The sequence below is a fragment of the Chloroflexota bacterium genome (assembly GCA_038040195.1).
Classification (GTDB): Bacteria; Chloroflexota; Limnocylindria; order QHBO01; family QHBO01; genus DASTEQ01.
Genome location: JBBPIR010000001.1, coordinates 431,168 through 488,538 on the forward strand (window position 1 = coordinate 431,168; position 57,371 = coordinate 488,538).

General features: G+C 70.0%; 55 protein-coding genes, 1 tRNA gene and 1 riboswitch (2 of these 57 running past the window's edge). Of the genes, 23 read left to right on the plus strand and 33 right to left on the minus strand.

The genetic code is table 11. The annotated features are described in order from the left end of the window. A protein-coding gene (locus AABM41_02200; GenBank protein MEK6191118.1) for a transketolase crosses the window boundary here: on the minus strand, nt 1–1,864 show its 5' portion. Its footprint begins 506 nt before the window's first position; only the first 1,864 of its 2,370 coding nucleotides appear in the window; it begins with the start codon at nt 1,862–1,864; the stop codon falls past the left edge of the window. After that, the gene (locus tag AABM41_02205; protein MEK6191119.1) at nt 1,861–3,063 is read right to left on the minus strand and encodes a pyridoxal phosphate-dependent aminotransferase; all 1,203 of its coding nucleotides are present in this window, start codon (nt 3,061–3,063) and stop codon (nt 1,861–1,863) included. Before AABM41_02205 ends, AABM41_02200 begins: the two co-directional genes overlap by 4 nt. Nucleotides 3,064–3,178: 115 nt before the next feature. Between AABM41_02205 and erpA the strand changes: the two genes are divergently transcribed. Further along, on the plus strand, nt 3,179–3,583 hold the full coding sequence (erpA, locus tag AABM41_02210) for an iron-sulfur cluster insertion protein ErpA (protein ID MEK6191120.1): 405 nt from the start codon (nt 3,179–3,181) through the stop codon (nt 3,581–3,583). Between the two features lie 56 nt (nt 3,584–3,639). On the opposite strand, the gene AABM41_02215 is transcribed toward erpA, so the two are convergent. The 19 genes from AABM41_02215 to AABM41_02305 all read right to left on the minus strand — a co-directional run bounded on the left by AABM41_02215 (nt 3,640) and on the right by AABM41_02305 (nt 23,013). Further along, nucleotides 3,640–4,485 (minus strand): adenylate/guanylate cyclase domain-containing protein, encoded by an 846-nt coding sequence (locus AABM41_02215; protein ID MEK6191121.1) that lies wholly within the window; start codon nt 4,483–4,485, stop codon nt 3,640–3,642. 27 nt (nt 4,486–4,512) lie between these two features. Continuing rightward, a complete protein-coding gene (locus AABM41_02220) occupies nt 4,513–5,973 on the minus strand; it encodes a class II fructose-bisphosphate aldolase (protein ID MEK6191122.1) in 1,461 nt (486 codons plus the stop codon). 10 nt (nt 5,974–5,983) lie between these two features. Further along, the gene (locus tag AABM41_02225) at nt 5,984–6,286 is read right to left on the minus strand and encodes a hypothetical protein (protein ID MEK6191123.1); all 303 of its coding nucleotides are present in this window, start codon (nt 6,284–6,286) and stop codon (nt 5,984–5,986) included. A 58-nt stretch (nt 6,287–6,344) separates the two neighbouring features. Further along, nucleotides 6,345–6,932, minus strand: coding sequence for a hypothetical protein (locus AABM41_02230; GenBank protein ID MEK6191124.1), 588 nt, complete (start codon nt 6,930–6,932; stop codon nt 6,345–6,347). Continuing rightward, on the minus strand, nt 6,929–7,993 hold the full coding sequence (locus AABM41_02235) for a c-type cytochrome (GenBank protein ID MEK6191125.1): 1,065 nt from the start codon (nt 7,991–7,993) through the stop codon (nt 6,929–6,931). The genes AABM41_02230 and AABM41_02235 overlap by 4 nt, the downstream gene beginning before the upstream one ends. Nucleotides 7,994–8,003: 10 nt before the next feature. Continuing rightward, the gene (locus AABM41_02240; GenBank protein MEK6191126.1) at nt 8,004–8,624 is read right to left on the minus strand and encodes a Rieske 2Fe-2S domain-containing protein; all 621 of its coding nucleotides are present in this window, start codon (nt 8,622–8,624) and stop codon (nt 8,004–8,006) included. Nucleotides 8,625–8,634: 10 nt separating this feature from the next. After that, nucleotides 8,635–9,255 carry a menaquinol-cytochrome c reductase cytochrome b subunit gene (locus AABM41_02245; GenBank protein ID MEK6191127.1) on the minus strand — a complete coding sequence of 207 codons (621 nt, stop codon included), beginning with the start codon at nt 9,253–9,255 and terminating at the stop codon, nt 8,635–8,637. Between the two features lie 14 nt (nt 9,256–9,269). Next, complete coding sequence (locus AABM41_02250) at nt 9,270–10,013, minus strand: cytochrome b N-terminal domain-containing protein (GenBank protein MEK6191128.1); 744 nt, start codon at nt 10,011–10,013, stop codon at nt 9,270–9,272. Then, the gene (locus tag AABM41_02255) at nt 10,010–11,983 is read right to left on the minus strand and encodes an FAD-dependent oxidoreductase (GenBank protein MEK6191129.1); all 1,974 of its coding nucleotides are present in this window, start codon (nt 11,981–11,983) and stop codon (nt 10,010–10,012) included. Before AABM41_02255 ends, AABM41_02250 begins: the two co-directional genes overlap by 4 nt. A 153-nt stretch (nt 11,984–12,136) precedes the next feature. Next, a complete protein-coding gene (locus tag AABM41_02260; GenBank protein ID MEK6191130.1) occupies nt 12,137–14,128 on the minus strand; it encodes a penicillin-binding transpeptidase domain-containing protein in 1,992 nt (663 codons plus the stop codon). A 35-nt stretch (nt 14,129–14,163) separates the two neighbouring features. Further along, entirely contained in the window at nt 14,164–16,641 is a 2,478-nt protein-coding gene (locus AABM41_02265) for an AAA family ATPase (protein ID MEK6191131.1), read from the minus strand. Nucleotides 16,642–16,644: 3 nt separating this feature from the next. Then, nucleotides 16,645–17,739, minus strand: a complete 1,095-nt coding sequence (locus AABM41_02270) for a metallophosphoesterase (protein ID MEK6191132.1) — start codon at nt 17,737–17,739, stop codon at nt 16,645–16,647. A 52-nt stretch (nt 17,740–17,791) separates the two neighbouring features. Continuing rightward, nucleotides 17,792–17,941 carry a hypothetical protein gene (locus tag AABM41_02275; protein MEK6191133.1) on the minus strand — a complete coding sequence of 50 codons (150 nt, stop codon included), beginning with the start codon at nt 17,939–17,941 and terminating at the stop codon, nt 17,792–17,794. 97 nt (nt 17,942–18,038) lie between these two features. Then, the gene (bcp, locus tag AABM41_02280) at nt 18,039–18,503 is read right to left on the minus strand and encodes a thioredoxin-dependent thiol peroxidase (protein MEK6191134.1); all 465 of its coding nucleotides are present in this window, start codon (nt 18,501–18,503) and stop codon (nt 18,039–18,041) included. Nucleotides 18,504–18,515: 12 nt separating this feature from the next. Continuing rightward, nucleotides 18,516–19,502 carry an alpha/beta hydrolase gene (locus AABM41_02285; protein ID MEK6191135.1) on the minus strand — a complete coding sequence of 329 codons (987 nt, stop codon included), beginning with the start codon at nt 19,500–19,502 and terminating at the stop codon, nt 18,516–18,518. 30 nt (nt 19,503–19,532) lie between these two features. Continuing rightward, nucleotides 19,533–20,318 (minus strand): energy-coupling factor transporter transmembrane component T, encoded by a 786-nt coding sequence (locus AABM41_02290; protein ID MEK6191136.1) that lies wholly within the window; start codon nt 20,316–20,318, stop codon nt 19,533–19,535. 3 nt (nt 20,319–20,321) lie between these two features. Then, nucleotides 20,322–21,761, minus strand: a complete 1,440-nt coding sequence (locus tag AABM41_02295; protein MEK6191137.1) for an ABC transporter ATP-binding protein — start codon at nt 21,759–21,761, stop codon at nt 20,322–20,324. Nucleotides 21,762–21,790: 29 nt separating this feature from the next. Beyond that, complete coding sequence (locus AABM41_02300; GenBank protein MEK6191138.1) at nt 21,791–22,360, minus strand: ECF transporter S component; 570 nt, start codon at nt 22,358–22,360, stop codon at nt 21,791–21,793. Then, on the minus strand, nt 22,357–23,013 hold the full coding sequence (locus AABM41_02305; GenBank protein MEK6191139.1) for a thiamine diphosphokinase: 657 nt from the start codon (nt 23,011–23,013) through the stop codon (nt 22,357–22,359). The genes AABM41_02300 and AABM41_02305 overlap by 4 nt, the downstream gene beginning before the upstream one ends. After that, nucleotides 23,005–23,109, minus strand: a riboswitch (TPP riboswitch). It overlaps the preceding gene by 9 nt. 39 nt (nt 23,110–23,148) lie before the next feature. On the opposite strand from AABM41_02305, the gene AABM41_02310 reads away from it, so the two are divergent. The 5 genes from AABM41_02310 to AABM41_02330 all read left to right on the plus strand — a co-directional run bounded on the left by AABM41_02310 (nt 23,149) and on the right by AABM41_02330 (nt 29,104). Beyond that, entirely contained in the window at nt 23,149–23,631 is a 483-nt protein-coding gene (locus tag AABM41_02310; GenBank protein MEK6191140.1) for a YbaK/EbsC family protein, read from the plus strand. Between the two features lie 19 nt (nt 23,632–23,650). Beyond that, on the plus strand, nt 23,651–24,406 hold the full coding sequence (locus AABM41_02315) for a hypothetical protein (GenBank protein ID MEK6191141.1): 756 nt from the start codon (nt 23,651–23,653) through the stop codon (nt 24,404–24,406). A 115-nt stretch (nt 24,407–24,521) separates the two neighbouring features. Continuing rightward, nucleotides 24,522–27,347, plus strand: coding sequence for a GAF domain-containing protein (locus AABM41_02320; GenBank protein MEK6191142.1), 2,826 nt, complete (start codon nt 24,522–24,524; stop codon nt 27,345–27,347). A gap of 45 nt (nt 27,348–27,392) precedes the next feature. Then, nucleotides 27,393–28,088 carry a hypothetical protein gene (locus tag AABM41_02325; GenBank protein ID MEK6191143.1) on the plus strand — a complete coding sequence of 232 codons (696 nt, stop codon included), beginning with the start codon at nt 27,393–27,395 and terminating at the stop codon, nt 28,086–28,088. Nucleotides 28,089–28,105: 17 nt separating this feature from the next. Beyond that, nucleotides 28,106–29,104, plus strand: coding sequence for a WYL domain-containing protein (locus AABM41_02330; GenBank protein MEK6191144.1), 999 nt, complete (start codon nt 28,106–28,108; stop codon nt 29,102–29,104). Here AABM41_02330 and AABM41_02335 read toward each other — a convergent pair. The 3 genes from AABM41_02335 to AABM41_02345 form a co-directional block, all read right to left on the minus strand. After that, a complete protein-coding gene (locus tag AABM41_02335) occupies nt 29,095–29,799 on the minus strand; it encodes a hypothetical protein (protein MEK6191145.1) in 705 nt (234 codons plus the stop codon). The genes AABM41_02330 and AABM41_02335 overlap by 10 nt on opposite strands. A gap of 8 nt (nt 29,800–29,807) precedes the next feature. Beyond that, nucleotides 29,808–30,722 (minus strand): Ku protein, encoded by a 915-nt coding sequence (locus tag AABM41_02340; GenBank protein MEK6191146.1) that lies wholly within the window; start codon nt 30,720–30,722, stop codon nt 29,808–29,810. 142 nt (nt 30,723–30,864) lie between these two features. Next, nucleotides 30,865–31,338, minus strand: a complete 474-nt coding sequence (locus AABM41_02345) for an OsmC family protein (GenBank protein MEK6191147.1) — start codon at nt 31,336–31,338, stop codon at nt 30,865–30,867. Here AABM41_02345 and AABM41_02350 point away from each other — a divergent pair. Continuing rightward, nucleotides 31,322–31,954, plus strand: coding sequence for a hypothetical protein (locus AABM41_02350; protein ID MEK6191148.1), 633 nt, complete (start codon nt 31,322–31,324; stop codon nt 31,952–31,954). The genes AABM41_02345 and AABM41_02350 overlap by 17 nt on opposite strands. A 26-nt stretch (nt 31,955–31,980) precedes the next feature. On the opposite strand, the gene AABM41_02355 is transcribed toward AABM41_02350, so the two are convergent. Both AABM41_02355 and AABM41_02360 read right to left on the minus strand, forming a co-directional pair. After that, the gene (locus AABM41_02355; GenBank protein ID MEK6191149.1) at nt 31,981–32,583 is read right to left on the minus strand and encodes a hypothetical protein; all 603 of its coding nucleotides are present in this window, start codon (nt 32,581–32,583) and stop codon (nt 31,981–31,983) included. 23 nt (nt 32,584–32,606) lie between these two features. Next, nucleotides 32,607–34,331: an ATP-dependent DNA ligase gene (locus AABM41_02360; protein MEK6191150.1), complete on the minus strand. Its 1,725-nt coding sequence runs from the start codon at nt 34,329–34,331 to the stop codon at nt 32,607–32,609. 21 nt (nt 34,332–34,352) lie between these two features. Between AABM41_02360 and AABM41_02365 the strand changes: the two genes are divergently transcribed. Then, complete coding sequence (locus AABM41_02365) at nt 34,353–34,763, plus strand: hypothetical protein (GenBank protein MEK6191151.1); 411 nt, start codon at nt 34,353–34,355, stop codon at nt 34,761–34,763. A 29-nt stretch (nt 34,764–34,792) separates the two neighbouring features. After that, nucleotides 34,793–34,869 (plus strand) — tRNA-Glu (locus tag AABM41_02370). A 3-nt stretch (nt 34,870–34,872) separates the two neighbouring features. Here AABM41_02370 and AABM41_02375 read toward each other — a convergent pair. Both AABM41_02375 and AABM41_02380 read right to left on the minus strand, forming a co-directional pair. Beyond that, nucleotides 34,873–35,052 (minus strand): hypothetical protein, encoded by a 180-nt coding sequence (locus AABM41_02375; GenBank protein ID MEK6191152.1) that lies wholly within the window; start codon nt 35,050–35,052, stop codon nt 34,873–34,875. 8 nt (nt 35,053–35,060) lie between these two features. Continuing rightward, complete coding sequence (locus tag AABM41_02380) at nt 35,061–35,504, minus strand: hypothetical protein (GenBank protein MEK6191153.1); 444 nt, start codon at nt 35,502–35,504, stop codon at nt 35,061–35,063. A 141-nt stretch (nt 35,505–35,645) separates the two neighbouring features. Here AABM41_02380 and galU point away from each other — a divergent pair, with 141 nt between their 5' ends. The 6 genes from galU to folP all read left to right on the plus strand — a co-directional run bounded on the left by galU (nt 35,646) and on the right by folP (nt 41,792). After that, nucleotides 35,646–36,524 carry a UTP--glucose-1-phosphate uridylyltransferase GalU gene (gene galU, locus AABM41_02385; GenBank protein ID MEK6191154.1) on the plus strand — a complete coding sequence of 293 codons (879 nt, stop codon included), beginning with the start codon at nt 35,646–35,648 and terminating at the stop codon, nt 36,522–36,524. Between the two features lie 5 nt (nt 36,525–36,529). Further along, the gene (gene pknB, locus AABM41_02390; GenBank protein ID MEK6191155.1) at nt 36,530–38,137 is read left to right on the plus strand and encodes a Stk1 family PASTA domain-containing Ser/Thr kinase; all 1,608 of its coding nucleotides are present in this window, start codon (nt 36,530–36,532) and stop codon (nt 38,135–38,137) included. Between the two features lie 72 nt (nt 38,138–38,209). Beyond that, nucleotides 38,210–38,530 (plus strand): thioredoxin, encoded by a 321-nt coding sequence (trxA, locus tag AABM41_02395; protein ID MEK6191156.1) that lies wholly within the window; start codon nt 38,210–38,212, stop codon nt 38,528–38,530. 12 nt (nt 38,531–38,542) lie between these two features. Next, complete coding sequence (locus AABM41_02400; protein MEK6191157.1) at nt 38,543–39,148, plus strand: hypothetical protein; 606 nt, start codon at nt 38,543–38,545, stop codon at nt 39,146–39,148. Nucleotides 39,149–39,207: 59 nt separating this feature from the next. Next, entirely contained in the window at nt 39,208–40,503 is a 1,296-nt protein-coding gene (locus AABM41_02405) for a Mur ligase family protein (GenBank protein ID MEK6191158.1), read from the plus strand. Between the two features lie 8 nt (nt 40,504–40,511). Beyond that, nucleotides 40,512–41,792, plus strand: a complete 1,281-nt coding sequence (gene folP / locus AABM41_02410) for a dihydropteroate synthase (protein ID MEK6191159.1) — start codon at nt 40,512–40,514, stop codon at nt 41,790–41,792. A gap of 4 nt (nt 41,793–41,796) precedes the next feature. Here the strand turns inward: folP and AABM41_02415 are convergent, their stop codons facing one another. From AABM41_02415 to AABM41_02425, 3 genes are read right to left on the minus strand one after another with little or no spacing between them, the layout of a single operon-like run. Further along, on the minus strand, nt 41,797–43,071 hold the full coding sequence (locus AABM41_02415; GenBank protein ID MEK6191160.1) for a trypsin-like peptidase domain-containing protein: 1,275 nt from the start codon (nt 43,069–43,071) through the stop codon (nt 41,797–41,799). A gap of 57 nt (nt 43,072–43,128) precedes the next feature. Continuing rightward, nucleotides 43,129–44,616, minus strand: coding sequence for a HAMP domain-containing sensor histidine kinase (locus tag AABM41_02420; protein MEK6191161.1), 1,488 nt, complete (start codon nt 44,614–44,616; stop codon nt 43,129–43,131). Nucleotides 44,617–44,647: 31 nt separating this feature from the next. Further along, nucleotides 44,648–45,346, minus strand: a complete 699-nt coding sequence (locus tag AABM41_02425; protein ID MEK6191162.1) for a response regulator transcription factor — start codon at nt 45,344–45,346, stop codon at nt 44,648–44,650. A 120-nt stretch (nt 45,347–45,466) separates the two neighbouring features. Between AABM41_02425 and AABM41_02430 the strand changes: the two genes are divergently transcribed. Further along, nucleotides 45,467–46,168: a 50S ribosomal protein L25 gene (locus AABM41_02430; protein ID MEK6191163.1), complete on the plus strand. Its 702-nt coding sequence runs from the start codon at nt 45,467–45,469 to the stop codon at nt 46,166–46,168. Nucleotide 46,169: 1 nt separating this feature from the next. Here the strand turns inward: AABM41_02430 and AABM41_02435 are convergent, their stop codons facing one another. Both AABM41_02435 and AABM41_02440 read right to left on the minus strand, forming a co-directional pair. After that, entirely contained in the window at nt 46,170–47,114 is a 945-nt protein-coding gene (locus AABM41_02435; protein MEK6191164.1) for an ABC transporter permease, read from the minus strand. After that, entirely contained in the window at nt 47,107–48,075 is a 969-nt protein-coding gene (locus tag AABM41_02440) for an ABC transporter permease (protein ID MEK6191165.1), read from the minus strand. The genes AABM41_02435 and AABM41_02440 overlap by 8 nt, the downstream gene beginning before the upstream one ends. A 276-nt stretch (nt 48,076–48,351) precedes the next feature. Between AABM41_02440 and AABM41_02445 the strand changes: the two genes are divergently transcribed. The 7 genes from AABM41_02445 to AABM41_02475 all read left to right on the plus strand — a co-directional run. Next, nucleotides 48,352–50,049, plus strand: coding sequence for an amino acid permease (locus AABM41_02445; GenBank protein ID MEK6191166.1), 1,698 nt, complete (start codon nt 48,352–48,354; stop codon nt 50,047–50,049). 73 nt (nt 50,050–50,122) lie between these two features. Next, nucleotides 50,123–51,502, plus strand: coding sequence for a glutamine synthetase family protein (locus AABM41_02450; protein MEK6191167.1), 1,380 nt, complete (start codon nt 50,123–50,125; stop codon nt 51,500–51,502). Between the two features lie 8 nt (nt 51,503–51,510). Then, a complete protein-coding gene (locus AABM41_02455) occupies nt 51,511–52,278 on the plus strand; it encodes a glucose 1-dehydrogenase (protein ID MEK6191168.1) in 768 nt (255 codons plus the stop codon). Nucleotides 52,279–52,374: 96 nt separating this feature from the next. Then, entirely contained in the window at nt 52,375–53,865 is a 1,491-nt protein-coding gene (locus AABM41_02460; GenBank protein ID MEK6191169.1) for an aldehyde dehydrogenase family protein, read from the plus strand. A gap of 69 nt (nt 53,866–53,934) precedes the next feature. Beyond that, the gene (locus AABM41_02465; protein ID MEK6191170.1) at nt 53,935–55,362 is read left to right on the plus strand and encodes a MurT ligase domain-containing protein; all 1,428 of its coding nucleotides are present in this window, start codon (nt 53,935–53,937) and stop codon (nt 55,360–55,362) included. Further along, nucleotides 55,362–56,153: a glutamine amidotransferase gene (locus tag AABM41_02470; GenBank protein MEK6191171.1), complete on the plus strand. Its 792-nt coding sequence runs from the start codon at nt 55,362–55,364 to the stop codon at nt 56,151–56,153. The genes AABM41_02465 and AABM41_02470 overlap by 1 nt, the downstream gene beginning before the upstream one ends. A gap of 148 nt (nt 56,154–56,301) precedes the next feature. Beyond that, nucleotides 56,302–57,371, plus strand: the 5' portion of a protein-coding gene (locus tag AABM41_02475; GenBank protein MEK6191172.1) for an amino acid permease. 553 nt of this gene lie beyond the right edge of the window; only the first 1,070 of its 1,623 coding nucleotides appear in the window; the start codon lies at nt 56,302–56,304; its stop codon lies beyond the right edge, outside the window.

Genomic DNA, 57,371 nt, shown 5'->3' on the forward strand with positions numbered 1-57,371 from the left:
CGGCGCGGTCGGGGATCTCGACCGCGGGGCGGGTCAGGTGGAGTGCCACGATGGGGACCGGCTGGGCCAGCGCCGCAGCCAGCACCACCGGCACTTCGTTGTGCTCCCACGGGTGGAGGTCGATGACATGCCCCTCGGGGAACAGCTGCGTGACCCCCGTTTCGAAGATGCCGAAGTGGGTCCGCGAGTCCTCGGCGGTCTCGGGGCCCGAGTGGCCGGCCACCCAGATCACCTTGCCCACCTTGAGCTGGCAGTCCTGGGCGAGCTGTGAAAAGAGCCGCATGGGCCCGTACTTGAGGTACGAGAACGACCCGTACGTGGAGCATGCGCCCCAAAAGCCATTGAAGGCCGTCATCGGGTCATCAGCCAAGTTGACGGAGGCCAGCCCGACCGTCACCCCGGCGTTCGTGAACTCGGTGATCTGCTGGGGCAGCAGCGCGCCGCGGAGGTTGGAATCCCGTTGGTACCAGCCCCAGCCAGGGAGATCCTCCCAGCCCTTGGCGAAGCCGGCGATGTTCGTCGACTCCGCGAGGTCCGCCGAGCAGGCGATGAACAGCGGGCGGTCGTACTCGGCCTTGGCGATCGAGTTGACCCAGGCTCCCCAGGATCCGAGGGCGGCCCGGTTGGCAACCTTCTCGCCGGGCGCTTTCCACATCGCGGCGGGATAGGCGGCGACGTCGGTGAAGCGTGGATCGTCGAAGATCTCAGCTCCGCGCCCACCCAGGTTGAAGCCGGGGAGCTGATCCGGCACCAGATCCGCCACCTCCACCAACCGATCGCTGACGGCGTCCACGACCTCGGTGTGGCGGCGCAGGACCGAGATCGCCAGCTCCAGGTTGTGGCGCGCCTGCGCGGTTCGCTCGTCCACATCGGCGGGCGCGGGCTCGTCGACGCCGGCGTAGGTCACCCCGTGGCGCTCCATGAACTCGTGGCGCACGGCCCAGAACTCGGGGGCGTTCATGGGCCAGGGCGTGCCATGGCTCTTGTTGTCGTACTTTCCGTAGCCGCGGCCCTTCCGGGTACGGATCCAGGCCACCGACGGCACGCGGTCCGGGTTGTCGCCGCGGGCCGCCTCCAGCACGACCCGCGTCACCGGCCCCCATTCCGACCCGTCCATGGTCCCGGCCACTCGCCAGTGGTAGGCCTCGAACCAGCTCTGGGGGGTGCCGGGCACAACGGACGAGATGGCCGGATCGTCGATCCCGTAGTCGTTCCAGTCGACCAGGTACACCAGGTTGTTCAGGCCGAGCCCCCATGCCGAGTTGCGCGTCTCGTGGCTCGCGCCGGGGGTCAATCCACCCTCACCCTCGACCACGAAGACCTTGACCTCCTCGCAGCCTGCAAGCTTGAGCGCCACCGCCTCGCCGGCCGACGGCGGTGACCCATGGCCCGACGGACCGGTGTTCCACTTCAGGAATAGGGTCTTCCCCTCCATCTCGGCGTGCCCGGGCAGGCCGCCCCGACGGCGCAGCAGGAGCAGGTCCTCCCAGGTCAGCGCCCAGCGCCCGTCATCGGGGAACGCGAACTCCGGTCGCGGGTCACGCTCGTGGCGGGCGCGGAGGGTCTCGTTGAGCACGGCCAGGGTGGCGTAGATGAGCGGCACCGTGTGCCCCGCCGCCAGCACGAACCGGTCCGCGAACGGTAGCCAGGGGCGGCGGAGGTCCCAGCGCATGGCGCCGGACAGCATCAGCGCCACCAGCAGGTGGACCTTGGAGCGTGAGCCGCCGGGGTGGCCGCTCTGGCGATAGTTCAACGACAGGTCGATGCACTCGTCGATGACCTCGCGCAGCAGCTCCCAATTCGGGAACTGGCTCTCGGACTCGGCCAGCAGGCGATCCGTGCCGGCCGGCTGGACGGCGGTCATCCGGCGCTGGACGTGACGAGGTCGCCGGTCCGCTCCAGGCGCCCCAGGGAGTCGCCGATGCGGTCCACGGCTTCGAGGATGTTGTCCCGGCTATTGGCGTAGCTGAAGCGGAGAAATCCCTCCCCATGACGGCCGAAGGCCGTCCCCGCCAGCCCGCAGACGCCCGCGTCATACAACAGGTGGGTCGCGATATCGGTGCTCGAGCGACCGAACGAGCCGAGGTTGGGAAAGACGTAGAACGCGCCGTGCGGCATGACGCAGCTGACGCCGGGGACGGCGTTCAGTCCGTCAACCATCAGGGTCCGCCGGGCGATGAATTCTTCGCGCATGGCGTCGGCGGCGTCCTGGGGTCCGGTCAGGGCCGCGATCGCCCCGGCCTGGGCGAAGGCGTTGGTGCAGCTGACCGAGTTGATCACCAGCCGGCTGAAGGTCGGCGCCAGCCAGGCGGGCACGATCCCGTATCCGAGCCGCCAGCCGGTCATGGCGAACGTCTTGGAGAACCCGTCCAGGGTGATCGTTCGCTCCGCCATGCCGGGCAGGGTGGCGATCGACAGCGGCTCGCCCTCGTACTGGAGCCGGCCGTAGATCTCATCGGCCAGGACCACCAGGTCGTGCCGATTGGCGATGTCGGCCACCGCCCGCACGTCATCGGAGGTCATCACCGAGCCGGTCGGGTTGTGCGGGCTGTTGATAACCAATAGACGGGTCCGCGGGGTGACCAGGCTGGCCACCTCCTCGACGTCCATCCGGAACTCGCGTTCCTCGCGCAGGGGCGCCGCCACCGCCACTCCGCCCACGTACTCGGCCATGCTCTCGTAAATCGGGAAGCCGGGGTTGGGGTAGATGACCTCGTCGCCTTCGTCGACCACGGCCAGCATGGCGTAGAACATGATCGGCTTGGCGCCGGGGGTCACGATCACCTGGTCGGGCGTGGCCTCGATCCCCTTCCAGCGCCTGACGTCGTCCGCAATCGCCTCCCGGAGCGGGGCGATGCCCTCGGCTGCGGTGTAATGGGTCATCCCCTCGTCCAGCAGGCCGCGCACAGCCGCGGCCTTGATGTGGCGCGGGGTATCGAAGTCCGGCTCACCGATCTCGAGATGAATCACGCTCCGCCCGGTTGCCTCCAGCGCTCGCGCGCGGGCGGCGGCCTCGAACGCGGTCTCGGTCCCGATGCGGGACATCCGCTCAGCCAGCTTCACGCACCCAAGTGTACCGATGGGCCGGCCCGACCGAATGGGCCATTGCGGGGCGGCTGGCGCCGCTTGCTATACTTTGCGAAGCGATTCCAATCTGCGCCGGGAGAACCCATCACCCATGACGCTCTCCGAGACGACCCCTCAGGTCACCTCCACCACCGAACTGCTCGTCAGCCTTACCGATGCGGCTGCCGCCAAGGTCACCGAGCTCAGGGCCCGCGAGGGCAAAGCGGAGGCCGCGCTGCGCCTGTTCGTGAAGAGCGGCGGCTGTTCAGGGTTCAGCTATGGGCTGGCCTTTGACGACTCCCGGGCCGATGACGACCGGGTGGAGCTCCACGGCGGAGTCCCGATCGTGATCGATGCCTACAGCGCCCAGTACGTGGACGGCGCCGAGATCGACTACGTCGACTCGCTGATGGGATCCGGCTTCGCCATCAACAACCCGAACGCGGTGAGCAGCTGCTCCTGCGGCTCGTCGTTCAACACCGATGGCTCGCCGGCCAAGGCCGGGGGCTGCCACTAGGCGCTTCCGTTTTCGACTACCCCCCACGACCCCGGTCCCGCCACCGGGGTCGTCCTCTATCCGCTGACCAGCGCCCAGATCTGTCGGGCGCCCGTGACGCCCTTCAGCTCATGCAGCCCGCGGCCTTCGAACCGCAGCTCGGAATCCGCCACCAGCTCGTAGGTCGTGCCCGATACGAGCACCTCCCCGGCAGCCGCCAAGGCGGTCACCCGGCTAAGCACATGTACCGCCACGCCCCGGACGTTGTCGGGGATCAGCTCGATCTCCCCGGTGTGCACACCGATGCGCAGACCAAAGCCGAGGTCTGCCGCAGCGTCGCGGATCGCGGCAGCACACCGGATGGCCCGTTCGGCACCGTCGAACATGGCGATGATCCCATCCCCCGTCGTCGTGGCCAGCTTGCCCCGGAACTTGTCGATCTGGCGCCGGCTCTCGGCGTTCAGGCTGGCCAGCATGGTGGCCCAGGACGCGGGGCCCACCCGCTCGGCGGTCGCGGTGGAGTCCACGATGTCGGTGCACACCAGCGTGGCCAGGGTGCGCTCGCTCCGAGCGGCTGCCGGCAGGGCGAAGGTGCGCATGCCCGCGAAGTCGTACTGGATCACCGGCTCGTCGCCCACCACCCAGGCGTCGTGGCCGGGCAGGACCTCATACAGCATCCCTGGCCCGACCTCCATCTCCAACCCGTCGGGAGTGATGTAGTGGAGCTTCCCTTCCATCACCAGGCCCAGGTGGTGGTACTCGCACCATTCGGTCTGGGCAATCGGCTTGACGTCCTTCGACCACTGCCAGCCGGGTTCTAACGTCATTAGGCCGACCACGAAGTCGCCCAGGTTCCAGATATCGGTCCGCCCGTTGGGGAGCATCCGCGTCTCGTCGGGCAGGTCGAGGGATTTGCGTTGCATGTGGGCCACCCGGGTTCTCCTTTCGGGTTACTCGCCGGAGCCGTCGTCTTCGAATGCGCTGGCGCCGGCCTCGATCGACCGGCGGGGACGGCCCCCCAATGCGACCGGGATCGGCCTGGGCAATCCCGGTGGACGGACATGCCGGTCCACCAGCTGGCGGGTGCCATCGACGCCGAGGCGCTCGAACAGGAGGCCCAGCCGGGCGCGGAGGTTCTCCCCGATCGTGGCCTCGGCCTCCGGTCCGATCGACCACAGCGCGGCCTTGAAGGGGCCCAGCGCCTTTTTGCGGGTCTTGTACAAGAACTGCTCATCGGTCTCGCCGGGGCGGCGTTCATCGGCGCAGTTGGCGAGGCACCAGGCCATCATCTCGGCCTTCAGGTCAGCGGGCAGCCCGCCTCCGTCGTACAGGATGTTCTGGAAGCCGGTGGCGAGGTGGATCTCGGCGCACCCCGCGGCCGGGAAATGCCCGAACGCTTCCTCGGGAAGGGTGCTGGCGCCGTGCTGGACGCAGCCGGCCAGCCCGAACTCCTCGCGAGCCACGGTCGAGAGGCGTCCCAGCGTGTCGAAGTCGAGCGCCACCGGGGCGATGCTGCCGTCCGGAAGCGCCATCCCACCGTGCGAGGTCCCGGTCTGGATGCTCACCTTCGAGATACCCGTGTGCCGATCCGCCTCGTCACCCAGGGCGGCGCGGTACTCGGCCAGGTAGGCGCGCAGCTCGGCCTCGTTCGAGTTCACCTTCCCCACCTCGCCGATCTCACCGCCGATGGAGATCGTCACCCCGGGCGGCTGGATTGAGCGCACCAGGCGAGTGAGGTCGGCCGTGCGCTCGGCGTTCACGCGCTGCTGCTCGGGGATGGTGGCAAGGTCGAGGTCGACCAGCGTGCTGGCGTCGATGTCGACATTCAGGAACCCCGCGCCCACCGCCTCGCGGGTGAGGTCGCGGAGGCCGGTCAGCTCGATGTCGGGGTCCACCCGCCAGCGGGTGGCGTTGAACTGGAAGTGGTCGCCCTGCAGGAAGATCGGGCCTACCCACCCCTCGCGCAGGCCGGCGGCCAGGATGACCGCGGTGTACTCGTCGGGGCGCTGGTCGCTATACGCCATCTCGCTCTTGGCGATCTCGAACACGAGCGCCCCCACCTCGCGTAGGCGAGCGACCGCGAACACAGAGCGGGCCGTCAGGTATGCGGCGGCTCGGACGTTGATGGCGGGGACGGTGAAGGCCGTGGGCGCGATCTCGCCGCGACCACGCGCGGCGTATAGCTCCTGGATGGAGGCCGATCCACAGCCAAGCGCCTGGCTGGCGGCCCAGATCACCCAGCGCTGGGCGTCGCGGAAGGCCGGGTCGGCGTGGAAGACCGCGTGGCGGACCAGCCGGTCGGTGAGCGGACCCCGAAACGCAGCCGGATCGGTGACCACCAGTCCGTCGGATCCGATGATCGCGGCCGGCGCCAGTTCCGCCCGCAGCTCATCGAGGGAGGCCGCGGTCATGGCCTGCATGCTAGCCCAGCCATCCCAGGCCGGCCAGGATGTTGAAGGCCAGCAGGGCCGCGATGGGCACGCCGATGACCGCCACCAGGACGTACCAGTCGCGGCCGCCGGTGGGGTCCGGATTGGGGCGCCGCGCCAGCCGACTGGACCACGCCACCACCGCGCTCAGCAGTGCCACGTACAGGACGGCGGCCAGGGGCGCCACGGCCAGCGCCACGCGCTGGATCCCGCCACAGTCGAGGGCCAACAGGCCCCCGGGCGGACAGGGCGTCGCGGCTTCGCGTAGGACGAGGAGCCCCACCCCGGCCAGCACCGCGGCTGACCAGCCGACGTGGACGACGAGCAGCCGATTCAGGCGCGATGGGCCGGTGTCAGCCGGCCGCGCGAACGGAAGCCTCGGCCGCGGCCTTCGCCTCGCGGCGGCTGATGCGCCGGAACTCGTAGTACAGGTAGGCGAGGCCGGTTGCGCCTCCGCCGGCGGTGATCGCGCCCAGGCCGAGCGCGATGAGGGGGAACTGAGGCCCGGTGGTGGTGATGAAGGCGCCGCCGGCGACGTTGAACACCAGGTACGGGATCAAGAGCAGTACCACCGCCACGTAGTTGGCGAGCACGAACAGTCGCACCAAGGTCCAGCCCGGGCCGTGCCGTCCGCGGGACGCCTGCGTCATGGCGGCCAGGATGACGACCAGCACGACGTTGGTCCAAGCCACACCGTTGGCGACGATGTAACCCACGTTCGCCGAGAACTGGAGGAATGGGATGAACTGGGTGACGGCGTAGAAGACCGAGTTCGGGACGTAGGTGAACAGCCAGTACACGAACAGGAACATCGGCACACCCTTCATGGTGGCGATGAGCCATGTCTCGGACCCGAACAGGAGCCAGTTCGTGAAGTCATCGGCCTCGCCCAGCAGGCGAGCAAACAGGCCGCGACGCCTGGGCAGCGCGTAAGTCGTCATTGGGTCTGGTCCAGCAGGAACGTGATCAGGGCCTGCAGCTGGTCTGCAGTGAGGTCACTCTCCGGGAACGGCGGCATCCCGGTATCAGCGTCGTCGTTGTAATTGGCCGCCGAATCGCGGATCCATTTCTCCAGGAACGTCCGCATGTCGGCGTCGTAGTCGGCCTGCATCTGACCAAGGCCGGACACCGGGACTGGGAGGTCGGTCACCAGCTGGCTGCCGATGGTCTGGAGGTTTGGCCCGATTCCTCCCTCGAGATTGCGCCCGTGGCAGCCGAAGCACCCGGCATCCTCGAACACCTGCGCGCCGGCCTCGGCCGTATCCGGGACCTCCTCAGGCGGGTTGGCGAGCGTCTCCTCCGCCCATTCGCCGATCATCGCCGTCAGGGCTTCGATCTGCTGGCGAGTCAGCGACCCGCCGTACTCTTGGCCCCAGGCCGGCATGAGGCTGTTGATGTCCCCCGATCGCACGATCCCGCCCAGGGTGATGACCCACTGCACATAGTTGTTCAGGCCCTGCCGGCCGCCGGTCTGAAGCCATTTGTTGGCCAGGCTCAGGGAGTGCAGGTTCGGCCCGATCCCACCCGTGCCGTCGACACCATGGCAGCGCGCGCAGTTGGCGCCATATGGCGTGAGATGCGGGGGGCCCGCGGTGACGAGCAGGGTGCTTTCCACGCCCTGGGCGGCGACGGTGGTCTCCCCATCCTCGTCGAACTTGACCGGCGATGTCCTGGTGTCCTCGATGACAACCTCGAACGGCCGCGTCCCCGTCCCGCTCACGGTGAGCTCGGCGCCGGTCAGGTTCTTGAAGCTGATGGTTGTGTTCACGAATACCGAGATTTCCGTGAGGGCAACCTCAGCCTGGGAGAACCCGGCATCGATGACATCCACTTCGATGGTGTACGTGTCGTCGGGTAGGAAGACCAGCAGCCCGAAGTCCGGCAGCTCCTCGGTGTCGACGACCTCGAACTCCCCGCGCCGCGGGGCGTCGGTTATCCAGTAGAAGGTGGTGAATGCCGCGAAACCGACCATCAGCGCCACGCCGAGCGCCTTCATCCGCATCGGCGCACACCTACCCGGCGCAATGCGGGATGTCCTCGTTCCTGCGGTTGTCGAACGTCTCGGTGCCGATGGGCGGACCGTCGATCCTCACCGAGGTGTCCACGATGTACACGCCCTCCTCGATTCGGTGGGCGAACCGGTCCATGCCGCGGGGCGCGGGTCCCGCGCGCTTCTCGCCCAGGACCGTGTACTTCGATCCGTGGCACAGGCACTCGAACCACATGCTGCGGTCGCACAGCTGGGGGACGTTGCAGCCCAGGTGCGGGCACTTGCGGTACAGGGCCACGATCTCGTCTCCAGGGTCGTCGAACTCCTCCCCGGTGCCGTCGACGCGGGCCTTTGCAGCGGGGACGTTGACGACGAACAGCCGAGCCTTGTTGTAGATGAAAGGCAGGCCGCGCACCCACTCCGGCTGCTGCCCCGCGATGTCCGCCGCCGTTCCCAGGGCGAGGTTCGGGTCTCCGAGGCCACCCTTGATGTTGGGCCACAGGAACAGGATTGTGCCGCCCAGGAACTGGAGGGTAAGCAGGCCGACGCCGACCCCTACCGCCCGGCGCAAGAACCCTCGGCGGCTGATCTCGCGGACCGGCGGACCGGGCTGCTCCCCCCAGCCCGACGGTTGGGTGGTCACGGCGCGGGCCTCATAGGGTGAAGAAGATCCCCTCCCACGGCCAGACCCAGTTCCAGCCCGGGCCGCGGAAGAACGAGCCGATGAGCGTGACCCCGATGCCGAAGAACATGATGCACAGGAAGAAGATCCAGGCCACCTTGCGATCCCGAGCCGCCCGATACGGCGAGCGGTCCACGTAGGCGATCAGAGCCAGACCGATGAAATAGACGGGCGGGATGAACAGCCCGGAAATCGTGACGTTGAAATAGGACAGGAGCTCCTGGAGGCCGAGGAAGTACCACGGCGCCTTGGCCACGTGGGGCGTGACGTTCACGTTGGCCTGCTCTTCCAGCGGGGCCATGACAAAGAACGACATGACCAGCAGCAGGGCGGTGATGAGGCACGCCATCAGGAACTCGGCCCGCAGCAGGTGGGGCCAGGTCAGAACCGTCTCGTCAGGGCGCTTGTCGACCCGGACCATCGACTCCTGGCGGACGTAGGCCAGCAGCCGGAAACGCTCAGTGCCCGGGGCACCGGGCGGCCCCGGGAGTTTGGGACCGGTCCCCGGAACCGCGGGCGGGGTCGTCGGCACCGGCGCCTGGGTGGGCGCGTTCTTATCGGCCGTCGCGTTGGGACGCTTCTCGATGGTCATCGGTCAATCCAGCCTCATACCGGTCCGCTGATGCCGCCGTCTTTCCGAATCCGCCAGAAGTGGATCATCAGGAAGATGGCGGTGATGAGCGGGAACGCGATGACGTGATAGACGTAGAACCGGATCAGGGTTTCCGAACCGATGTCGATCCCGGCGAAGATGATGAAGGCAGACTCGGTCGGGACCGCCGGAGCGTAGGCCGCCATCGAGCTGCCGACATTCACGGCCCAGAAGGCAATCTGGTCCCACGGCAGGAGGTACCCGGTGAAGCTGAGCCACAGCGTGCAGAACAGGAGGAACGTCCCGACCGCCCAGTTCCATTCGCGGGGCGGCTTGTAGGCCCCGTGGTAGAAGACCCGCATCATGTGCAGGAACACGGTGAGCACCATCAGGTGCGCACCCCAGCGGTGCATGTTCCGCACCAGGGAGCCGAAGGCCACGCTGTTCTCGATGGCGATGATGTCCTGGTAGGCGCGGTCGACGGAGGGTATGTAGAAGAACATCAGGTACAGACCGGTCACAGTCAGGACCAGGAACAGGAAGAAGCTGACCCCGCCGAGGCAGAACGTGTACGTGTAGCGCACGGCGTGGCGCTTGACCCGCACCGGGTGCAGGTGCAGGAACACGTTGTTCATGACCGCCAGGGCGCGCGTCCGGCTGGTGGTGGGGTACGGCTGACGGATCAGGGAGCGCCAGAAGTTGGACTCCTTGATCAGCCGGATGGGCAGCCAGTCCTGACCGGGCGGCTTGCGGGTCACCGTTCGACCACCATTCCCGCCTGCTGGCCAACCTGCCCCAGCACGTTGTCCTTGTAGCTCTCTAGCAACACTTTGCCATCAGGGGTGAACCGCTCGAGCTCGAGGCGGTCCATCGTGATGCAGTTGGTCGGGCACCGCTCCACACACAGGTTGCATCGGATGCAGCGCTCCTCGTCGATGACCATTGCGATGCCCCGCGGCCACGACTGGAAGAGGTCGACCTCGGGGTCGTCACCGCCCACCGTCGCCTTGTCGACCATGTAGATGACGCCTTCGGGACAGACGTCGGCGCAGAGCCCACACAGGATACAGCGGGGTCCATCGATGCTGATGTTGTGGTTGCACTGGAGGCAGCGGGCCCCTTCGGCGACCGCGCCCCGCGTGTCGTAGCCGATCTCGACCAGCCCGCTAAAGTCGCGGCGCATCTCGGGCGGGGCCATGGGGATGTGCTGGCGCGGGATGGCCTCATAGAAGCGCGGCATGTCGTGGTCCAGGGCCTGGGTGATCGTGGCCCGGTTGATGATGGGCAGCTCGGCCAGCTCCGCGTCCCGGACGCCTGACAGCCAGCGGTCGACGGCACGGGCGCAGGTGCGACCCAGGCCGGCGGCCTCGATGATGGTGGCTGGTCCGGTCACGTAGTCCCCCACCGCGAAGACCCCGTCCACGTTGGAGGCGAACGTGTTGCGGTCGGTCACGATCTTGCCGCGCATCAGCTCGAATGAGAGCGCGTTGAGCTTACGACCGTCGGGCCCGACCGGGGTGGTGCCGTTGAGCGGCTCGCGGCCCCACGACGAAATCGAGCCGCCTTTCACCACCTCGCGGGTATCGGTCACCCCGATGTGGCGGTTAAGGGGAGAGCCGTACTCGCCCAGGACGTTGTTGTCGGGTGACTGGCTCGTGCACGGGATGACCATGTCGCACGGGATCACGAACTCGCTGCCGGGGATCGGCTCCGCGGTGCGGCGGCCCGAGGCGTCCGGCTCGCCCAGGCGGGTGCGCTGGAAGACCGCGCCCTTCACCCGGCCCTGCTCATCGGCCAGGATCTCCACCGGGGCTCCGAAGTACTCGAAGCGGACCCCCTCGAAGCGCGTCTCGTGCTGCTCTTCCTCGTCGACGACCATCTCCTCGGGACCGCGGCGGTAGACCACCGTGCTGGTCTTGGCCCCGATCCGAAGGGCGGTCCGCGACGAGTCCATGGCCGTGTAGCCGCCACCGATGACCACGACGTGCTGGCCGACCCATTGCTCCTGGCCCAGGTTGGCGCGCTTCAGGAAGTCGACGCCGTAGATGACCCCGTCCAGCTCCTCGCCAGGGACGTTCATGGCGACCGGGTACATGCAGCCGGTGGCCACCACCACCGCGTCGTGCCGGGCGCGCAGCTCGTCCATGGTGACGTCCCGGCCGACCTCCACGTTGTAGTGGAACTCGGCGCCGTGCTTGGCCACCCAGTTGACGTCCAGCTCGATGACGTCGCGCGGCAGACGGAAGGCCGGCACGCCGATCAGGCAGGTGCCGCCGCCGGACGGCAACGCGTCGTAGATATCGACCTTGTGCCCCCAACCGGCGAGCTCCTTGGCCGCGCTGAGCCCGGCCGGTCCGGCCCCGATGACCGCAACGCTCTTGCCGGTCGACGGCGCGACCTGGATGTCGTCGGGCATGTTGTTGGCGTAATGCCAGTCGACGAGGAACCGCTTCATCGCCCGGATGGCGAGTGGCTTGTCGATGTCGCCACGCCGGCAGGCCTTCTCGCATGGCGCCGAGCACACGTAGCCGCATATGGCGGCCACCGGGTTCGGGTCGCGGGCCAGGATGTAGCCCTCTTCGAACCGGCCCTCAGCGGCCAACATCAGGTAGCCGCGGCAGTTCGTGTTGACCGGGCAGCCTTCCTGGCACTCGATGTTGCACTGGAGCCAGTCGACGCCGACTTCGGCGGTCTGGAAGCGCAGGGGCACCGCGTCCTGAGAGGTCACGGGCGTTCGGAGCTCATCCAGCGTCCCCTTTGGCTCCCCCTGCACTGAGCGGCGGAATCCGGCGTCGGACCGGTCCCCGGAAGCGGAAACCGGCGATTCGATGCTACCCGTCGCCCACTCGTGGTGTCAAAGACGGGACACCGTGCTGAGGGTCTAGGGGAAGAAATGGGCGGCCATGACGCGGCGGACGAGAGGGGCGGCGTCCGAGCCCCCGGTTCCCAGGTGCACGCGGGCCAGGAGCGTGGCCACCACGATCTCCGGGTCGTCGGACGGGGCGAAGGCCGGAAACAGGGCATGGGGATCGGGACCGCCGGTTTCCGCCGTCCCGCTCTTGCCGGCGACGGGGATGCCAAACCCGGCAAAGGCCGCCGTCCCGGTGCCGTAGGAGTAGGTCGTCACGGCCTCCAGCGCCGTTACCAGGTATTCCAACTGGTCGGGGGTCATGGCGATCCGGCGTCGAACCTCGGGCCGGGTCACGAGCAGCGACTCCCCGTTGGGACCGGTCGCGTGCGCCACGAGACGCGGCATCCACAACGTCCCCCGGTTCGCGAACGCGGCGTAGGCCAGCGCCATTTGAAGCTGCGTACCGAGGAAGGATCCCTGGCCGATAGCCATCTGGACCTGATCGAAGGGTCCGAACGGTATGTACCCCCCGGAGGAGCGTGGATGTTCCTCGAACCACAGGGCATCGGGCAGTACGCCGGCTGTTTCGGAGACCCAGCCGATGCCGGTGGGTTGCCCGAACCCGAAGTCGGCGATGAGATCGGTCAGGGCGTCGACGTCGCGCTCGTAGACCAGCATGGACAACGGCATGTAGGTCGTGTTGCAGCTGAAGGCCATGGCCTCCACCAGCGAGACCGTGCCGGGCAGCAGGTGATAGAGGTAGTTTTGGAAGGTGAAGCCCTGCAGGTCCCAGGTCGGCTGACACGGCATCCGGGTTGCCGGCGTGGCCACCCCGATCTGGAGCGCCGCCGCCAGGGTGAACGGCTTGAACGACGAGCCGGTGGGATATGCAGACTCGGTGGCGTGGTTGAGCAGCTGGCTGGCGCTGGGCGCGCCCAGCGGCACCCCGCCCAGGGTGGTGCCCAGGGTCATCGCGTTGGGGTTAAACGCGGGAGCCGAGACCAGGGCCCAGATGTCGCCGCTATGGGGATCGACCACCACGGTGGCAGCTTCGGGATAGGGGGCCAGTGCCGCCTCGGCGGTGCGTTGGAGTTCGGGTCGAAGAGTCAGGACCACGTCCGCGCCCGGGATTGCGGCCCGCTCCACGACCCGCTGGGCCGCTCCACCGTATGGCGCGGCCAGGACGCTGAATCCGGCACGCCCCCGCAGGATCGACTCCGCGCTGGCCTCCACCCCCAAACGGCCCGCCAACTGGCCGGCCGCGTAGCCGTCGGCTGGCGGCCATGCGGCCGCCTCGGCATCGGTGAGCGGGGTCACGTAGCCCACCGTCTGGCCGGCCAGCGTCTCCTGGGGGTACACGCGGATGCCATCCGCGCGGGTCTCGGCCAGGACCGTTCCGTCGGCGGCCAGGATCCGACCACGGGCGGGGAGGGGGCCGCGGTCCAAGCTGAACGTGCCGCCGGTCGCGCCCAGCTCGGGGAATAGGAATGCCGGCGTCCAGCGCACCTCCCAGCCACGAGCCCCCCGGGTGAGCTCGACCACCCGATCCAGGACGATGTCTCCGAACACGGTGGATTGGAAAGTGAGACGCACGGGAACCGCCTGGCCCGGAACGGGTCCGAGCACCACCGCCTGGGGATCGATGGCCGGAGCGGGCGAGCTGCCCGGAACGGGCGGCCGGGCGAACCGCGACCGCGCGACCGGCGGCGGAGGCACCGGCAGATCCGGTGGCCGAGCTTCAGGCGGTTGGGCCGCGGCGCGAGGTGAGCCAACAGCCAAGTGCATCTCGGTCAGGCCGATGACCTCCGCGAAGCGAGCATGGAGATCGGCGAACCCGACCCGCGTATAGCGTTCGCGATCGGCGGCCGCCATGACATCGTGCATGTGGTCGTAGTCCCGAATCCGCCACAGGGTGAGGAAAAGCTCCACTGCTGCGCGCGGCTGGACACCGGCGTCCAGTGCCATCCCGCCACCGGCGGTGGTGACGGGAGGCAGGGCGGCGCCCAGGAGAACCGCCAGCACCAGGCCGGCGGTCGCCGCGCGCGGAGGCGCCGACCTCAAGAAGCTGCGGCGGGACGGCCCGCGAGCGGGATCACGATGTCCCGGGCCGGGTCCAGGTGGCGGCTGCCCCACTCCCCGATCCGCGGATCGTGGGTGAACAGGATGACCTGTCGCTCCCCGCTGAGCTCGTGGAGGACCCCGAGGAGCGCCTCACGTCGGGTGTCGTCTGCCTGGGCGGTCACCTCGTCCAGGATGAGGGGCGCCGTCTCGCCCGTCGTGACCAGGTGCTGGGCCATGGCCACCCGGAGCAGCAGGTAGATCTGCTCCCGGGTCCCCTCCGACAGGCGCCACGCATCGCGCCATTGGCGGGTCGCCGCTTCTCTGACCCGGACGCGCAGGTCGCGAGGATCGACGCTGACGTCGAGGTAGGCGCCGCCGGTGATGCGGGGCAGCCAGCGTCGAACCGTGTCGGCCAGCACCGGCGCGAGGTCGCGATGGACCTGTTCCTCGGCGTTGCGCAGCAGGGCCAGCGTTCGGTCCAGGACCTCCGCCATGGTCACGACTCGTTGGAGCTCGACGCCGGCGGCCTCGACCGCCTCCTCGGCCTCCGCCACGCTCGGCAGACTGGCGTCCAGCTGGCGCGCCTCGCCCTCGAGTGTCGCCGCCGCCCGTTCGGCGGTGAGCAGCTCGGCTTGGCCGGCGGCGAGCGCTTTCTCGGCCGCAGCCGTGGCGAGGCCGGCGTCGGCACCGACGGGCACCGCGACCGATGTGGACAGACCGGCCGCCGCCATTCGTCGCGCGGCATCGGCGGCCTCCGACTCCAGCTGCCCGATGCTGCGGCCGTCAAGCAGGTCGCTGAGCTCCTGCCACTCCGCGATTGCCTGCTGGCCGGTCTGCAGATCGGCGAGGCGACGGCGCTGCCACGCCTCGAGGTCGCTCACGACGCGTTCGGGGTCATTCCCGTTGAGTGGTTGTCCAATGCGCTGGGCGGCCGCTCGGACCTCGGACTCGGCGCGGGCAATGGCGGCGGCCGCCTCAGCCGCCGTGCCCTCCAGCTGGCGACGGGATTCGAGCTGCCGGCGCAGAGGCTCGGCCTGGGCGGCGGTGGCCGCCTCCTCCGCTCGCTGTGCGCAGGCGGCCAAGTAGGCGGCAACGGCCGCGCGCAGGTCGCCCTCACCGGGCGCGCCACGGGCAGTCAGCGCCTCGCGGACCGACCGCCCAGACCGCCCAACGCGGGCCGCGACGTCCTCCTGCCGACGCCCCCAATCCGCAGCTGCGCCGGCCCCGCCCGTCCGCTGGCGGATCGTGATCCAGGCCGTGAATCCGAGCCCGAGGGCAATCAGGATGAGCCCAACCAGCGGTGCACCCAGCAATACGGCGCTCAAACCGGCCGCCGCGGCCAGTAGGCCGCCGCCCACAAGCAGCCGCTCGCCCGAGGCGCCCGGCGCAGGGTGCCCACCGGGTTGCCGGAGCTCAGCAGCGGCGCCCTCGGCCTGGTCAAGCGCGCTCACCGCGTCCATGACCGACACATGGGGCGCTATGTCGCCCTGGGGCGCGGGCGGCAGCGCGGCCAGCCGCCGCGAGATGGCTTCGGCGTCCGGCCCGTCCAGGACGGCCGTCGCCGGTCGACCCCGCCACGCCTCCAGCGCGGTGGCCACACGGGCCGTTTCGTGTTCCACGGCGGCGAGTGTTGCCGGCGGACCGCTGTTGCGGGCGGCCAGCTCCGCGGCGCGGCGAGCGCGGGCCACGAGCGCAATGGCCCTGGACTGCTCCACGGCGGCCTCGGCCTGGGCCAGCCGATCCCGAGCGGAAACGACCCGCCAGGCTGCGACCTGTGCATCGGCCGCCCGAGCCAGGTCACGCTGGTGTCGAGCCCGGGCATCGGCTACAACGCGCTCGGCATCCGCGGCTGCATGGCGCGCTTGGCGCAGGGGCCCGACCGCGACGCGGGTGTCGGCGCCTACGGCGGACTTCCGGAAATCGGTCAATCGGCCAATGGCTTCTGCCGCAGTGGAGTCCCGTCCGGCGGTGGCTGCGGCCCGCTGCATGTCGTCCTGGAGCCCATCGGCGGCATCCACGACGGCGAGGATGCGCGCCTGGTCGACCGATACGGTGGCGGCGAAGGCCTGCCGGTCAAGGCCCAGCCACCGCGATGCGTCCGGGCTGCCCTCGACGATGATCTCGGCCGACACGTCCCGCCCCAGACCGACATCCACCGCCCGGCAGTCAACCCGGCCAGCCAGGTCCTGGCTGATGTCGATCACGCGGCCGTCATCCAGATGCAGGCGGGCCTCGACCTCCCATGGGCCATCCGCCTCGTCCCACGGACGGTGCCGCTCCTCGAGCTCGAGGTCCTCCTTCGTCCGGCCCCCGCGCCCGCGCCGCCGACCGGTCAACGCCAGGCGCAGCGCGGCGTGCCAGGAGGACTTGCCCGCCTCGTTTGGGCCGACCACCACGGCCAGACCGGGGCGCAGTTCGAGGATGGCGTCGCGGAAGGGCCCGAATGCGCGCGCGGACACTCGCTCAACCCACATCGGTCACAGCACCTCGAGGTCGCGGCGCCCATCGAGGGCGCGCAGTCCGGTGACGATCACGCGCCGCCGCTGGTCGAGATCTTTCACCTCTGCCGTTGCCAGCCGCACGAACTGGCCTCGGACGGTGGCCTCCCCGCCGATGGCGTCGAGGTCGTATCCCACGCGTGCCGACCCGGGGCGAATGACCAGCCCCTCGAGGTGGGCACCGAGCGTCGTCAGGCCGGCCAGGTCGACCTCTACGCTGGGGGCCATCTCCCCGCTCAGCGTCACCCGCACGCAGCCGCCGAGGGGGGCAAGCGCCGCCTCGACCCGAGTCCGCACGTCGTCGCCGTGGGCCGCATCGTCGAGCGACACCTCGACGTCATGGACGACCGAGGTCGCCACCAATCGGCGTTCGCGCACCACCGAGCCGTCTGCGCCGACGGATGCCAGGACCGCACCCCGCTCCCCGGTCTCTCCGAAGTCGAGCGGATCGGGGTTGCCCGGGTACGTGTACCGATCCGCGTCGCGCGGGACATGGAAGTGGCCCAGGAATGCGTGGGCCAACCCGGACGCCTCCAGCTCACCCGCATCGAAGGGCGCGTGGGGCAGCTTGCCGCTCCCCTGCTGGGCCAGGAACCCGCGCTCGGATGCGTGCGCCAGGGCCAGGTGGATCCCACCCCGGTCGGGCCGGAAGGTCGCGAAGAACCCATCCGTGTTGGCCGGTGCCCGGTGCGCCGCACCCCACAAGGTGAGCCCATCGGCGAGGCCGGCCGGGGTCAATCGGTCCTCCGTGAACAGGTTGACGTTCGGCGACCAGTCCGTCACCGCGTACGGGCTGGCCTCGGACAGCCAGTCGTGGTTGCCGGGGGCGAGGTAGATGGGGATATTTGTCCCGCCGAAGCTGGCTCGCAGAAACTCGACCGTGTCAGGTGAGATCCGGTCGTGCTCGAACAGGTCCCCTCCGCTGAGGATGGCGTCGACCCGCTCCGCCTCAGCCAGCTCCAGGATCCGGGTCAGGGTCGCGCGCCGGTTCTGGCGCCGCAGGGCGGCGGTGGCGGGACGAGCCCACGCGAACGGCGCGTCGAGATGGAGGTCCGCGAACAGGAGCAGCTTCATGGTCAGCCGCGCTCGATCGTGGCCGACCGCGGTGACAGGTCGTGTGTCGTGATCACGACTCCGCGGCGCCGCGGTCGCGCCGCACCTGGACGACCAACAGGCCCGCCGCGGCCACAAGCAGCAAGTGGACGACGGGGCCGATCTGCAGCAGGAGCCCGATCAGCCAGACGGTGACGGCTACGCCGGTCCCCAGCCAGATCACGGCACGGGCGATGTGAGGGCGACCAGGCCCAGGACGGCACCGATGACGACCAGGCCGATGACGGCGACCGCCACGGTCGCCGCCACCTCGCGACTGCTCACGCGGCCAGGACCTCGACCAGCATGCTCACGTGCTCGCCGGGCTTGACCCGCGGGAAGACGTGCTCGACTCGCCCGTCGGGCCCGATGACGAAGGTCGTGCGCTCGGTCCCGAAGTACGTCCGGCCCAGGTACGACTTCTCGACCCAGGTCCCGTAGGCCTCGGCCACGCGATGTCCTTCATCGGACAGGAGGCGATGGCGCAGGCCGTACTTGTCGCGGAACTTGACGTGGCTGGCCACGCTGTCCGGCGAGACGCCGAAGATCTCGGTGTCCAGGTCGGCCACGGCATCCCACGCGTCGCGCAGTCCGCAGGCCTGCGCCGTGCAGCCGGCCGTATCGTCCTTGGGATAGAAGAACAGGACGTAGCGCCGGCCGGCCAGGCCTTCGGAAGTAACCACGCTTCCGTCGTCGGCGCGCATCGAAAAGGCGGGGGCGGTCTCGCCCGGCTGGGGGTAGCTCACGGCCGGGCCATCCTAGCGCAGGCCGATCGACAGCAAGACGGTCGGCAGGCGGCGCGGTTGGAGACGCGCGGCGAGGTCAGCTGCCAGATCCCGCCACAGGTCTGCGGAAGCCTCGTCCAGGTCGTGGCCGGCACCGGGGACGAGGAGGCGGCATGGGGCCGCGACATCGCGCAGGGCCGCCTCCAGCAGGGCGGACTCGTCGGGATCGACCCACGCATCGGCCTCGCCGTGCACGATCGTCACCGAGCGGCGCTGGAGTGTGGCCAGGGCCCGGGTCGAGACCTGCATCGCCTGCTCCCAGGCCGGCAGGCCGATGACCGCGCGCCGCCCGCCCGGCAGGCTGAGGACCATCTCGGGCTCACCCCGATCCGCCCGTTCGATGAGCTCCTCCAGGCCGCGGTCGAGGGCGACGACGAACGGATGACCCGGCTCGGCGCGGTGGCTCTGGCGACGTCGAGCGCGCTCGGCCACGGCGCGACGCAGGACATCGCGCAGGCCTCGGGCCGGTGCACCGATGAGGGTCAGGGGGCCGATCGCGGGATCGGCAGCGGCCACGCTGAACGCCAGCCATGCGCCTTCGCCGTGGCCCAGGATGCCGATCCGGGTGGGGTCAACCTCGGGGTGGCCGCGCAGGACCCCGATCGCGTCCCGGGCGTCGTCGACCAGGGTGAACAGGCCGGCCTCCGCCCAGCGACCACCCGACCGCCCGCAGCCGCGCTTGTCGTAGCGCAGCGTCGCCACCCCACGCGCCGCGAGGGCAGCCGCCGCCCGCGCCAGGATGCCAGTCTGGGTGCGGCTGGCGGGGCGGAACCACCCGGGATGGCGGCGGCGATCGAAGCGGCCCTCGCGGTCCCGCGGCAGCAGGCTGGGGAGGAGGAGCACGGCGGGCGGGCGGGCGCCCACGCCGGGGCTCCCGTCCGCTGGCGGGTCGGGCAGGGTCAGAGTGGCGCTCAGGCTGACCTGGCCGGCGGTGATGCGCAGCTCCTCATCCCGGGCCATGGCACGGGCATCATGCCACCCGGTTCCGGTTCAGCCGAAGATGAACCCCCACATCCCCAGCGCCATGCTGATGGCCACCGCGGCCACGCCCAGGGCGCCGGACGCGGCCAGGAGCAGCCAGTCGGCGCGACGCATGCGCGGCGGTCGGGCCATTGTCCGAGCCGTCCGGCCGTCGAAACCGCGCGCATCCATGGCCAGCGCCAGCCGGGTCGCGCGTCGGATGGCCGATACCAGCAGCGTTACCAGCGCACTCAGAGCCAGGCGCAGGGCGGCCACCGGGTTGCGGCCCGCATCCACCCCTCTTGCGCGCCGGGCCAGCCCGATGGTCCGCCATTCGGCGCCCAGGATCGGGATCAGACGCAGCGACGCCAGGGCGCCGATGGCCAGCCGGTCCGGGACGTGGAGCTGACCGATGAGCCCGGCAGCCAGGTCCGCCGGATCGATGGTGGCCAGGGCCAGGCTGCCGGCCAGCGCAATTGCCGCAATCCGCAGGCCCAGCGCCAGCCCAATCGTCGCGCGGTCGACGACGGCCCCGGGTGACGAGCCGACCGGCGTTCCGGCCAGCAGCGCGTTCAGGACGCCCAGGATGGCAGCCGCGACCAGCAGGGGACCGACCAAGCGGGCGAGATCAGTTGGGCGGAGCCCGGTAAGGGTCATGGCCAGTCCCACCCCGCCCAACAGGATCGCGGGGGTGACCGGGTCGCGCGAGAGGAACGCAACCAGCATCACGATCAGCGCTGCGCCCAGCTTGGCAACCGAGTTCGCCGCCGGGAGGAACGCGGTCGGACTGGCGATGGCGGGCCGGCGCAGGTGCATCGGTCAGGCGCCCGGCGGCAGGTGGAGGGTGCGATCGGCGAGCGCCTCGACGAGTGCCCGATCGTGCGTCGCGAGCACGACGCCCCGGCCGCTGTCGGCCAGGCCGGCGAGCAGCGAGAGCATCTCGTCCCAGGTCCGCCGGTCCTGGCCGTAGGTTGGCTCGTCGAGGATCAGGGCCAGCGGTGCCGTGGCCAATGCGGTGGCCACCGACAGGCGCCGCTGTTCGCCACCTGACAGCGTGAACGGGTTCGCCTCCCAGACCGCATCCAGGTGGAGACGTTCGGCGAGCTCCAACGCGCGCCGGCGGGCCTCCGCCTCCGCCAGCCCGGCCCGCAGCGGTCCGAGCGCCAGCTCATCCGCCACGCGGCCGGTCAGGAATTGGTGCTCGGGGTCCTGGAATACCGATCCGATGCGAGTCACCAGCCGACGGGCGGGCCACTGCCAGACGGCGGAGCCGGCATGCCCGGGGGCCAGGGCCTCGCTGGCGCTGACCTGCCCGGCCTGCGGCCGGTGAAGGCCGCCCAGGAGGTGTGCCAGCGTGGATTTCCCCGAACCGTTGGGGCCCACGATGGCCAGCGTTTCGGCAGACCGCACGACCAGGTCGAGACGCGCGAACAGCGGTCGGTCCCCCAGCGGCGCCTGGGCGGACAACTGCTCGGTCACGATCAACGACTCGGGCTGCGGCGCCAACAACGGTCGCGCCGGGCGTTGCCCGCGGTGGTCGGGCGTCCAGATCCCGTGTCGGGCGAAGAGCTCGTCGTGCCCGACGAACACCTCGGAAGGTGGCCCGTCCAGCAGGATGCCTCCGCCCGCCGCCAGGACCACCACCCGGGTCACGAGGGGGAGCCACTCCGCCACGCGGTGCTCGACCAGGATGAGGGTGGTGGCGCGGTGTTCCAGCACTCGGGCCAGCGCCTCACGGACCAGGCCCGCTCCCTCGGGGTCGAGGTTGGCGGTCGGTTCGTCGAGGAGGAGCAGGTCGGGCTCGAGGGCCAACGCACCGGCCAGCGCCAGGCGCTGCTGCTCACCGCCGGACAGCTGCTCGGTGGGGCGGTTGGGCCCGTAGGCCCAGCCCACCGCATCCAGCGCGGCCCGAACCCGCGGCCAGATGTCGTTGGTCGGGACCCCCCGGTTCTCGAGCCCGAAGGCGACGTCATCACCGGCTCGGCTCATGACCAGCTGGGCCTCGGGATCCTGGAGGACCAGGCCACAGCGCGGCCTGGAGGTGGCCGGAGTCTCCCCGAAGACGCGCAACCGGCCCTCGGACTCGCCCCCTCCGCGCTCGTCGAACAGGCCGGCCAGACCCGCCAGGAGGGTGGACTTGCCCGATCCCGACGGACCGAGGAGCAGGACCCGCTCCCCGGGCTGGACAACCAGGTCGAGATGCCGGACCGCCCATGTGCTCCGGCTGCCGTGCCGCCAGCCCCATGTAACAGCCTCGATGGCCGGGGCCGGCGGGGCGTGGCTCGCGTTCAGCTGGCGGGCTCCGGACCGCTTCGCCCCGACGGGAAGGCGGCCAGCACGCCGGTCGGCCGCAGCAGACGGAGCAGATACCACGATCCCAGCCCGGCGATCATCACGCCGCTGACCAGCATCCAGGCCCCATACGTGAGCTGGATGGCGAAGTCGACCCCGACGAAATAGAACGTCATGTCATGGATCCATTCACCGATGGCGGCGCCGGCGCCGGCAAGCAGCGCGACGGGCAGCGTCCAGCGCCGGTACAGCCCGAGGGCGAACACGAGCTCGGCGCCGACGCCCTGCATCAGCCCCGAGGCCAGCGCGTCGAGCCCCCACACCGACCCGAGCAGGGCGGAGACCGCCGCGGCCATGAACTCGGCCAACAGGCCGGCGCCCGGCAGCCGCACGATGAGCGCAGCCAGGACAGCCGGGATCAGCCAAACCCCGGACAGGATGTACAACGGCGGGGCGAATGTGCCAGCTCCGATCGTGCTGAAGACCAGGCCCCAGGCCCAGAAGACGACGCCGAACGCGACGCCCAGCGACGCGGTGACCACGATGTCGACGGTTCGCCACCTCATTCCGCCGGATCTCCTTCACCATCCGCCAATTCGATGACGAGCAGACGGCCGGCGCTTAGCGAGACCTCGGCCGGGAGGGCCTCCACGACATTTGCCAGCCCGCGAGACGACCCGGCTTCCAGCCGCTCGTCGACCAACGGCCAGCGCAGGCCCTGGGTCGTCACGCCATCCGCCGCCGTCCCGACGGCGAGCAGACTGACGCGGGATCCGGGAGGCCCGTGCAGCTCTGCGCGAGCTGGGCCGGTCAGCAGACGGGCCGACGTCAATCCGTGGACCAGCCGAGTCGCCCGACCAGCCGCCGCGTCGGAGCCCAGCAGGAACACATTGGCGAGCAGGTGGTCGAGGGCTCCGCCCAGGGCACCGAGCACGACGATCTCGTCCGCCCCGGCTCGGGCCGCCGCCTCCAGGCTGAGCTCGAGGTCCGAGGCGTCCTTTTCGGGGGGATGCCGCTCGACGGGGACCTGGGCCCCTTCCAACCGTTCGACCACCGCCGGATCGGCCGAATCGAGGTCACCCACCAGCCGATGCGGGGCAACGCCGACGGCATCCAGCCAATCGGCGCCTCCGTCGGCGGCGATGATCAGATCGGCATCCGTCAGCTGGCGCCGGTCAGCTGGCGCGTGCTCCCCATCCGCCACGATGACTGCCTTCACGATTCGACTCCCTACGCTGGCATGACCCAGGTCAGGTTCGAGGGTCTGCGGACCCATCCGCACTCTCAGCGCCGAGGCGCTCCCCTGTCGTGGTCCTGTGCCCCGCAGCCTAGCACTCCCCGTACCATGGGTCGCATGCCAGGAGCCGATGACCGGGTGGCCGCGGCCGCCGCGGCGGCCGGGCTGCAGATCTCGATTCAGCGCTTCCCGGAGGGGACGCGCACGGCCGAGGACGCCGCACGGGCCGTGGGCTGCAAGGTGGCCCAGATCGTCAAGTCGCTCGTCTTCGTTGCCGACGGCCGACCAGTGCTCGCGCTGATCTCCGGAGACGATCGGCTCGACCCGGGGCGATTGGCGACCATCCTGGGAGTCCAACGGGTCGATCGGGCGGATGGCGATGCGGTGCGGGACGCCACCGGCTTTGCCATCGGCGGCGTCCCACCCATCGGTCATGTTCGACCCCTGCCCATCCTGATGGACCGACGCCTGTTGGACCATGCCGAGGTCTGGGCGGCGGCCGGGCGGCCAGACGCGGTTTTCTCGGTCGCCCCCGAGCACCTGCGACAGGCCAGCGGTGCGCAGGTGGCCGATATCGCGGTCGACAGGTCCGGCGTTTGAGCGCCTCATACTCGCGGCCGTGAGCGAGGCCGCCCTGCCCATCCTGGCCGTGGCCATCGGCCTGCTGGGCGCGGGGTTGGGGGCCGCACTCATCCGTTCCAGTGGAGCCGACACACGAGCCGGGCGACGCCTGGCCGGCGCCCGCGCCGCGCCGCTGGCGACGCTCCAGGACCTCGCCGCAAGTGACCAGCTGCCGCCCGGACCGGTGCGGGTCGAGGGCCGCGTGCGATGCGCCAACCCCCTGGTGACGCCCGACGGGGACCGCCTGGCCGCGCTCCACCGCGACGTGGAGGTGCAGCTGCCGGACGGCCGATGGCGCGTCATCGAGCGCCTGCGGGAGGCGCGACCCATCGACCTGTGGGAACGGTCGTCCTCCGTCCGCCTTGATCTGGCCCAGATGGCCGAGCCGCTCATCGGCATTCCGCGGGTCTGGGAGGGCTCGCCCGCCGAGCTCGGCGACAAATACAGCCCGGCCATCGACCGCGTCGCGGGCGAGCTGGGACCTCTCCACCGGGCACGGGCGACGACCCGCCAGCTGAGCCTGGTGGACCAGCTCATCGTGCTGGCCATCGCGCGCCGAGACGAGCACGGTCGACTGCGGCTCGAACCGCCGCCCGGCGGGTTCCTGGCGGCCAATGTCGAGCTCGACACGGCGATGCGCCTCCTGGCCGGTCCCCGCCGGACCCGCATGCTCGCCGGCTTCGCCGTGGGCCTGGTTGGCGCCGTCGTCGCGGTGGCTGGGCTGATCGGGGTGCTGTTGGTCCTGCCCGGCTGACCGGGGGAGGTACGAACGGGGCATGGAGCCGCAGACCTATCGTTTCTAGCATGGGCCACACGCCGCCTACCAGATCCTCCATTCGGGGTTCGGGCGACGCGATAACGGGGATCTCGTGGCTTCAGGCTCCGCCAGTCCTCCGCGGCCCGACGCGCTGATCAGCGTGGCGCAGGCGGCTGCGGTGCTGGGTGTGCACCCGAACACCGTCCGGGCCTGGACCGAGAGCGGACGGCTGGCCGCCTGGCGCATCAACCCGCGCGGTGACCGGCGCTACCGCCGCGCCGACGTGGAGCGGCTGCTGGCCGAGGGCACCGGGAAGTCGACCGGCTCCGATGGTGCGCTCACTCCCTCAGCCCGGAGCACGGATGCCGACGCCGAGGCGGCCGTGCTCACCCGAATCTCGCAGGGGACCGTCGAGGCTGGCAGCGTCGCCGCCGTCTGCCGCGTGACCGTCGAGTCGCTGCGCACGGTCGAAGCCATCGCCCGAGTGGCGGTGTACCTCGTGCGCGACGATCGGCTGGTCCTCGAGACACACTCAGGGCACAGCGCCCCGCCTCCGCCCACCCTGGCCTGGCCATCCGACGCGGAGGATTTCGGGCCCGACGGCAGCTTGCGCCTGCCATTGACCATCGGCCAGGAGCGCATCGGGGTGCTCCTGCTGGCCGACGACCTGAAAGGGGCATTCCTGCGAAGCCGGCGTCGATTCATGAGCGCGGTGGCCGCCACGACCAGTGTCGCGTTGCGCCACGCACGGGCCATCGCCCGGGCCCGCCGCGAGCTGACTCGGGCCCGCGCCCTGGCCGGCGTAACCCGCGAGCTGACCGGCCAGCTCGAGCTGGGCGCGGTCTTGAGCGACATCGCCGACCGCACCCGTGGCCTCTTCGACGCCGACCGCGTCGGCCTGTGGATGATCAACGAGGAGCGCGAGCATCCGTTCGAGCTGGCCGCCGAGCGCGGCATCAGCCCCGCCTTCCAGGCCATGATCAGCCGGCTGACCCTGACCAGCGCATCGCTGGGGACCCAGGCCGTCCGAGAGCGGCGCACGTTCGTCGCCCGCCACGCCGACACCGACCCCACCACCGGCGTCATGCAGGAGGTCTACCGCGACGAGGGAATCAAAACCGCGTGCCTGGTGCCGCTCGTCACCCACGACCGCGCGGTGGGGGTGATCGGCCTATACCACGCGCGGGACCGCGATTGGCCCGACGACGAGCTGGCCCTGGCCCAGGCGTTCGCGAACCAGGCGGCCGTGGCCATCAGCAACGCGCGACTGTACCGCTCGACCGCCGAACAGGCGGCGCGCATGCGATCCATTCACGACCTGTCGGCCCGCCTGAACCGGCTGACCGATGTGCAGGCCATTGCCGACGCGATCGTGGCCGAGGCCAGCACCCTGGCGGCCTTCCATGACATCCGCATCTACACCGTTGACTGGGAGCGGGGGACCTGCGAGCCGATCGCCTTCACCGACCGCCTGACGGGGGAGGGGGACTTCCGCGACCTGTTGCGGGTCGACATCGGTCCCGGATCGTTCACCGGCTGGGTGGCCGCCAACGCGCAGCCCATCCTCAGCAACGATGCCCTGAACGACGGGCGGGGCCACACCATCGAGGGCACCGAGGAGATCGAGGAGTCGATGCTGGTGGTGCCCATGGTCTACGAGGGCCGCTCGGTGGGCGTCATCGCTCTGTCCAAGCTGGGCGTCAACCAATTCTCGACCGATGACCTGCAGACGATGATGATCTTCGCCGGCTACGCTGCCCAGGCGCTGGTCAACGCCCGGAGCTATCGGCGCCTGGAGGAGCAGTCCAGCCAGCTCGCCCGCCAGCTGGATTCGCAGCGCAAGCTGCTCGACGTCAGCGCCCGGGTCATGGGCACCCTGGAGCAGGAGGACATCCTGGAGGTGGTGGCCGACGGGCTGAAGGCGGTCGTCCACTACGACAACCTGTCCATCTACCGCGCCGACCACGTCAAGCAGGTCCTGGTCCCGGTCCTCACCCGCGAGGAGCACGCCGAGGAGGTGGCCCGCTACATCATCCCGTTCGGGCGGGGCCTGATGGGCTGGGTGGTCGAGCACGCCGAGGCGGTGCTGGCCAACGACGCGCTGGCCGACCCCCGCGCGCTTCAGATCCCGGGCACGCCGCCCGACGCTGAGGCGCTGGTCGTGGTGCCCCTCATCAGCGACGGCCAGGTGAACGGCGCCATGAACGTCGGCCGGGTGGGCGGCGAGGAGGTCTACTTCAGCGAGACCGATTTCGAGCTCGTGCAGCTGTTCGCCGCTCAGGCTTCGGTCGCCCTGCGAAACGCGGACGAGCACCACGCCATGAGCCTGCGGGCGTTGACCGATGCCCTCACCGGGCTGGCCAACCACGGGGCCTTTCAGCGCGACCTGACGTCCGCCATTGAGGCGGTGCAGAGCGGGCAGTCCGGTGAGGGCCAGCTTGGCCTGCTGATGATGGACCTCGACCGATTCAAGACCTACAACGATCGCTTCGGCCATCCGGCCGGCGACGCGCTCCTGCACGCCGTGGGCGAGGCGCTGTATTCCGCCACCCGCAGCGATGACCGGGTGTACCGATATGGCGGCGACGAATTCGCGATCATCCTGTCGGGCGTCGGCCTGCCCGAGGCCCAACGGGTCGCGGAGCGGGCACGGCGGTTAGTGGCCGCCGTCTCCCTGGAACGCGGCGCGGCGCCGGTGACGATCACGATCGGCGTGGCGCTCTTCCCGGACCACGGCGCCAGCAAGGACGCGCTGATCGCGGCCGCTGACGGCGCGCTCTACAGCGGCAAGCAGGCGGGAGGCGACCGGGTGATCGTGCCGGGCGAAGCGCCGAAAACCCGCAGCCGGAAGGCCGCAGAGCCGGTCGACCCCGGACGCGCCGAAGAGCAGCGCCGCCGCCGCAGCGACGCCCGCCGCGCGAAGTCGTCCGCCGCCTGACCCTCGTCCGGCCCACGACGGGCCGGGTGCTATCCTCGGCCCCCCATGCGTGATCGACGCCGCGTCCCGCTGCGCCCTGCGGCGATGGCGCTCCTGGTGGCCGCCCTCTCCGCCGCCTGTGTGACCTCCCCCTCGCCCACGCCCTCCCCCAGCCTCACGCCGCGCCCGACCCCGACTCCCACCCCGTCCCCGACCCCGGTCCCCACCCCCCGCTTCACGAATGAACCCGATCCCAGCCTGTCGGCCCTCATCCCGGCCCAGGTCGGGGCGTGGGCCGTGGAGCAGCCGCCGATCGCGGATTACGCCATCACGCCGGGCGACATCGGTCAGGCGGCCTACGGGGAGCTTGGCGCCCGGTTCCAGACCCTGGTCATCGCCTTCGTCCGGGAACCCCGACTGAGCCTGTATGCCGTGCGGGTGAACCCATCGGCGGTGACCACGCCCGACCTCGAGCCCTACCTTGCCACGGCCGGCCGCTACGTGGGCATCGCCGGCCTCCAGCGCGAACCCTGGGAGCTGGCCGACGTCGCCGGGCACTGGGTCTGGGTTCGGCCCTCGGACGACGCGACCCTGCCTGGCACCCACGTCTACACCTGGGCCGCAGACGAGTTCGTGTTCCTCCTGATCGGCGTCAGCGATGAAGTCAACCAGGCGCTGATCGCCCTCCTCCCCGGTGAGCCACCCCCAACCCCCAGCCCCGCGCCGACCACGAGCCCGGCGCCCAGTCCCAGCGCCTCCTAGACTGGCAAGCCAGACCCATGGATGACGACCTGGCCGGCCCGGCCCGCAAGCGCGATCGGCTGGCGCGTCTGCTGGCGGTGGCCTCGATCCTGTACGCCAAGGGCAGCACCGAGCAGGGCGTGCCCGTGTCCGAGATCGCCCGCCTGACGGGCATGAATGTGCGGACCGTGTACCGCGACCTGCGCGCCCTCGAGGACGAGCTGGCGATGCCCATCTTCCAGGCCGGTCGAGGCCGTTACGGGATCGAGCGCCGCTTCTTCCTGCCGCCACTCCACCTGACCGTGCCGGAAGCCATCGTCCTGTTCCTCGCCGCGCGGCTCATCGCGCGCTGGTCCGATGAGTCGGACCAGGTCGTCATCAGCGCCTTCATGAAGATCGCCAGTGAGCTCCCGCAGCCCATCGCGCGCCATGTGACCGCCACCATGCTGGTCATCGGCGAGCAGCGCCTCAACGAGCCGTTCACGGCCATCTTCAACGTCGTGGCCCGCGGCTGGGCCGAGGGCCGGGTGGTGGAGATCACGTACGACTCCGGCACCGGCCCGGCCCGCCACACACGGTTCCGGCCCTACCTGCTGGAGCCGTTCGCCGCCGGACGCAGCATCTACCTCATCGGCCACGACGAGACCGTTGACGCCATGCGGACCTACAAGGTGGAGCGCATCCGTCAGGCGACCCTCACCCTCGACCGATACGAGATCCCCGACGCGTTCGACCCGGACCAATTCCTGGCCAACTCGTGGGGCATCTGGTCGTCGGACACCACCCCGCCGGTCGACGTTCGGCTGCGCTTCGATGCCGGCGTGGCGCGCCGCGTCCGGGAGACCATCTGGCATCGCTCGCAGGTCCTCACCGACCTCCCCGACGGAGGAGTCGAGCTGACCGTCCGGGTGGCGGGCATCGTCGAGATCCGGCCCTGGGTCCTCTCCTGGGGCGACCAGGTGGAGGTGCTTGCCCCGCCGGAGCTGCGCGAGGCGGTGGCCGGAGCGGTGCGGGGCGCGACCGAGCGCTACGCCTGAGGCTCGCCCAGCGGGAGCCGCAGGATGAGGGCCAGGGTTGGCCGGGGCCGAGGTTGGGCCGGTAACACCGGCGCCCGCAGCCACGCGTCCCCGGCCGCGCCGGCGCGGTATCGGGCCGACAGGCGGCGCGCGGAGAGGCCCTCGATCCCCAGCCGTGCCAGGGCCTCGGCCACCAGGGTCCCGTCGTCCGGATATCCATGCCCGACCGTGATCCGGTCGCCCGGGGCCAGGATCGCCCCCAGCCACTCGCGCCGGATTCGGAACGAGCGCCGGGTGATCGGCTCCCCGGCCGCCCACAGCAGGTCGGCGGCGACGTACGCCGCGCGGCCGGCATGCGGCTGCCGCCCACTGAGTCGGGCGCGCAGGAGTTCGGGGTCCGGTCGACCCTCGGGATCCAGCACGAGCAGGGTGCCGTCAAGCACGACCCCGTCCTCGGCCAGCTGATCGGGCAGCTCCCCAAGCTCTGGGAATGCGCCCTCGGCATCCGCCAATCCGGCGACCTGGAGCCGAACGCGGCCACGTTCCGCCGAGGCTACCGCGCGGGCACCGGGCCACCACGGCTCAAAAAAGTAGTCGGGGTGGTCGAACGCGGCGTCGACCTCGGTCGGCTGCATGGTGTTGACGCGATCCGGCAGACGGAGCCGGGGAGAGTCGAGCGCGGGAAGCTCCGGCAGGGGGAGCTGTTCGGCCGGCACGCCGGCGCTCAGGCGGTCTTGCGCCGCCGGGTCTGACGCTCACCGGCGGCGGCCGGCTCGGCCTTCTTGGCTCGGCTGGCAGCCTTGGCTCCGCCTGCCGCCTTGGCCTTGGCAGCCGGTCCACCGGCGGCCGCATCGCGGCGCGCCTCCCGAGCAGCGGACACGCTGGCCTCCAGCGCGGCCATCAGGTCTCCGATCCGGGTCGGCTCGGCCTTGGCGATCGGCGTCGGCTCCTCGCCGGCCACCTTGGACTCGATGACGCCCATCAGCGCCTGGCGGTAGTCGTCCTGGAACTCCTCGGCCTTGAACTCGCCGGTCATCGACGCGATGAGCTGCTCGGCCATCTTGCGCTCGGAGGCCTTGATCTCGATACCGCTGCTGTCCACCGCCAGCTCTTCTACAGAGCGGATTTCATCGGGCCAATGGAGGGTGGTCAGCAACATGGTGTCGGCGTACGGGTTGATGGCGGCCAGCTGCTCGCGGTCCTTCATGACCACCTTGCAGATGGCGCTCTTCCCGGTGTCGGCCAGCACCTCGCGGAGGAGGAAGAACGCCTTCTTGCCAACCGGATCGGGCTCGAGGTAGTAGGCGCTCTTCACGAACTGCGCCCCGTGCTCCTCTTTCTGGGCGTCCACGAACATGGCAATCTCGATGGCCCGGATGGTCTTCAGCGGCACGGCTTCCAGATCGTCGTCGGTGACCACCACGTACCGACCCTTGCTCCATTCATAGCCTCGGACCGTCTCGGAGCGGGGCACGACCTCGTCGTGATGCGGGCAATAGATCTTCATCTGGATCCGGTTCAGGCAGCTCGCGTGCAGCATGTTGAACCCGATTCCGGTCGACTCGGTGGCGAGGTACAGCTTGACGGGGATCGTGACGAGTCCGAACTGGATCGCCCCCCGCCACATCGCGCGTGCCATAGGGTGGGTTAGGTTACACCCCTCCGCCAACTGCTCAGCAGAGGGCAGCCGGTGCGCCAGTACTACTGGGGTGCCCGTTCAGCGGCATTGCCGATTCAGGCGTCCCATCCGAGACTCCCCGCGTGACATATCGGCCGACGACCTACGCATTCGATCGATCGGGCCCGGTGATGACCACAAGCGCTTCCCGATCGGGCTGCCCGGCTTGACGCAGCCGATACCGATGCTCCAGCGTCACCGACCGGCTCAGCATGGCGCTGACCGGGCAGTAGCGGGTGGCCGACAGCTCGATGGCCCGGTGCAGGGCCTCGGGCTCCACCGCCCCGCTGAGCTGGTGCTCGATCACGATCCGGGTAAAGACCTGCGGCGGACGCGCAGCCGTTACGGCCTCCACCGCCACCTGGTAGCTGCTGGGCGCCTGGCGCTTCTTGGCCAGGATGGCCGCCACGTCCATCCCGGTGCAGCCGGCCAGGCCCACCAGCACCGCCTCGCGCGGGGAGGCCCCGGCTGGAGTCCCGGCATCCGGGCTGTCGATCGTGACCGTGAAGCCGGACCCGGTCTCCGCGTCGGCCCGCAGCGAGGACGCGGGCGCGGGGAACGTGGCCAGGACCCGCATCGGCACGGGGCGACTCTACCAGCGCTCCGGCGCCGCCCACGCATGGGAAGCTGAAACGATGCAGGTCCTGACGCCGGAGCATCCGCCGCGCCGATTCGAATGGTTGCGGGCCCGGCGGGACCCGACGGCGGAGGCCGACGGGCGGGCCCTCGAAAAGCTGCTGGCGCCAGTCCTGGACGACTCGTACGTCCTCGTACTGTCGCCCCGTATCCCCGGTGTCGATCGCGGCCTGCACGGATTGCTCATCGGGCCCGGCGGCGTGCGGGCGCTGCTCGTCCGCCATTGGAACGGCCATTTCCGCCAGCGCGGCCGGGCCTGGGAATACGACGCTCGGGGGCGACGGGGGTGGGTGCCGTGCCGAACCGATCCCACCCGCGACGGGCGACGGATCGTGGACCAGGTCGGGCGCTGGATGACGGACGCGCTCGGCACCCGGCTGCCGATCGAGGCTGCCATCGCCTTCCCGGATCGACACAGCCGGATCGAGCTCACCAGCGACCCGGTCACCGAGGTCGTGACCATCGACAACGCCCCGTGGTGGGGCAAACGCGTGGGGCGAGTCCGCCAGCTGGATGGACGAAGCGCCGGCCGCCTGCTCGAGGCGCTCGGGGCGTGAGGAGCGCTCGAGAGGCCGCTCCGGGGCTAGGCCGGTTCCTCCGGGGGCAGCCAGTCGCGAACGGCATCCTCGGGAAGGATGTCGGCCAGCAGCTCCTCGGGAGCTTCGTCGTCGGACGACAGGAGGACCTCGGCCAGGCTGCGCTGGACGGCCAGCACCGGTGACTGGCGGTTGAACTGCGGGTACTCGGCGCAGACGACCGACACGTCGGTCAGCGCCAGGAATCGGTCCGAAGCGTTGAGCAAACCGTCCATCGGGCGGCTGCCCTGCGGGACATGGATCATGCCGGTCAGCCAGAATGGGCGGACCGCGATCTGGGTCTGCACCGGGCGCTTCGGGATGCGCAGCTCATCGGCGCTGCTGTCGTCCACCCCGCTGCTGCTCCCGAACAGGACGGCCTCAACCGGAACCATGACCTGCTGCGCCGTGCGCGTCGAGCCGGGGTCCGCGTAGTCGGTGACGGTGGCTTCTTCGACGATCAGGTGAGTGGAGCTGCTCAGGTTGAGGATGTCGGCGACACGCCGGAAGCGGGTGGCCATCCGGCCGCTGACCCGATACCCGGAGGTGTACAGCTCCACCTGGACCTGCACGACCTGAGGGCCAAACTCACCGCTGTCCCAATCGGTCACCTTGGGATGCTACCGCGTGTGAGCTACTCGCCGTCCAGCTTGCCAGTGGCGGCGATCCGGGCCTCGCTGCCGCCACGCCCGGTGGCCAGCAGGATCCGCCCGCTGGCCTGGGCCTGGTACAGGGTCTCCACGGTGGCCAGGTCATCGATCTCGGCCACGGTCTTGTCGTCGCGCACTCGCACGATCCGTGGGAAGCGCAGCGCGAACCCGCTCCCGTGCCGACCGCTGCGCATGATCCGATCGAACGCGATCTCAACCACGACCTCCGGCACCACGCTCCGGAAGCGTCCGAAGTCGCGCACCGTGGTGCGCAGGAAATGCTCGGTGAAGGCGGCGATCTCGGCATCGGTCAGGCCGGTGTAGGCCTTGCCGATGACGGCCAGCGAGGCACCGTCCGGCTCGCGCACGGCAAAGGTGTAGTCCGACAGGACGCCGCGACGCTTGCCGTGGCCCCACTCCACGCCGACCACCACGCAATCCAGGGTGGCCAGCGCCTTCTTCAGCTTCAGCCAGCCCAGGCCGCGCCGGCCGGGCTGGTAGACCGAGGTCGGGTCTTTGACCATCAGCCCCTCGTTGTGCCGCTCACGGGCGGCGTCGAACAGCTCGTCCACTTCCTCCGCTGAGCGGGCCCGGTTCAGGCGCGCGTACAGGAACCGGGCGTCGGTTCGCTCGGGGAGCTCGAGGCGCTCGAGAGCGGTGCGCCGATCCCGAAGTGGCCGCTCCAGCAGGTCCGCTCCGTTCAGATGGAGGAGGTCGAACGCGACCAGGGCGACGGGCACGCGCTCGAGAAGGGCGGCGTCGGGCCGTACTCGGCCCAGACGAGTCTGGAGAGCCGCGAAGTCCAGCACCGCGCCCGCCTTGAAGGGCACGAGCTCACCGTCGAGCACGAGCGACTCGGACAGGTCCGCGACGGCCGCCGTGACCTCCGGGAAGGAAACCGTGATCTCCTTCAGGTCACGACTGAACAGCCGACCCTGGCCGTCGCGGAGGTGGAGCTGAGCCCGGATGCCGTCGTACTTGTCCTCCACCCAGGCCTCGGACCCGACCCGCCGCATGACCTCGGCCGCGTCGCCGACCGGAGTCGCCAGCATGGGCCGGATGGGCCGACCCAGGTCCAGCGCGGCCTGGTCGAGCGTTCCCCGGCGGGCCAGTTGGGCCGCCTCGCCCGGCTCGCCGAGCAGCATGAGCGCCCGGCGGACCGATTCGAGCGGCGCCGCGAAAGCAGCGGCGATGGCCTCTTCGAGCAGCCCTTCGCGCAGGCCGATGCGCAGCTCGCGCGCCGCGATGCGGCCCACGTAGCGGGCCTCGGCCGGGGTCGCGCGCCGGAACAGGTCGGCCATCAGGGCCACCCGCGCCTCGGCGCTCGAGGCATCGGACATGGCCCGGTAGCCGCGTGCCACATCGGACACGGTAAGCGGCGGCCCCGCCGATTGCCGGCCGGCGAGCAGCTCCGCGGCCACATCCCCGAAGTCCGAGTGGCGCAGCCAGGCAGCCGACATGGCGCTCTCGTCCACACCGCTGGCCGCCGCCAGCGCGGCCGCCTGCTGGACCCAGCCCAGGCCCAGGCGGTCCGCGGCGCCGGGGAGCGGCTTGCCCGACAGGAAAGTGGCCGCCGACGGCAGGTCGCCGGCGGGCAGCTCGCGCAGGTAGGTCGCCAGCCGATCCCGCTTGGCCAGCTTGGAGCGGGTGGCGGCCACGTCGTCGGCGGCGGTCGCGAACGCGGCAAACGGGGAGCTGCGGGGCGCCATCGGAGGAGTCTAGGCGCCCGCTTGACGGGCGCCTACGGTCCGGCCACCCTTGCGGGCAATGGTGTCCTGGCAACGCAGCCCGTCACTGAAACGACCGTGACCGCCCAGCCACAACCGCGGCGCCTCTCCCCGCTGTGGCGGACCGCGGTCATCTGCTTCGTCGGCCTGACCGTATCGGGAGCATTGATCGCGCTGTCGCTTTTCACGCGCAACGTCGACCTGTTCGTCATCCTGACCCTGGTCGCAACCTTCCTCTCGGCCGGGGTCGGGGTGTTCGCCGCGATCCAGGGCTGGAGGGGGTCGCAGCGGGCGGCGGCCCGGGGCGCGCAGGGCCGTTCGGCGGCTATTGCCGTGGCGGCCGGGCTCATGCTGATCGTCACCGCGGTCGCCATCTCGGGCGCGATTTGGGTCGGCCTTCTGTTCTTCCTGTAGACCGACATCGGCCTACCATGTGGTCGACCGCCCCCATCGTCTAGAGGCCTAGGACGCCACCCTTTCAAGGTGGAGATCACCGGTTCGAATCCGGTTGGGGGCGCCAACCCTAGACGTGATGGATCTCCATCCGCTCCCCGCACTCGGGGCAGTGGAGCAGGAGCAGCTTCGGATCGTCCGCCGAGGGCCGCCAGGTGTAGACATCGGCCTCAGTCACGATCTCGCCGCAGGTTGGGCACTCGGCTCCGAACACCAGCCACTGCTCGCGCGGCAACGACTGACGGCCCACGGCGGTGCCTAGTCCTCGGCGGGGGTATCGGTCGGCGTCGGCCCGGCAGGGGGCGGAGGCTCCCAGCCCGGCATCCGGGAGGGCGGTTCGGAGAGCACCTCGCGGGCGGCCGCGGCCTCCTCGGGGCTGGCCAGCAGGGAGTAGCGCATGGCGTCGTAGCCCGGCCAATGGCCCACGTCGCCGTCGCGGATCATGACCGCGCGCTTGAGATGGGTGCCGGTGACGTCCTGGACCGAGCGGTCGAGCACCTCGTAGTCACGCCCGGTGACCTCTCGCAGCGCGTCGGGCAGGGTCTCGACCAAGTAGTAGGGATCGGGGTTGACGGCCAGCGCCCGGCCCAGCGCCTCGACCACGGTCGCATCGGGCAGGTCGCGGGGGAGTGGACGGCTGATGTATTCCATCCGGGGGTCCCGGCTGGGACCCAGGAGCGTGCGCCACAGGCTGCGAACCATCGGACGGCGATTGTACCGATGCCGGCTGACGGGTGGCTGCCCGCCCATCGGTATACTGGCCGCCGCGTGAAACCGTCCGTCCACCCGCCCGGCAGGACCGACCCGCGCCGCTGACAGCCAGCCACCTGGAGGAACCTTCGCATCACCGCGCGCGTCCGCAAGGCGGTCCTCCCCGCCGCCGGCTTCGGGACCCGATTCCTGCCGGCAACCAAGGCCATTCCCAAGGAGATCCTGCCCCTCGTCGACCGGCCGGTCATCCAGTACGCGGTCGAGGAAGCCGTCGCCTCGGGCATCGAGCAGATCATCATCGTCGTCGGTTCGGGGACGAGCGTCATCGAGGAGCACTTCGACTCGCACCCGGCGATGGAGCGCTGGCTTGAGGATCGGGGTGACATCGAGCTCCTGCGCGCGGTCCGCCACCAGTCCGAGTACGGCGCAATCGCGTATGTCCGCCAGAAGGAGCCGCTGGGGCTGGGCCACGCGATCCTGATGGCCAAGGAGCTGGTCGGCGACGAGCCGTTCGCGGTGCTCCTTCCCGACGATGTCATGGTCAACCCCGGTGGGGCCCCGGTCATCGCGCAGCTGATGGAGGCCCACAGCGCGCACCGCGGATCGGTGATCGCCATCACCCGGGTCCCGCCCGCCGAAGCCAGCCGCTACGGGATCGTGCGCACCACCCGCGGCGAAGGCCGGCTGTGGGAGCTGGCCGACGTGGTCGAGAAGCCGCCGGTGGACGAGGCCCCGTCCGACCTGGCGGTGCTGGGCCGCTACGTCCTGAGCCCGCGCATCTTCGACGAGCTCGAGCACACCCCCCAGGGCGCTGGGGGCGAGATCCAGCTCACCGACGCCATTCGGTCCCTCATCGCCGACCAGACCGTGTACGGCTACCAGTTCGCCGGCCACCGCTACGACGCCGGCACCCGGATCGGCTGGCTGGAGGCCAACGTGGCGCTGGCCCTGGAGTCGGACCTGGCCGACGACTTCCGCACCTACCTCCGCGGCCTCGACCTGCGAGACTAGCTGCCATGAGCCAGGCGGCCAAGGGCCGGGTCATCGCGGGCCGCTACCAGCTCATCGCCCTCGTCGGCGAGGGGGGCATGGCCACTCTGTGGCGGGCGATGGACGAGCAGCTCGAGCGCGAGGTGGCGGTCAAGATCCTCCGCCCCCAGTTCGGCGCCGATCCCGGATTCGCGGCTCGATTCCGCAATGAGGCGCGGATCGCCGGCTCGCTATCCCATCCCAGCATCGTCCAGGTCTACGACTTCGGAACCGATCCCGACGGCGGCGACCAGTACATCGTCATGCAGCTGGTCGAGGGCCAGGACCTGGCCGCCGTCCTTCGCGAGCGCGGCCCGCTCGCGGTCAACGAGGCGGTGGGCATCGGAGCCGCGGTTGCGGATGCCCTGGACGCCGCGCATCGCCACGGGCTGGTGCACCGCGACATCAAGCCCGGCAACATCCTGATCACGCCCGCGGGGCGGGCCCTGGTCACGGACTTCGGCATCTCGCGCGCCATCACCGACGCGTCGATGACGGTGACCGGGACCACGATCGGTTCGGTGCACTATTTCAGCCCGGAGCAGGCGGCCGGCGAAGAGGTAGGCCCGCCATCCGACATCTATGCCTTGGGCATCGTGCTGTACGAGATGCTGAGCGGGCGCCGCCCATTCCAGGCCGACTCCGCCGCCGGGGTGGCACTCAAGCGCCTGAACGAGCCGCCACCACCCCTGTCGACCGGGATCCGGCCCATCCCGCCTCGTCTCGATGCGGTGGTCATGCGCGCCCTGGAGCGGGACCCGGCCCGTCGCTACGCGAGCGCCGCCGATTTCGCGCGGGCCCTCCGCGACTGGCCGAGCGAAGAGGAGACGGCTGCCATCGTGGCCCCGCTGCCGGTGGCCCCGCCTCTCGTCGTCCCTCCACCAGTCGTCCCGCCGCCGCTCGAGCCCGAACCCCCGTCTGGGCCGCCCTTCGGACCGCCCTTCGTGCCTCCGCCTGCCTTCGGCCCGCCCCCCAGGAAGGGGCAGCCGTGGTGGATCTGGCTGTTGGCCGTCCTGGCGGTACTCATGCTGGGCGCGATGGGCTTCCTGGCCGCTCGCCTGCTGGGAGCCATCGGGCCCGACGCGGAGGCCAGCCCCAGCGCCGAGGTGTTCGCCCTCCCCAACTGGGTCGGGGACCCGATCGTGGCCGTCCGCGCGGAGGCCGACCGCCTGGGCCTCCATCTGGACGAGCGGCCCGAGTCCAGCGAGGACGTGCCCGAGGGCGAGGTCGTATCGACGGATCCCGAGCCGTTCTCCCAGGTCCACGAGGGCGACCGGATCAGGGTCTTCGTGAGCTCCGGCGAGGAGACGGTCGAGGTCCCACTCCTGGCTGGGCAGACGCGGGATGAGGCGAGGGACACCTTGGTCGCCGCTCAGCTGCAGCTTGGTCTCGTCACGCAAGAGCCCTCCGACCAGCCGGAGGGAACGGTGATCCGATCCACCCCCGCGGCGGGCACGACGGTAGAAGCCGGCTCGCAGGTCGACATCGTGCTGTCGGCCGGGCCGACCCCCAGCCCGACGCCACTCCCGACACCTCCGCCCACGCCGGTCCCGACGCCGACACCCCCGCCCCCGATGCCCGAGCCTTCGACCTAGCCCGGGCTGACCGGCCGGCGGTGCTAGGATGGCCGACGCTTCACCGTCCACCGCCAATGAGGTCATGTGCCGATGTCCCCCGTCGCCGTCGACGAGACGACGTTCGAGTCCGAGGTGCTGAACAGCGAGAAGCCGGTCCTGGTTGACTTCTGGGCCCCGTGGTGCGGCCCGTGTCGACTGGTGTCGCCGGTGGTCGAGTCGATCGGTGACTCACACGCCGACAAGATCGGCGTGGCCAAGCTGAACACCGATGAGAACCAGGAGCTGGCGATGCGCTACAGCATCTTTAGCATCCCGACCCTGATCCTGTTCAAGGACGGACGCGAGGCTGCTCGACTGGTCGGCTACATGCCGCAGCCGGTGATCGAAGAGCGCCTGAGGGACTGGCTGTAGGCCAGTCACCCGATGGAGGGACGGCCACCACCCCGCCAGATCGTCATCCGGCCCGAGCGCCGGACCGGTCCCGAACGCCGTCAGGCCGAAACCTCGTCGCCGGGCGACCGCCGCGAGGGCGACGAGCGGCGCACGATGTGCTGGGAGGTCGAGAACTGCGATCTCGCCATCCGCTACCGGTGCCCCGCCTTCATCCTGCGCCGGCCGTGCTGGGAGCTGTGGGCGGTGGAGGGCCTGGGCCCCGCCCGCGCCTGCTGCCACAACGACACCGACTGCGAGCCGGGCCGATGTGCGATCGCCGAGAAGCGGTTCGCGGCTACCGCCACCGCCACCGCGACCGCCGAGCCACTGGCGGTGCACGTCGGGCGGCGTGGCGCGCCGCTGGGCTTCAGCCGGCCCCGGCGCCACAGCTGTCCGAACTTCTTCGTGACCCATGGGTCGGGAGATCGGATCCCGGTCGACGCCCCGCATCTTCTCCGATCGTTGGCCAAGCAGGAAGGCACGGTGTCGCGCTGCCGGGTGCGCGGTGGCGTCCACCTGGACAGCGGATATGTCACCGACCTGTGCCTGACCGGGCAGTACCGCGACTGCGTGTTCTACGAGGACGAGCAGGACTGAGCGCGGCCCTCGCGTACCCGGCTGCGGTAGCGGCCATTCGCCGCCGGGGGCGCTTCGGGGTGAGCCTGGGCCTGGCGCGCATCGAGCGCCTGCTGGCCGGGCTCGACCATCCGGAGCGGCAGCTGCATGGCGCCCTGGTGGGCGGCACCAATGGCAAGGGCAGCGTGGTGGCGCTGGCTGGCGCCGTGCTGCACGAGGCGGGCGTGCGCGTGGGGTCCATGCCGAAGCCGCACCTGGTCGCGTACCGGGAGCGGATCCTGGTCGACGGCCAGATGCTGCCTCCAGCGGCCTTTGGCGCCACCGTCGAGTCCGTGCTCGTCGAAGCGGACCGCATCGTCGACGAGGGCGGGCCACCGACCGAATTCGAAGTCCTGACCGCGGCGGGCTTCCTGGCCCTGGCGCGGGCCAGGGTGGATCTCGCCCTGGTCGAGGTCGGCCTCGGCGGCCGGCTGGACGCCACCAACGCGGCGGATCTGGGGGTGGCGGCCGTCACCACGGTGACCCACGACCACGAGCGTCACCTGGGACACACCCTGGCGGCCATCGGCGGCGAGAAGGCGGCCATCATCAAGTCCGGTGACCTGGCGGTGACCGGCGCCCGCGGGCAGGGCCTGGCTCCCATTGCCGCGCGGTGCGCGGCGTTGGGCGTGCCACTCCGCCGGGCCGGCCCCGGCCAGGGGTGGGAGGCGCGCGTCGTGGACAGCGGCTGGGACGGGGTGGTGGTCGACCTGAGAACGCCCCACGGCTGGGTGCGTGACCTTCGGGTCGGGCTGCTGGGCAGCCATCAGGCAATGAACGCGGCGGTGGCAGCCGCCCTGCTCGACGCGCTGCGCGAGGACGGGGAGCGGCGGGGCCGGCCGGTCACGGTGAGCGAGGAGGCGCTGCGGGCCGGCCTGGCCGCCGCCCGCTGGCCGGGGCGCCTGGAGCTGTTCGGCGCGGCGGCGGGGGGCCGCGACGTCCTGCTCGACGGGGCCCACAACCCCGCCGGGGCGCGAGCGCTGACGCGGGCGCTGGGCGAGCTGGGCGTGCGCCGCTTCCCCCTCGTGTTCGGGGCCATGCGCGGAAAGCGGGTGGCCGCTGTGCTGCGCGCGCTTGCGCCCCTCGAGCCGCGCCCGGTGTTCACCGCGGTTGCGGACCCGCATGCCCTGCCGCCCGACCGGCTGCTGCGGACCTGGCGACGGGTCGCTCCCCACCTCCGGGGAGCCGAGGCCGGCACGACGGCACCGACTCCCGACCAGGCCCTGCTGCGGGCTGCCGCACTCGGTCCGTCCGCCGGGCCGGTGGTCGTGGCCGGCTCGCTGTACCTGGTCGGCGCGATTCGTGCCACGCTGACCGGCGAGCAGCCCGACGCCTGAGGACCCATATGCCGTCACGACCACTCTCCCCGCTGCGCTGGGGCGAGCGCACCTACGTCATGGGGATCCTGAACGTGACCGCGGACTCGTTCTCCGGCGACGGCCTGGCGGTCGCGGGTCGGTCCGAGGCCGAGGTGGTCGCGGCGGCGGTCGAGCTGGCGCGAGGCTTCGTAGCCGCCGGGGCCGACATCCTGGACGTGGGGGGCGAGTCGTCGCGTCCCGCGGCGGTCTACGGGGAGCACCCCGCGATTGACGCGGACGCGGAGACGCGGCTCACGCTTCCGGTCGTCCAGGCCCTGGTCGCGGAATTCGGGGAGCAGGTCCTGGTAAGCATCGACACCGCCAAGGGCAGCGTGGCCCGCGCGGCCCTGTCAGCGGGCGCCGGCATGGTCAACGACGTGTGGGCCGCGCGCCGCGACCCGGGGACGGCGGTGGCGGCCGCCGAGGCGGGCGCGTACCTGGTGGTCATGCACAACAAGGACGTGGCCGAGTACCCCGACGGGGTCCTGCCCGAGGTCATCGACTGGCTCCGGTCCGCCGCCGAAGCGGCGGCCGGAATCGGGGTCCGGGCGGATCGGCTCCTGGTCGACCCGGGAATCGGGTTCGGCAAGACGCCTGACCACAGCCTGGAGGTCCTCCATCGGCTGGCGGAGCTGAAGGCAGCCCTCGGGCTGCCGCTGCTGATCGGGACCAGCCGGAAGCGCTTCATCGGCGAGATCCTGGGTGGTGCCCCGGCCGGCGACCGCTTGGAAGGGACGGCGGCCAGCGTCGTGCTGGCCATTGCCTCAGGCGCGGACGTGGTGCGCGTCCACGACGTGGCCCCCATCGCACGGGCCGTTCGGGTAGCGGACGCGATTGTGCGGCGGATCGACCTGGCGCCCGCCGACGCCTCGCGGCCGGCGGAGGCCGCGCCCGGGCGGGTGTCGATCCGTGCCATCCAGGCTCAGGGCCGGCACGGCGTCGGGGACGACGAGCGCTCCCGCCGGCAGCCGTTCGAGGTGGACGTGGCCGTCAGTGCCGACCTGTCCGCGGCGGCCGCCGGTGACCGCCTCGAGGACACCGTCGACTACGCAACCCTGCAGATCCTGGTCACGACGCGGGTCCGCGACGACAGCTTCCACCTCATGGAGTCCCTGGCCGCGAGCATCGGCCGGGCCATCCTGGACCGCTGGCCTGCTGTGACCGAGGTGGAGGTCGCGGTCCGGAAGCCAATGGCATCTCTGCCGGGCCCCTCTGGCGGGGCCGAGGTCCGTCTGCGGCTCCATCGGGCGCGCGAATCAGCGCGCTGATCGATCAGCGCTCGACCGGCAGGGTTCCCAGCGTCACCTCGATCTCGAGCGTCTCGCCGCCCCGCAGCACGGTCACAGCAACCACGTCACCCGGCCGGTAGGGCAGCAGGAGAGTGGCCAGGTCCCGACCCTCCTCCACACGCCGACCCCCGAGCAAGGTGATGATGTCGCCGGCCTGAAGTCCGGCCTGCTCGCCCGGGCTGCCGGGGAACACCGCCGGCGCCCCGTTGGGGCCGACGTCGACCAGGGCACCCTCCTCGACCGGCAGGCTGAGGTCAGTGGCGATCTGGCGCGTGATCATGGTGTAGTACACGCCCACCCATGGCCGGGCCATTTCCTGCCCGCTGAGGGCCAGGGCCATGATCGGCTTGGCGAAGTCGATCGGGATGGCGAAGCCGATGCCCTGGGCACTGGTCGCGACCGCAGTGTTGATCCCGATGACCTGGCCGAGGCTGTTGACCAGCGGCCCGCCCGAGTTGCCAGGGTTGATGGCGGCATCGGTCTGGATCAGGTGGTTGAGCTGCTCCGAGCTGGCACCGTCGCCGGCCACGATCTGGCGACCAAGCCCCGACACGACCCCGGTCGTGACCGTGTCACGGTAGGTGCCCAAGGGGTTGCCGATGGCGATCGCCAGCTGACCGATCTCGAGCGCCGCAGATGAGCCGATGGGCGCGGTCGGCAGCTCCCCGGCGTCGATCTTGATGATAGCCAGGTCGGTCAGGGTGTCGGACCCGATGAGGGTGGCCTCAAAGGTGCGCGAGTCGGCCAGGGTGACGGTCAGGCTGGCGGCGCCGGCAGCGACGTGCTTGTTGGTCAAGATCCAGCCATCGGGGTCGAAGATGAAGCCCGACCCGCTGCCGGTTCCGCCGGTGGTCTGAGTGGCCCTGATGGTCACGACGGCAGGCGCGACGCTGGCCACCGCGTTGGTGATGGCCGACGTTTCCTCTAGGGTGATCTGCGAGACGTTCTCGCCCGGGGGCAGAGTGGTCGTGCCGGGCGGCTGGACGCCCACCAGATTGACCACCGCCAGGCCGGAGAGCGATCCGGATACCAACCCGGCGGCCAGGGCGATGGCCACGAACCCGATCAGGCGCGGGCGCCGGGTGGGCTCTGGAGGCGGTGGTTCGGCAGGCAGGGATCGGCGGGTCGACCATGCCGGCGCCGACGACCAGCTGTCGGAGCGAGGTGGGATGGGAGTGGATTCCCCGCTGGCGCCGTAGCGGTCGGTCTCGACCGCGCGGGGCAGAGTTGGGTCGGCGTCAGGATCGGGTCCGGTCACGTTTGCAGTGTGGCGCTTCGACGATTACGCCCGCAGCCGTACGACGGTGAAGATTCTCTAATGAGCGGTGACCGAAGGGGGTTCGCTCGCCAGCTCGCCGGCGGCGGCGGCACCCTGGCGGGGCAGGACGACGCGGAACACGGCCCCCTCGCCCAGGACGCTGGTCACCTCGATGAACCCCCCATGCATCTCGACGATGGAGCGGGCGATGGCCAGCCCCAGACCACTCCCCGACGCCCGAGCCTCGCCGAGGTTGGTGCCGCGGTAGAAGCGTTCGAAAATGCGCGGCAGCTCCGCGGGCGGGATGCCGGGACCGGTGTCGCTGACCTCGATCAGCGCCGCGTCGGCCTGGTCCAGGATCTGGACCGCCACCGTTCCGCCGCGGGGCGTGAACTTGACGGCGTTGCCGACCAGGTTGTTCACCAGCTGGACGATCCGCTCGCGGTCGAATCGAATGGCGACCATGGTGGAGGGCGCGGCATAGGTCACGCCGATGCCCCGGCCCGCGGCCGCCTCGGCGCTGGCTTCAACGGCGGCCCGAATCGGCTCGCGCAGATCGCCGATCTTCACGTCCATCGGGAAGATACCCGCGTCGATGCGCGACAGGTCGAGCAGGTTGGCGCTCATCCATTCCAGCCGAGTGAGCTGCTCGCTGGACCGATCCAGGAACTCGTGTCGGGTCTCCTCGTCGACGCCCCCGTCGCGCTGGAGCTCGGTGTAGGTCCGCAGCGCCGCCAGCGGAGTGCGCAGCTCGTGGCTCACGTCGGCAACGAACTCACGCAGCCGGTCGCGGTCCGCCTCGAGGAGCTGCAGCGATTCGGTGAGCCGGTCGGCCATGAGATTGAACTGGTCGCCGAGCTGATCGATTTCCTCGACGCCGGCCGGCGGCACGCGTGCGTCGAGCTGCCCGTGGGCCAGCCGGCTCGAGAAGCTCCCCAGCCGGTCGAGGGGAATGGTCAGCCGGCGAGCGGCCCACACCCCGACCCCGAGCGACACCAGCAGGGCCAGCGCCCCGGCACCGACCAACGCGGCGCGGACCTGGGCCAGGGTCGCGTCCCGCGGGGTATAGGGCGCCGACACCACGACCTCCAGCTGCAACGTCCCGTCGGGGGCCAGCGGCTGTTCGGACAGTGGCAGCTCGACGGAGAACGCGAGTCGCGTCGACGGCGCCAGCGGGTCCGCGGCCAGGCCCTGGGACGTGGCGGCCTCGACGTCCTGGGGCTCAGCGAAGGCCGCCTCCGAGCCGTCGACCACGTTGAAGACCTCGACCGTGACCAGCAGGCCGTCGGCCGCCTCCTGGGCGGCGGGCTGGATGATGCGCGCCTCGCGCTGTTCGCGGTCGTTGAGGAACTCGCCCAGCCCGCTCGTCGCCGATCGGCTGACGGTGTCGATGATGAGCAGGGCCGTGGCCTGGGCCGAGGTCTCGGTGCTCGCCTTGCCCTGCTGCTCGAAGTAGCCGGGCAGGATCTGGTTAAGCGCCACGCCGCTGATGAGCAGCGCGATGAGGGCAGTCACCGCCAGGGCCACCGCCAGTCGGACGTCCAAGCGGCGGAGGAATCGGCGAATGGGCGTCGGCTCAGTCCTCGCCGAAGGCGTAGCCCACGCCCCTGACGGTTCGGATGTAGCGCGGCCGGTCGGGATCCGCCTCGATCTTGTCGCGGATGTGGCTGATGTGGACGTTGATCGTCCGCTCGTCCTGCTCGACCGCGGCGTCGTAGTCGCGGACCAGCTCCAGCAGCTGCGGGCGAGTGAACACGCGCCCCGGGCGCGCGGCGAGGTGGCGCAGCAGGTCGAACTCGGTGGTGGTGAGGCCTATCCGCTCCCCGTCCCGCGTCACACGTCTCCGCTCGAGGTCGATCACGAGGTCGCCGCGCCGCAGAGTGTCGGTGGCCTGGACGTCGGCCAGCTCCCCGTAGGCGCGGCGCAGGAGGGCCTTCACCCGGCTCGTCAGCTCGCGCAGGCTGAACGGCTTGACCAGGTAGTCATCGGCTCCGATCTCGAGGCCGACCACCTTGTCGACCTCGTCCGTCCGGGCGGTGAGGAACAGGATCGGAACCCGCGTCTCGCGCCGCAGCTGACGGCAGACCTCGAAACCGTCGATCCCGGGCAGGCGGACGTCGAGAAGGACGAGGTCGGGCGCGACCTCTCTGAAGCGGGCGACCGCTTCCTCCCCGGTGGGGATGACACTCACACCGTAGCCCTCGCGCTCCAGCACCACCTGGACCCCGTGGGCAACGGCCGGTTCGTCCTCGACGATCATGATGCTGGCGGCCACGGCCACCGATTCTAGACCGATGCCCGGCGTTCGCCGTTTCCCGGCCTCCGCCCGTTTGCCCGTCCATCGGTCCGCCTGTACCATCCGGCTTCCCACCTCGACCTGGAGAACGGCCGACCCATGACCCTGGACTTCACCGTCGACACCCGCAGCGTGCTTGGCAAGCAGACCAAGCGCCTCCGGCGCTCAGGCACGGTGCCCGGAGTGGTGTTCGGGAAAGGCGCCGAGTCGGTCCCGGTCCAGGTGGACGCTAAGCGCTTCGAGGCCCTGTACCACGCCGCGGGGCGGACGACCATCTTCCAGCTGACGGTGGCCGGGGCCGGAGTCAAGAGCGCCATCATCAAGTCCGTCCAGCGCCACCCGTTGAGCGGGCGCGCGGTGCACGTCGACTTCTTCCTTCCCGACCTCAACGTCGAGATGCAGGTCGATGTCCCGCTCGTCTTCATCGGGGAGGCGCCGGCCATCGAGGTCACCGGCGGCAGCCTGTTCACCGCGCTGGACCACATCAAGGTCCGCGCCCTGCCCGCCGACCTTCCACATGAGATCACGGTCGACGTGACGCCGCTCATCGACCTGGAGGCCGCCATCCATGTCAGCGACCTGCCGTTTGATGCCGAGCGGGTCACCGTCCTGAACGACCCGGACGAGCTGGTGGCCAAGGTCATGCCGCCGCGGGTCATCGAAGAGGAGCCCGTGGCCGAGGTCGAGGGCGAAGAGGGCGCCGAGGGCGAAGAGGGCGCCGAGGGCGAGGCCGGTGCGGAGGGTGGGGCCGAAGCTCGAGGCGAAGTGGACCGCGGCTCGGCTCCGGGCGGAGAGGGCTAGCTCACCGCCGCCGCGAGGCGCGCGGATCCAGGGCGTCGCGCATCCCGTCACCGAGCAAGGTGAAGCCGACCAGGGCCAGGCCCAGGGCCACCATCGGTGGAAACACGAGCCAGGGCGCAACCGTGAAATTGTCGATCCCCGCGTCCACCAGGCTGCCCCAGGATGCGCGCGGGATCTGCACCCCGAGGCCCAGGAACGACAGGGTAGATTCGGCCAGGATGGCCATCGGGATGCCGAGGCTGATGGCAATCGCGATAGGCCCGGCAGCCTGCGGGAGGATATGTCGGCGCACGATGCGTCCCTCGGGGACGCCGATGGCCCGCGCGGCTTCGACGTCCTCGCGCTGCTTGAGGGACAGGGTCTCAGCCCGGACCAGCCGGGCGGTGCCCACCCACGAGATCAGACCGATGGCCACGAACGTGGCCAGCAGCCCGTTCAGCACCCCGAACAAGGGGGTATCCACCACTGCGGCCGAGATCATGATGATGAACAGCAGGTCCGGGAATGTCCCGATGACATCGGTGAACCGCATGAGCCCCGTCTCGACCAGGCCGCCCCGCCACCCGGCGACCAGGCCGATGGGAACGCCGATGCCCAGCACGACGAGCTGGGCGACCAGCGCCACCGTGAGCGAGACCTGGGCCCCATCCACGGTTCGAGCCAGCAGGTCGCGACCGAGGGCGTCGGTCCCCAGTGGGTGCTGGGGCGACCCCGGCGGCATCGGACCGCCGTAGGCGAGGACCGCCTCGAGGTCCTGCTCGTAGTAGGTCCACGTCAGGAGCTGCGGGCCGACGACGGCGATCACGACCAATACCGTCACGATCCCGAGCCCCCCGACCCCGGCTGGCGCCCGCAACAGGCGCCGGAGCGCGTCGGCCCAGTAGCCGGGACTCGGCTCCGGGCGGACCTCGGCAGCCCGCTCGGCGATCGAGCCGGCATCAGCCACCGGTCGTCTCCAGCGGTCGCGCCAGACTGCCATCCCGGATTCGAGGGTCGATGAAGCCGTAGGCCACATCCACGACCGCGTTGGCGATGGCCACAACCAGGGCGTAGACGACGGTAATCGACATCAGGAGCGTGTAGTCGCGACCGCGAATGGCCCAGTAGTACAGGTTGCCCAGCCCGGGGATGTCGAACACGCGCTCCACCACGATCGAGCCGGTGACGAGCAGAGCCAGGACCGAGCCCGCGATGGTCACCACCGGAATGGCTGCGTTCCGCAGGAGGTGGAATCGGATGACCTGTTCCTCTCGCAGGCCCTTCGAATGGGCGGTGCGGACATAGTCCGCGTGAAGAACCTCGAGCACGCTCGCCTTCGTATGGCGTGCGATCTGCGCCATCGGAAGCCCCGCCAGGGCGATGGTCGGCAAGATCCATTCCACGCTCGTCGCCCATTCGGCGGGTCGGGGCAGGCCGCTGACTCCGCTGAAGTGCGGCGGCACGAACACCAGCTGCAAGAACGCAGCCAGGGCGAAGGCCGGCAGGGCCATGCCGAGCAGAGCCACCCCGGTTGCAACCAGGCCGATCGGGGTGCGTTGACGGAGGGCGGCCACGAGGCCCACCGGCAATCCCACCGCCAGGGCCAGCGCGAAGGCGAGGCCACATAGCACGAGCGAGGTCCCGATCGCCGGGAAGATGATTTCCGCGACCTCGTAGCGGGTAGTCGTGCTGCCGATGCCGAGGTCGCCCTGCAGCAGACGACCCAGCCAGGCGAGGTACTGGAGGGGCAACGGCTGGTCCAGGCCCAGCTCCTGGTTCAGCCGGGCGACGAGCTCTGGAGCGAGCTGTCGCCCCTCGCGGTTCCACGGGCTGCCGGGCGCGACGTGCATGATCGTGAACGCCACCATCGAGGCCCCCAGGACGACAGGGACCACCCAGAGCAGGCGACGAAGGGCATAGCCGAGCAGCTCAGGACCTCCTGCCTACTACTCCGGCCGATGGCGGCAGGTTCAGATCGCGGATCCTACGCGACGCCGCGTCCGGAAAGGCTGGTTTCGGTCCCCTGCCCGCGATATAGTCCCGAGCGGCACGCCGCGTCCGCGCTCGTCCAGCCCGCTCTCCGCTGGACCTCCGCTGCGCGGCTAGAAAGGAGCCGCCAACCGGCATCCCTTTCCCTGCATGCTCGCGTTCCCGCCGCCCAACGGCGCGGAGTTCGCCCACGGCTGAACATCAGCGAGGTACCGATGTCGCAAGAGCCCAATCGCGAGGACGTCATCCGCGAGGACGTCCGCGACCTCCATCGCCTGGGCTACGCCCAGGAGTTGTTCCGCACGATGGGCGGATTCAGCAACTTCGCCATCAGCTTTTCGATTATCTCGATCCTGACCGGCGCGGTCATCCTGTACGACTATGGCCTGGCCTGGGCCGGGACCGCCGCCAGCCTGATTGGTTGGCCACTCGTCACCGTCTTCGTTCTCGCGATCGCGGCCTCGATGGCCGAGGTCGCGTCGGCGTATCCCACCGCCGGCGGCCTGTATTACTGGGCGAGCAAGATGAAGGGCATCGGGTGGGGATGGTGGACCGCCTGGCTCAACCTGATCGGTCAATTCGCGATCGTGGCCGGCATCAATTTCGCGGCGGCGTTCTTCATCAACGCCACGATCATCGGTCCGCTTACCGGCGGGGCCTTCACGAACAGCACGCCGATCTTCGGCGACCCTGCTTCGGGTCCGTACTTCTCGGGCTGGCTGGCCACCATGGCGGCGCTGCTGGCCGTCGAGCTGGTACTGAACATCGCCGGCGTGAGAGTCGTGGCCCTCCTGAACAACATCAGTGTGTGGTGGCATATCGCGTTCGTGGTGGCCATCACCGGCGCCCTGTTTCTCCTCGGGACCCAGTCCACGACCGAAGATGCAGGGCTGACCCTGTTCGCCCTGCAGCCGGTGGACACGCTGAACTCGTGGGAGAACAGGATCCCACCCGGGAGCGACAACCCTTGGCTCCTGCTCACATACGGGCCTGCCGTGAGCTACCCCATCTTGATCGCCTTCGCCTTCAGCCTGCTCCAGGCCAACTGGACGTACACCGGGTACGACGCCTCGGCGCACGTGGCGGAGGAGACGGTTGGGGCGAGACGCGGCAGCGCGTGGGGCATCTTCATGTCCGTCGCGGTCTCGGCCGTGGCCGGCTACATCTTCCTGGTGGCCATTACGCTCCACCTCCCGGACCTCTTCCCGCTGTTCGGCCAGCTGGACGACATGGTGCAGGCCAGCCAGTACTACTTCGGAGACGGCGCGGCGGTCCTGTACACCCTGAATCAGAACCTCGACGCGGGGCTGGCTGCCATCCTGGGCGGCGGAATCGCCATCGCCATGGCGTTCTGTGGCCTGTCGTCGGTGGCATCCGCCGGCCGGATGCTGTTCGCGTTCAGCCGTGACGACGGGATTCCCGGCTCACGCTGGATGAAGAAGGTCTCCCACCGGTTCCGAACCCCGGCCAACGCCCTGATCGTGGTCGTGGTCGGCGCCTTCGTGTTGACCTTCCTGGCGTTCTGGGTGGGACGCAACATCGCCGTCGTCATCGTGACCGCCATCAGCACGATCTTCCTGTACGCCGCCTATGGCGTGCCCATCCTGCTTGGCTTGATCACCGACGGATGGAAGCAGGAGCGGGTCTGGAGCCTCGGCCGCTGGTCGAGGCCCGTCGCCTACATCTCGCTCGGATGGATTGTGGTCCTGATGGTGCTCTTCTCGTGGCCGACCGCGGGCAATATCAGCTGGCCGTTCATGCTGGCCGTTGTCCTGTTCCTCCTGGTCTACTACTTCGGCTGGGCCCGTCGGAACTTCAAGGGACCGAAGGTCATGGGTCGGGAGGAGGAGCTCACCGAGATCGAGCGTGAGTTCGAGGAGGCAGCCGAACAGCTCGGCACGGCAAGGACCTGACAATTACCTGACCCGATCCACGCTGCGGGCCGGCCGGGCGATCCGGCCGGCCCGATTTGCTACCGGAGGACGCATGGCCAAGACCGATAGCCACCCCAAGCGCGAGGAGCTGACGGCCGCCGTCCGCGACGGACGGATCGACACCCTGGTCGTGGCTCTGACCGACATGCAGGGCCGGCTGATGGGCAAGCGAGTCCAGGGCCAGGCGTTCCTGAACGGGGCCATCGATCACGGCGCCCATTTCTGCACCTACCTGCTGGGCACCGACATGGAGATGAACACGCCCGACGGGTTTGCGCTCATGAGCTGGGAGACCGGATACGGCGACTGGATCGCCGACCCGGTATGGGACACCTACCGCGTCGTGCCCTGGCTCGAGAAGACAGCCATCGTCCTGTCCGACACGGTCGACCATCATGGCCACGAAATCCCGATCTCCCCGCGCACGATCCTGAAGAAAGTCGTGGACCGCGCCGCTGGGCACGGGTTCCGGGTCATGGCCGGCTCCGAGTTCGAGTACTACCTGCTGACCGATACCTACGAGCAGGCGCACGCCAAGGGCTACGTCGGTCTCCAGCGCTTCGGCTATTACAACGAGGACTACCACCTCCTCCAGGCCACCAAGGGCGAGCCGATCCACGGGCGGCTCCGCAACCTGATGACCGAGGCCGGCATCCCGGTCGAATTCAGCAAAGGCGAGGCGGCACCCGGGCAGCACGAGGTCAACATCCACTACTGCGACGTGCTGGAGATGTCCGACAAGTCGGTGCTCTTCAAGCACGGAGCCAAGGAGATCGCCTGGCTGAACGGCTACGGGCTGACCTTCATGGCCAAGCCGGACCACACGTGGACCGGCTCCAGCGGCCACCTCCACCTGTCGTTATGGGACAAGACCGGCCGCAAGCCGCTCTTCCACGATCCCAAGGCGGAGTCCTACGGGATGTCGAAGACCATGCGCCACTTCCTGGGCGGGATGATGAAGTACGCCCGAGAGCTGGCCATCTTCTGGGCCTGGAACGTGAACTCCTACAAGCGCTACGCGGTGGCGTCCTGGGCCCCGGTCAATGTGGTCTGGGGACGCGACAACCGGACCACCGGCTTCCGGATCGTGGGCGACGAGGCGGGGCTCCACATCGAGGACCGCTTCCCGGGCGGGGACATGAACCCGTATCTCACCTACGCGGCCGTGGTCGGCGCCGGGCTGCTGGGAATCGAGCGCGAGATCGAGCCTCCGAAGGAGTACAAGGGCAACGGGTACGTGGCCACTGGCTGCGACCGGATGCCGCGCGCGCTCCACGAAGCAATCCGCGAGCTGGAGGCGAGCGAGGCGGCGGTGGACATCTTCGGAGCCGATGTCGTGGCCCACTACCTCAACGCGGCGCGGGTCGAGCAGGAGACCTACGACGCCGTCGTCCATCCCTGGGACCGCGAGCGATACCTGGAGCGAGGCTAGCTCCAGCCATGCGTCTCGAGGGCAAGGTCGCGATCATCACCGGGGCCGGCAGCGGGATGGGCCGCGTGGCGGCCCAGATGTTCGCGGCCGAGGGCGCGAAGGTGGTCGTGGCCGAATACGACGAGAAGGCTGGGGCCGAGACCATGGACCTGGTTCGGTCGGCCGGCGGCGAGGCCGCCTTCGTCCAGATTGACGTCTCCAAGGAGGCCGATGCGGCCGCCATGGTGGCGGCAGCCATGGATCGGTACGGCAAGGTCGACGTCCTGTACAACAACGCCGGGGTCATGCCCGAGCTCGATCACTCGGTGGTCGACACCGACGTTGCCACCTGGGACCAGGTGATGGCCATCAACGTGCGTGGCGTGTTCCTGGGCTGCAAGTACGCGATCCCGCATATGGCGGAGCAGGGGTCCGGATCGGTCATCAACATCAGCTCGTTCGTGGCCCTGCTGGGGTGCTCGGTCCCGCAGGATGCGTACACCGCCTCCAAGGGAGCGGTCCTGAGCCTGACTCGATCGTTGGCCGTTCAATTCGGGCCGCAGGGTGTGCGCTCCAATGCCATCTGCCCCGGACCAATCGAGACGCCCATGCTGATGGACTGGCTGGTGAAGGACGAGGCGGCCCGACAAACGCGGTTGGCGCGCAACCCGACCGGCCGCTTCGGCAAGCCGGAGGAGATCGTCAGCGTGGCCATCTACCTGGCGTCGGACGAGTCGCGCTGGACGAACGGCGCGCACTTCGTGATCGACGGCGGCATCAGCGTCAACTACTTCTAGGTACGCGCTGATCGTGTTCGCGCTGCACCGCGCGCCGGAGGAATCCCGAACCGCCATGAATGAGGGCCACGGCCACCCACCGTATACTCGGCTCCCATGACCACCCAGACCCAGGCTCCCGGCACTGCCGAGCCAATCCTGGGCACCGTTCAGATGATCATCGGCGGCGAGCGCGTGGACGCCGCCGACGGGCAGACGTTCGACGTCGCCAATCCGGCTACTGGTGAGCTCCTGGCCCGCGCCCCACTGGGCGGCGCGGAGGACGTCAACCGGGCCGTGGCCGCCGCCCAGAAGGCGCTCGACGATCCGAAGGGGTTCTCCTCGTGGTCGGCCGCCAAGCGCGGCCGCGCCCTTCAGAAGCTGAGCAACCTGGCCAAGGACCACCTCGAGGAGCTCGCTCAACTCGAAAGCAAGAACGTGGGCAAGCCCATCGCCGGCGCCCGGGGCGAGGCGCTCGCGGTGGGGCTCGTGTTCGAGTACTACGCCGGCGCCGCCAACAAGCACTTCGGGGAGACGATCCCGGTCAGCCAGCCGGGCCTCGACTTCACGCTTCGCGAGCCAATCGGAGTGGTGGGACTGATCGTGCCGTGGAACTTCCCCATGAACATGGCCAGCTGGAAGCTGGGACCTGCGCTGGCCACGGGCAACGCCTGCATCCTCAAGCCGGCCTCGTACACGCCGCTTACCGCCGTCCGGATCGCGGAGCTCGCGCTGGAAGCCGGCTTCCCGCCCGGTATCGTGAACGTGGTGACCGGCCCGGGCGGGACCGCCGGAGCCGCGATCGCGGCCCATCCGGGCATCGGCAAGGTGGCTTTCACCGGCGAGACGACCACCGGGCAGGAAATCCTGCGCCTGGCGGCCGGCAACGTGAAGAAGGTGAGCCTGGAGCTTGGCGGCAAGAGCCCCAACATCGTGTTCGCCGACGCGGATCTCGAGAAGTTCGCGCGCGAATCGCCGTACGCCGTGTTCGACAACGCCGGCCAGGACTGCTGCGCGCGGAGCCGGATCTTCGTGGAAGCATCGGTACACGATCGCGTGGTGGAGCTGTTCACGGAGGCCACCCGCAACCTGAAGATCGGCGACCCCGCGGACGAAAAGACCGAGATGGGCAGCCTGGTCAGCCAGCGTCAGCGGGAGCGGGTGGCGGATTACATCGCCATCGGTCGCGATGAGGGTGCGGAGCTGATCTACGGCGGCGAGCCGCCCAGCGACGACGCCTTCGACGATGGCGCGTACCTGATGCCGACCATCTTCGACGCCTGCCGGACCGACATGCGCATCGTGCGCGAGGAGATCTTCGGCCCCGTCGTGGCCGTCATCCCGTTCACCGATGAAGCGGAGGCGGTTCGCCTGGCCAACGACACCCCTTACGGCCTGTCAGGGTCGATCTGGAGCCGCGACCTCGCCAAGGCGATCCGGGTCGCCAAGGGCGTCCGGGCCGGCGTCCTGTCGGTGAACACCAACAGCAGCGTCCACATCGAGGCGCCGTTCGGCGGCTACAAGATGTCCGGCATGGGGCGCGAGCTGGGGATGCATGCGCTGGACATGTACACCGAGGTCAAGAACGTCTTCGTCGACCTGACCTGACCGATGCCGACGGAGGCGAAGACCGCCAAACCGCGCCCGCGCCGCAAACGAGCGTCCGCGGCAGCAACGGTGCTGCCCTATCAGCTGCCCACTCCCTCCCTCGCCCGCCCCCTGACCGCTCGTCGCTTCGCCGCCCTGGTGGCCGGCAAGGCGGCCGCGGTCGCCGCCCGCGCCACCGGCCGCGGCGGCGGGACGTCGCTGCCCGGCATGGTGGCGCGACGGATCGACCCGGAGATCCTGGAGGCACTGGTCGGCGAGCGTGGCATCCCGGTGCTCGCCATCACCGGCAGCAATGGCAAGACCACCACGGCCCGCTTCACGGCCGCCATCCTCCGTGCCGCCGGGCTGCCGGTGGCCCACAACCAGGCCGGCGCCAACCTGGTCCAGGGGGTCACCTCGATCGCGGTCGCGGCGTCCGACCTTCGGGGTCGCGTTCCGGCCACCATCGTGCTCAGCGAGGTGGACGAGGGCGCCCTGCCGCAGATCGCGCGCGAGATCCCGCCCCGCGCGCTGCTCATCACGAACCTGTTCCGCGACCAGCTGGACCGCTACGGCGAGATCTATGCCGTGGCGGACACGTTCGAGACGGTCGCCGCAGCCCTGCCGCCCGAGAGCCTGCTGGTCGTCAACGCCGACGACCCCATCGTCGCCGGGCTCGCCTCCGGACGAACGGGCCCGCGGGTGACGTTTGGCCTGGATCTCCCTGCCTCTACCGATGCCATCAGCCGCGCGGCGGACACCATCCGCTGCCCGCGGTGCCGGGCCGATCTCAAGTACAAGCGGGTGTATCTCTCGCACATGGGCCAATGGCGATGCCCGGCCTGCCGCCTGGCCCGACCGCGGCTTGACCTCGCGGTGACCGCCGTCGAGGTCCGTGGCCTGGCGGCGACCCACCTCACGGTCCGCACACCGGACGGCGAGCTTCAGTTGGCCATCCCGCAGTCCGGCGTGCATGTCGCCTACGACGCGGCCGGAGCGCTGGCCCTGGCACTCGGGCTGGGCGTCCGAATCGACCACGCCGCCGAGGCGCTGGCGTCGGTTGGCCCCGCCTTCGGCCGGTTGGAGCGGATCAGCGGCGACGGTCACCAGGTCGTGCTCGGCTTCGCCAAGAACCCCACCTCGTACAACACCACCCTGCGGGCGCTGGCCACCGAGGACCTCCCGAAGGAGCTGCTCATCGCGGTCAGCAACACCCTGGTCGACGGCGAGGACTTCGCATGGTTGTGGGACGTCGACTTCGAGAGCGCCGTGGACCGGATCGAGCACGCCACGGTGTCCGGGCTGCGCGCCGATGAGATCGCCAACCGCCTGAAGTACGCGGGTCTGGACCCGAGCCGCATGACCGTCGTCCCCGAACGCGTACCCGCCCTGAACGCCGCGTTGGCCCGCATCCCACCGGGTGGCACGCTCACCATCCTGGCCAGCTACACGCCGACCATCGAGCTCCGCGAGGAGATGCGACGCCGCGGCTGGGTTGGGCGATACTGGGAGGCGTGATGGACTATCCGACTCTGCGCATCGCGCACCTGTACCCGTCGCTGCTGAACGTGGCCGGCGACGGGGGCAACGTCATGGCCCTCGTCCAGCGCTGCGCCTGGCGCGGCATCCCGACCGAGGTGGTCACCGTGGAGCAGGGTGACACCCCTGACTTCACGACCTTCGACCTGATCATGTTCCACGGTGGCCAGGACGTGGAACAGCAGGTGGTCGCGAAGGATCTCGGGCTCAAGGTGCCGTCCCTCACCGAGGCGGCTGACCAGGGCGTCGTCATCTTCGCCGTGTGCGCCGGGCTGCAGCTGCTCGGGCATCGGTATGTCCCATCGGTAGGCGAACCGATGGAGGGGGCAGCCATCCTGGACCTCGAAACGCACGCCGGATCGCAGCGCTTCATGCAGCACGCGGCGGTCGAGGTGACGCTCAATGGCGAAACCGGGACCGTGGTTGGCTTTGAGAACCACTCGGGCCTGACGACCCTGGGGCCCGACGCCCGGCCCTTCGGGACCATGGTGGCAGGGGCGGGTAACAACGGCCGCGACGGTACCGAGGGCGCGGTGCGAGGCAACGTCTACGCCACCTACCTGCACGGGCCAGTGCTGCCCAAGAACCCGTGGCTCGCGGACCAGCTGATTCGGATCGCGCTGGAAAGAAAGATGGGCGAGCCGGTCACCCTGGCGCCCCTGGACGACGCCGAGGAGTCCCGAGCCCATGACGTGGCGCTGGCCAAAGCGGTGCGCAACAAGGGCCAGTACACGGCCGTCACACCGGCCGAGCTGGTCCGCAGCCGCTGAGCCGAAAATAGTCGTTGACGCGGCCGAAAGGCCGCGCCCATACTCGCCAACGATTGCGCCCAACGGCTGATCCTGCGGGCTGCTGATCCCCCGCGTCCCTCGCGTCTGGTTTTCGCCCAATTCGGATGGAGGAGGCCCCTTCTTGACTGTGGATCAGGCCCACTCGGACCAGGTCGCGCGTGACGACGCCCACCTGAGATCGCTCGGCATCCGGCCGCAGCTCAACCGAACCCTCGGATTCATTTCGAACTTCGCGGTCGCGTTCAGCTACATCAGCGTGGCGACCGGTTCCTTCACCCAGCAGGCGGTGGCCATCGGGGTGGGAGGCCCGCCATTCATCTGGGGCTGGTTCCTGGTCATCCTGGGCCAGACCTTTGTGGCCCTGAACTTCGCCGAGCTGTCCAGCCACTTCCCGGTGGCGGGCTCGATCTACCAGTGGTCGAAGCGACTCTCCAACAAGACCCTGGGTTGGTTCACCGGCTGGACTTATTTCTGGGCCGGAGTCCTGACCGTCACCGCCGTCGCGGCCACCGTGCCGCTGGTGCTTTCCCCTTTGATTGGCTTCGACTACCTGTCCGCCAGCCCCATCCCGACCCTCAACATGTGGTCGTTCATCGGCCTTATCACGCTGATCGTGACGACCGTGATCAACGCGTTCGGCGTGCGGCTGCTGAGCATTTTTAACAACATCGGCGTCGGGGCCGAGATCCTGGGCATGGTCGTTCTGGCGCTGGTCCTGCTTTTCTTCGCCAACCACCAGTCGCCCGCCATCCTGTTCGACACCTCGTTCACGGCTGACCTGGCAGGCGGCAACTATCTCGCTGTGTTCCTGGTCGGCATGTTCATGGCCCTGTTCGTGGTCTACGGCTTCGACACCGCCGGGACGTTCGGCGAGGAAACCGTGGACGCAGGCCGCCAAGCCCCACGTGGCGTCCTGTCGGCCATCTGGCTGTCGGGAATTGCTGGCTTCATCTTCCTGCTGGCGATCATCCTGTCCTTCAAGGACGTTGGCGCCGCGGTCGCGGAGGGCCAGGCCTTCGGCTTCCCGTTCGCGACCACCATCCAGGAGAACCTCAACCAGGTCCTGTTCGCGGAGTTCACGTTCGGCGACCTGTACCTCGTGGTGATCCTGGCCGCCGTTTCGGTTTGTACCCTGGCTATCCAGGGCGCCACGACGCGTCTCATGTTCTCCATGGGTCGTGACGGGCGCCTGCCCTT

What these genes read in the sequence shown, in the direction of transcription:
- AABM41_02265 (MEK6191131.1), bottom strand. Translation starts at nt 16,641, where the DNA reads ATGTGGGTTGAGCGAGTGTCCGCGCGCGCATTCGGGCCCTTCCGCGAC.
- trxA (MEK6191156.1), top strand. Translation starts at nt 38,210, where the DNA reads ATGTCCCCCGTCGCCGTCGACGAGACGACGTTCGAGTCCGAGGTGCTG.
- AABM41_02470 (MEK6191171.1), top strand. Translation starts at nt 55,362, where the DNA reads ATGGACTATCCGACTCTGCGCATCGCGCACCTGTACCCGTCGCTGCTG.
- AABM41_02235 (MEK6191125.1), bottom strand. Translation starts at nt 7,993, where the DNA reads ATGCGGATGAAGGCGCTCGGCGTGGCGCTGATGGTCGGTTTCGCGGCA.
- AABM41_02460 (MEK6191169.1), top strand. Translation starts at nt 52,375, where the DNA reads ATGACCACCCAGACCCAGGCTCCCGGCACTGCCGAGCCAATCCTGGGC.
- AABM41_02270 (MEK6191132.1), bottom strand. Translation starts at nt 17,739, where the DNA reads ATGAAGCTGCTCCTGTTCGCGGACCTCCATCTCGACGCGCCGTTCGCG.
- AABM41_02215 (MEK6191121.1), bottom strand. Translation starts at nt 4,485, where the DNA reads ATGCAACGCAAATCCCTCGACCTGCCCGACGAGACGCGGATGCTCCCC.
- AABM41_02360 (MEK6191150.1), bottom strand. Translation starts at nt 34,331, where the DNA reads ATGGCGCCCCGCAGCTCCCCGTTTGCCGCGTTCGCGACCGCCGCCGAC.
- AABM41_02340 (MEK6191146.1), bottom strand. Translation starts at nt 30,722, where the DNA reads ATGGCACGCGCGATGTGGCGGGGGGCGATCCAGTTCGGACTCGTCACG.
- AABM41_02380 (MEK6191153.1), bottom strand. Translation starts at nt 35,504, where the DNA reads ATGGTTCGCAGCCTGTGGCGCACGCTCCTGGGTCCCAGCCGGGACCCC.
- AABM41_02290 (MEK6191136.1), bottom strand. Translation starts at nt 20,318, where the DNA reads ATGCACCTGCGCCGGCCCGCCATCGCCAGTCCGACCGCGTTCCTCCCG.
- AABM41_02310 (MEK6191140.1), top strand. Translation starts at nt 23,149, where the DNA reads ATGCCAGGAGCCGATGACCGGGTGGCCGCGGCCGCCGCGGCGGCCGGG.
- AABM41_02230 (MEK6191124.1), bottom strand. Translation starts at nt 6,932, where the DNA reads ATGACGACTTACGCGCTGCCCAGGCGTCGCGGCCTGTTTGCTCGCCTG.
- AABM41_02285 (MEK6191135.1), bottom strand. Translation starts at nt 19,502, where the DNA reads ATGGCCCGGGATGAGGAGCTGCGCATCACCGCCGGCCAGGTCAGCCTG.
- AABM41_02430 (MEK6191163.1), top strand. Translation starts at nt 45,467, where the DNA reads ATGACCCTGGACTTCACCGTCGACACCCGCAGCGTGCTTGGCAAGCAG.
- AABM41_02300 (MEK6191138.1), bottom strand. Translation starts at nt 22,360, where the DNA reads ATGAGGTGGCGAACCGTCGACATCGTGGTCACCGCGTCGCTGGGCGTC.
- AABM41_02345 (MEK6191147.1), bottom strand. Translation starts at nt 31,338, where the DNA reads ATGCGGGTCCTGGCCACGTTCCCCGCGCCCGCGTCCTCGCTGCGGGCC.
- erpA (MEK6191120.1), top strand. Translation starts at nt 3,179, where the DNA reads ATGACGCTCTCCGAGACGACCCCTCAGGTCACCTCCACCACCGAACTG.
- AABM41_02220 (MEK6191122.1), bottom strand. Translation starts at nt 5,973, where the DNA reads ATGACCGCGGCCTCCCTCGATGAGCTGCGGGCGGAACTGGCGCCGGCC.
- AABM41_02400 (MEK6191157.1), top strand. Translation starts at nt 38,543, where the DNA reads ATGGAGGGACGGCCACCACCCCGCCAGATCGTCATCCGGCCCGAGCGC.
- pknB (MEK6191155.1), top strand. Translation starts at nt 36,530, where the DNA reads ATGAGCCAGGCGGCCAAGGGCCGGGTCATCGCGGGCCGCTACCAGCTC.
- folP (MEK6191159.1), top strand. Translation starts at nt 40,512, where the DNA reads ATGCCGTCACGACCACTCTCCCCGCTGCGCTGGGGCGAGCGCACCTAC.
- AABM41_02455 (MEK6191168.1), top strand. Translation starts at nt 51,511, where the DNA reads ATGCGTCTCGAGGGCAAGGTCGCGATCATCACCGGGGCCGGCAGCGGG.
- AABM41_02330 (MEK6191144.1), top strand. Translation starts at nt 28,106, where the DNA reads ATGGATGACGACCTGGCCGGCCCGGCCCGCAAGCGCGATCGGCTGGCG.
- AABM41_02325 (MEK6191143.1), top strand. Translation starts at nt 27,393, where the DNA reads ATGCGTGATCGACGCCGCGTCCCGCTGCGCCCTGCGGCGATGGCGCTC.
- AABM41_02445 (MEK6191166.1), top strand. Translation starts at nt 48,352, where the DNA reads ATGTCGCAAGAGCCCAATCGCGAGGACGTCATCCGCGAGGACGTCCGC.
- AABM41_02245 (MEK6191127.1), bottom strand. Translation starts at nt 9,255, where the DNA reads ATGACCATCGAGAAGCGTCCCAACGCGACGGCCGATAAGAACGCGCCC.
- AABM41_02450 (MEK6191167.1), top strand. Translation starts at nt 50,123, where the DNA reads ATGGCCAAGACCGATAGCCACCCCAAGCGCGAGGAGCTGACGGCCGCC.